This is a genomic window from Paenibacillus sp. FSL H8-0168 (assembly GCF_038592955.1).
Taxonomy (GTDB): domain Bacteria; phylum Bacillota; class Bacilli; order Paenibacillales; family Paenibacillaceae; genus Paenibacillus; species Paenibacillus polymyxa_B.
The window spans coordinates 4,089,536-4,147,206 of record NZ_CP151948.1; the positions used below are offsets into that span (position 1 = coordinate 4,089,536).

56 protein-coding genes (2 of these 56 running past the window's edge) are annotated in these 57,671 nt (G+C 45.3%); 12 read left to right on the plus strand and 44 right to left on the minus strand.

All coding sequences use genetic code 11. The features are described 5' to 3' along the window. The 20 genes from MHI21_RS18020 to MHI21_RS18115 all read right to left on the minus strand — a co-directional run. On the minus strand, positions 1-620 hold the 5' portion of the coding sequence (locus tag MHI21_RS18020) for a PRD domain-containing protein (protein ID WP_342418658.1). 214 nt of this gene lie to the left of the window's left edge; only the first 620 of its 834 coding nucleotides appear in the window; it begins with the start codon at positions 618-620; its stop codon lies off the left edge, out of view. A gap of 585 nt (positions 621-1,205) precedes the next feature. After that, entirely contained in the window at positions 1,206-2,222 is a 1,017-nt protein-coding gene (moaA, locus tag MHI21_RS18025) for a GTP 3',8-cyclase MoaA (RefSeq protein WP_342418659.1), read from the minus strand. Between the two features lie 37 nt (positions 2,223-2,259). Then, a complete protein-coding gene (locus tag MHI21_RS18030) occupies positions 2,260-2,493 on the minus strand; it encodes a MoaD/ThiS family protein (RefSeq protein ID WP_069290094.1) in 234 nt (77 codons plus the stop codon). After that, on the minus strand, positions 2,486-2,929 hold the full coding sequence (locus tag MHI21_RS18035) for a molybdenum cofactor biosynthesis protein MoaE (RefSeq protein ID WP_250260781.1): 444 nt from the start codon (positions 2,927-2,929) through the stop codon (positions 2,486-2,488). The genes MHI21_RS18030 and MHI21_RS18035 overlap by 8 nt, the downstream gene beginning before the upstream one ends. A gap of 85 nt (positions 2,930-3,014) precedes the next feature. After that, positions 3,015-4,034, minus strand: coding sequence for a ThiF family adenylyltransferase (locus MHI21_RS18040; protein ID WP_341163509.1), 1,020 nt, complete (start codon positions 4,032-4,034; stop codon positions 3,015-3,017). Next, entirely contained in the window at positions 4,027-5,181 is a 1,155-nt protein-coding gene (locus MHI21_RS18045) for a nitrate/nitrite transporter (protein WP_342418660.1), read from the minus strand. The genes MHI21_RS18040 and MHI21_RS18045 overlap by 8 nt, the downstream gene beginning before the upstream one ends. 165 nt (positions 5,182-5,346) lie before the next feature. Further along, positions 5,347-5,877: a hemerythrin domain-containing protein gene (locus MHI21_RS18050; RefSeq protein ID WP_342418661.1), complete on the minus strand. Its 531-nt coding sequence runs from the start codon at positions 5,875-5,877 to the stop codon at positions 5,347-5,349. A 22-nt stretch (positions 5,878-5,899) separates the two neighbouring features. Next, positions 5,900-6,547, minus strand: a complete 648-nt coding sequence (locus MHI21_RS18055; RefSeq protein ID WP_165178753.1) for a response regulator transcription factor — start codon at positions 6,545-6,547, stop codon at positions 5,900-5,902. Between the two features lie 7 nt (positions 6,548-6,554). Next, complete coding sequence (locus MHI21_RS18060; RefSeq protein ID WP_341163506.1) at positions 6,555-7,619, minus strand: ATP-binding protein; 1,065 nt, start codon at positions 7,617-7,619, stop codon at positions 6,555-6,557. Position 7,620: 1 nt separating this feature from the next. Next, complete coding sequence (locus tag MHI21_RS18065) at positions 7,621-8,073, minus strand: GAF domain-containing protein (protein ID WP_341163505.1); 453 nt, start codon at positions 8,071-8,073, stop codon at positions 7,621-7,623. A 45-nt stretch (positions 8,074-8,118) separates the two neighbouring features. Next, a complete protein-coding gene (gene narI / locus MHI21_RS18070; RefSeq protein ID WP_342420223.1) occupies positions 8,119-8,802 on the minus strand; it encodes a respiratory nitrate reductase subunit gamma in 684 nt (227 codons plus the stop codon). Then, a complete protein-coding gene (narJ, locus tag MHI21_RS18075; RefSeq protein ID WP_028542276.1) occupies positions 8,802-9,368 on the minus strand; it encodes a nitrate reductase molybdenum cofactor assembly chaperone in 567 nt (188 codons plus the stop codon). The genes narI and narJ overlap by 1 nt, the downstream gene beginning before the upstream one ends. After that, positions 9,361-10,938: a nitrate reductase subunit beta gene (gene narH / locus MHI21_RS18080; protein ID WP_028542275.1), complete on the minus strand. Its 1,578-nt coding sequence runs from the start codon at positions 10,936-10,938 to the stop codon at positions 9,361-9,363. The genes narJ and narH overlap by 8 nt, the downstream gene beginning before the upstream one ends. After that, positions 10,928-14,602: a nitrate reductase subunit alpha gene (locus MHI21_RS18085; RefSeq protein WP_342418662.1), complete on the minus strand. Its 3,675-nt coding sequence runs from the start codon at positions 14,600-14,602 to the stop codon at positions 10,928-10,930. The genes narH and MHI21_RS18085 overlap by 11 nt, the downstream gene beginning before the upstream one ends. A 198-nt stretch (positions 14,603-14,800) precedes the next feature. Further along, the gene (gene modB, locus MHI21_RS18090; protein ID WP_028542273.1) at positions 14,801-15,478 is read right to left on the minus strand and encodes a molybdate ABC transporter permease subunit; all 678 of its coding nucleotides are present in this window, start codon (positions 15,476-15,478) and stop codon (positions 14,801-14,803) included. Continuing rightward, complete coding sequence (gene modA, locus MHI21_RS18095) at positions 15,475-16,326, minus strand: molybdate ABC transporter substrate-binding protein (RefSeq protein ID WP_342418663.1); 852 nt, start codon at positions 16,324-16,326, stop codon at positions 15,475-15,477. Before modA ends, modB begins: the two co-directional genes overlap by 4 nt. A 29-nt stretch (positions 16,327-16,355) precedes the next feature. Continuing rightward, positions 16,356-17,075 carry an iron-sulfur cluster repair di-iron protein gene (gene ric / locus MHI21_RS18100; RefSeq protein ID WP_165178592.1) on the minus strand — a complete coding sequence of 240 codons (720 nt, stop codon included), beginning with the start codon at positions 17,073-17,075 and terminating at the stop codon, positions 16,356-16,358. A gap of 109 nt (positions 17,076-17,184) precedes the next feature. Beyond that, the gene (hemG, locus tag MHI21_RS18105; RefSeq protein ID WP_342418664.1) at positions 17,185-18,606 is read right to left on the minus strand and encodes a protoporphyrinogen oxidase; all 1,422 of its coding nucleotides are present in this window, start codon (positions 18,604-18,606) and stop codon (positions 17,185-17,187) included. Next, positions 18,590-19,705, minus strand: coding sequence for a TIGR04053 family radical SAM/SPASM domain-containing protein (locus MHI21_RS18110; RefSeq protein WP_342418665.1), 1,116 nt, complete (start codon positions 19,703-19,705; stop codon positions 18,590-18,592). The genes hemG and MHI21_RS18110 overlap by 17 nt, the downstream gene beginning before the upstream one ends. Before the next feature lie 14 nt (positions 19,706-19,719). Then, a complete protein-coding gene (locus tag MHI21_RS18115) occupies positions 19,720-20,508 on the minus strand; it encodes a YwiC-like family protein (RefSeq protein ID WP_341163783.1) in 789 nt (262 codons plus the stop codon). Between the two features lie 169 nt (positions 20,509-20,677). On the opposite strand from MHI21_RS18115, the gene MHI21_RS18120 reads away from it, so the two are divergent. Continuing rightward, positions 20,678-21,100 (plus strand): hemerythrin domain-containing protein, encoded by a 423-nt coding sequence (locus MHI21_RS18120; RefSeq protein ID WP_025718091.1) that lies wholly within the window; start codon positions 20,678-20,680, stop codon positions 21,098-21,100. A 29-nt stretch (positions 21,101-21,129) separates the two neighbouring features. Here MHI21_RS18120 and MHI21_RS18125 read toward each other — a convergent pair whose 3' ends face one another. The 4 genes from MHI21_RS18125 to MHI21_RS18140 form a co-directional block, all read right to left on the minus strand. After that, a complete protein-coding gene (locus tag MHI21_RS18125) occupies positions 21,130-21,927 on the minus strand; it encodes a hypothetical protein (RefSeq protein ID WP_341163500.1) in 798 nt (265 codons plus the stop codon). Positions 21,928-22,005: 78 nt separating this feature from the next. Continuing rightward, positions 22,006-22,473: a hypothetical protein gene (locus tag MHI21_RS18130; protein ID WP_342418666.1), complete on the minus strand. Its 468-nt coding sequence runs from the start codon at positions 22,471-22,473 to the stop codon at positions 22,006-22,008. A 177-nt stretch (positions 22,474-22,650) separates the two neighbouring features. Then, positions 22,651-23,352 carry a DUF1963 domain-containing protein gene (locus MHI21_RS18135; RefSeq protein ID WP_342418667.1) on the minus strand — a complete coding sequence of 234 codons (702 nt, stop codon included), beginning with the start codon at positions 23,350-23,352 and terminating at the stop codon, positions 22,651-22,653. Positions 23,353-23,372: 20 nt separating this feature from the next. Further along, positions 23,373-24,299, minus strand: a complete 927-nt coding sequence (locus MHI21_RS18140) for a cell division protein ZipA C-terminal FtsZ-binding domain-containing protein (RefSeq protein ID WP_342418668.1) — start codon at positions 24,297-24,299, stop codon at positions 23,373-23,375. Positions 24,300-24,459: 160 nt separating this feature from the next. Between MHI21_RS18140 and MHI21_RS18145 the strand changes: the two genes are divergently transcribed. The 4 genes from MHI21_RS18145 to MHI21_RS18160 all read left to right on the plus strand — a co-directional run bounded on the left by MHI21_RS18145 (position 24,460) and on the right by MHI21_RS18160 (position 27,911). Continuing rightward, complete coding sequence (locus MHI21_RS18145; RefSeq protein ID WP_342420224.1) at positions 24,460-25,206, plus strand: hypothetical protein; 747 nt, start codon at positions 24,460-24,462, stop codon at positions 25,204-25,206. Between the two features lie 271 nt (positions 25,207-25,477). Beyond that, positions 25,478-26,563 carry a WXG100 family type VII secretion target gene (locus tag MHI21_RS18150; RefSeq protein WP_069290106.1) on the plus strand — a complete coding sequence of 362 codons (1,086 nt, stop codon included), beginning with the start codon at positions 25,478-25,480 and terminating at the stop codon, positions 26,561-26,563. 33 nt (positions 26,564-26,596) lie between these two features. Further along, positions 26,597-27,433, plus strand: a complete 837-nt coding sequence (locus MHI21_RS18155) for a hypothetical protein (RefSeq protein WP_342418669.1) — start codon at positions 26,597-26,599, stop codon at positions 27,431-27,433. Beyond that, positions 27,426-27,911 (plus strand): DUF5381 family protein, encoded by a 486-nt coding sequence (locus MHI21_RS18160; protein ID WP_342418670.1) that lies wholly within the window; start codon positions 27,426-27,428, stop codon positions 27,909-27,911. The genes MHI21_RS18155 and MHI21_RS18160 overlap by 8 nt, the downstream gene beginning before the upstream one ends. Before the next feature lie 18 nt (positions 27,912-27,929). Here MHI21_RS18160 and MHI21_RS18165 read toward each other — a convergent pair whose 3' ends face one another. The 3 genes from MHI21_RS18165 to MHI21_RS18175 form a co-directional block, all read right to left on the minus strand. Next, a complete protein-coding gene (locus MHI21_RS18165; protein ID WP_013311357.1) occupies positions 27,930-28,640 on the minus strand; it encodes a 5'-methylthioadenosine/adenosylhomocysteine nucleosidase in 711 nt (236 codons plus the stop codon). A gap of 42 nt (positions 28,641-28,682) precedes the next feature. Next, positions 28,683-29,858, minus strand: coding sequence for an aminotransferase class I/II-fold pyridoxal phosphate-dependent enzyme (locus tag MHI21_RS18170; protein ID WP_342418671.1), 1,176 nt, complete (start codon positions 29,856-29,858; stop codon positions 28,683-28,685). A gap of 69 nt (positions 29,859-29,927) precedes the next feature. After that, the gene (locus MHI21_RS18175; protein WP_342418672.1) at positions 29,928-30,767 is read right to left on the minus strand and encodes a MetQ/NlpA family ABC transporter substrate-binding protein; all 840 of its coding nucleotides are present in this window, start codon (positions 30,765-30,767) and stop codon (positions 29,928-29,930) included. A gap of 288 nt (positions 30,768-31,055) precedes the next feature. Here MHI21_RS18175 and MHI21_RS18180 point away from each other — a divergent pair, with 288 nt between their 5' ends. Beyond that, complete coding sequence (locus MHI21_RS18180; RefSeq protein ID WP_342418673.1) at positions 31,056-31,613, plus strand: YdhK family protein; 558 nt, start codon at positions 31,056-31,058, stop codon at positions 31,611-31,613. An 86-nt stretch (positions 31,614-31,699) separates the two neighbouring features. On the opposite strand, the gene MHI21_RS18185 is transcribed toward MHI21_RS18180, so the two are convergent. The 5 genes from MHI21_RS18185 to MHI21_RS18205 all read right to left on the minus strand — a co-directional run bounded on the left by MHI21_RS18185 (position 31,700) and on the right by MHI21_RS18205 (position 35,666). Further along, positions 31,700-33,577, minus strand: coding sequence for a stalk domain-containing protein (locus tag MHI21_RS18185; protein WP_342418674.1), 1,878 nt, complete (start codon positions 33,575-33,577; stop codon positions 31,700-31,702). Between the two features lie 167 nt (positions 33,578-33,744). Next, positions 33,745-34,032 (minus strand): hypothetical protein, encoded by a 288-nt coding sequence (locus tag MHI21_RS18190; protein ID WP_341163490.1) that lies wholly within the window; start codon positions 34,030-34,032, stop codon positions 33,745-33,747. Positions 34,033-34,053: 21 nt separating this feature from the next. Beyond that, positions 34,054-34,254 (minus strand): hypothetical protein, encoded by a 201-nt coding sequence (locus MHI21_RS18195; protein WP_341163489.1) that lies wholly within the window; start codon positions 34,252-34,254, stop codon positions 34,054-34,056. Between the two features lie 25 nt (positions 34,255-34,279). Next, positions 34,280-34,840: an Ada metal-binding domain-containing protein gene (locus MHI21_RS18200; protein WP_341163488.1), complete on the minus strand. Its 561-nt coding sequence runs from the start codon at positions 34,838-34,840 to the stop codon at positions 34,280-34,282. A 37-nt stretch (positions 34,841-34,877) separates the two neighbouring features. Then, entirely contained in the window at positions 34,878-35,666 is a 789-nt protein-coding gene (locus MHI21_RS18205; RefSeq protein WP_342418675.1) for an isocitrate lyase/phosphoenolpyruvate mutase family protein, read from the minus strand. 266 nt (positions 35,667-35,932) lie between these two features. On the opposite strand from MHI21_RS18205, the gene MHI21_RS18210 reads away from it, so the two are divergent. Next, positions 35,933-36,937 (plus strand): chitosanase, encoded by a 1,005-nt coding sequence (locus MHI21_RS18210; protein ID WP_061828783.1) that lies wholly within the window; start codon positions 35,933-35,935, stop codon positions 36,935-36,937. Positions 36,938-37,166: 229 nt separating this feature from the next. On the opposite strand, the gene MHI21_RS18215 is transcribed toward MHI21_RS18210, so the two are convergent. Next, positions 37,167-37,538, minus strand: coding sequence for a hypothetical protein (locus MHI21_RS18215; protein ID WP_061828782.1), 372 nt, complete (start codon positions 37,536-37,538; stop codon positions 37,167-37,169). Positions 37,539-37,991: 453 nt separating this feature from the next. Here MHI21_RS18215 and MHI21_RS18220 point away from each other — a divergent pair, with 453 nt between their 5' ends. After that, positions 37,992-38,510, plus strand: a complete 519-nt coding sequence (locus MHI21_RS18220; protein ID WP_342418676.1) for an acetyltransferase — start codon at positions 37,992-37,994, stop codon at positions 38,508-38,510. A 211-nt stretch (positions 38,511-38,721) separates the two neighbouring features. On the opposite strand, the gene MHI21_RS18225 is transcribed toward MHI21_RS18220, so the two are convergent. From MHI21_RS18225 to MHI21_RS18240, 4 genes are all read right to left on the minus strand, one after another. After that, positions 38,722-39,894: an MFS transporter gene (locus MHI21_RS18225; protein WP_342418677.1), complete on the minus strand. Its 1,173-nt coding sequence runs from the start codon at positions 39,892-39,894 to the stop codon at positions 38,722-38,724. A gap of 79 nt (positions 39,895-39,973) precedes the next feature. After that, positions 39,974-40,252 carry a metalloregulator ArsR/SmtB family transcription factor gene (locus tag MHI21_RS18230; protein ID WP_013311367.1) on the minus strand — a complete coding sequence of 93 codons (279 nt, stop codon included), beginning with the start codon at positions 40,250-40,252 and terminating at the stop codon, positions 39,974-39,976. Positions 40,253-40,623: 371 nt separating this feature from the next. After that, entirely contained in the window at positions 40,624-41,274 is a 651-nt protein-coding gene (locus tag MHI21_RS18235; protein ID WP_342418678.1) for a hypothetical protein, read from the minus strand. A 65-nt stretch (positions 41,275-41,339) separates the two neighbouring features. Further along, positions 41,340-42,377, minus strand: a complete 1,038-nt coding sequence (locus tag MHI21_RS18240) for a LacI family DNA-binding transcriptional regulator (protein WP_023989739.1) — start codon at positions 42,375-42,377, stop codon at positions 41,340-41,342. 340 nt (positions 42,378-42,717) lie between these two features. Here MHI21_RS18240 and MHI21_RS18245 point away from each other — a divergent pair, with 340 nt between their 5' ends. Then, complete coding sequence (locus tag MHI21_RS18245; RefSeq protein ID WP_342418679.1) at positions 42,718-43,770, plus strand: 2,3-butanediol dehydrogenase; 1,053 nt, start codon at positions 42,718-42,720, stop codon at positions 43,768-43,770. Positions 43,771-43,885: 115 nt separating this feature from the next. Here MHI21_RS18245 and MHI21_RS18250 read toward each other — a convergent pair whose 3' ends face one another. Continuing rightward, positions 43,886-45,880, minus strand: coding sequence for an AraC family transcriptional regulator (locus MHI21_RS18250; protein WP_342418680.1), 1,995 nt, complete (start codon positions 45,878-45,880; stop codon positions 43,886-43,888). A gap of 180 nt (positions 45,881-46,060) precedes the next feature. Between MHI21_RS18250 and MHI21_RS18255 the strand changes: the two genes are divergently transcribed. The 3 genes from MHI21_RS18255 (at position 46,061) to MHI21_RS18265 (ending at position 50,101) form a co-directional block, all read left to right on the plus strand. Beyond that, complete coding sequence (locus MHI21_RS18255; RefSeq protein WP_342418681.1) at positions 46,061-47,326, plus strand: VWA domain-containing protein; 1,266 nt, start codon at positions 46,061-46,063, stop codon at positions 47,324-47,326. A 269-nt stretch (positions 47,327-47,595) separates the two neighbouring features. Continuing rightward, on the plus strand, positions 47,596-48,939 hold the full coding sequence (locus MHI21_RS18260; RefSeq protein ID WP_028542243.1) for an amino acid permease: 1,344 nt from the start codon (positions 47,596-47,598) through the stop codon (positions 48,937-48,939). 7 nt (positions 48,940-48,946) lie between these two features. After that, a complete protein-coding gene (locus tag MHI21_RS18265; protein ID WP_342418682.1) occupies positions 48,947-50,101 on the plus strand; it encodes a VanZ family protein in 1,155 nt (384 codons plus the stop codon). 140 nt (positions 50,102-50,241) lie between these two features. On the opposite strand, the gene MHI21_RS18270 is transcribed toward MHI21_RS18265, so the two are convergent. The 6 genes from MHI21_RS18270 to MHI21_RS18295 all read right to left on the minus strand — a co-directional run. Next, positions 50,242-50,895, minus strand: coding sequence for a nitroreductase family protein (locus MHI21_RS18270; protein ID WP_023989745.1), 654 nt, complete (start codon positions 50,893-50,895; stop codon positions 50,242-50,244). A 51-nt stretch (positions 50,896-50,946) separates the two neighbouring features. Beyond that, on the minus strand, positions 50,947-51,339 hold the full coding sequence (locus MHI21_RS18275) for a MarR family transcriptional regulator (protein WP_311083590.1): 393 nt from the start codon (positions 51,337-51,339) through the stop codon (positions 50,947-50,949). 287 nt (positions 51,340-51,626) lie between these two features. Next, positions 51,627-53,003, minus strand: coding sequence for an NADP-specific glutamate dehydrogenase (gene gdhA / locus MHI21_RS18280; protein WP_342418683.1), 1,377 nt, complete (start codon positions 53,001-53,003; stop codon positions 51,627-51,629). A 381-nt stretch (positions 53,004-53,384) separates the two neighbouring features. Then, a complete protein-coding gene (gene thrC, locus MHI21_RS18285) occupies positions 53,385-54,776 on the minus strand; it encodes a threonine synthase (protein ID WP_322174465.1) in 1,392 nt (463 codons plus the stop codon). Between the two features lie 216 nt (positions 54,777-54,992). Then, positions 54,993-56,336, minus strand: coding sequence for a TldD/PmbA family protein (locus MHI21_RS18290; RefSeq protein ID WP_342418684.1), 1,344 nt, complete (start codon positions 56,334-56,336; stop codon positions 54,993-54,995). Between the two features lie 3 nt (positions 56,337-56,339). Further along, positions 56,340-57,671: the 3' portion of a TldD/PmbA family protein gene (locus tag MHI21_RS18295; protein ID WP_342418685.1), read on the minus strand. It continues 63 nt past the right edge of the window; the window shows 1,332 of its 1,395 coding nt (coding positions 64-1,395); the start codon falls outside the window, past its right edge — the gene reads right to left on this strand; the stop codon is at positions 56,340-56,342.

The window sequence follows — 57,671 nt, forward strand, 5'->3', positions numbered from 1 at the left end:
AATCGCTCATAACTGATCGAGTGTTCATCTATGGTGGTATTATAAGAGTATTTAATAATATTCAAGATGTCGTGTATTTTTTGAGTTTGCTGAGCAACGTCTGCTACCTTGTTGTAGGAGCTGTTTACTTGAGCGTTGATTAAATGAAGAGCAATATTACCTGCTTCATCTTCTGACAATCGTTTGTCTGTTTCTTCTTCAATAAACTCCAGTGCTTTTAAGCCAACCGCAAATTCTTTGGGATAAAATTTTTTGATCTCCCAAATTAACGGATTTGCATTTTTAAACCCTTCATCAAACATTTTAAATGCATTGTTCATGTGATCCGTAAGCGAAACATATATATAATCGCTCAATTGTGCTTCTAATATGCTTTTTCCATATTCAATGATGTCATAGCATAACGAAACATATTCTGATGGAACATCCTCTAACAATAACTTGAATTTCTCTGAAGCATCTTTATGTTTAAGCACAAAGACCTTTTCAATTAGATGCTCTTCTACTTGTTCGCCTGCACTCTTTTTGAATGCAATACCACGACCCATAACAACAAATTCATCTCTTTTTTGATCTTTGGCTATTATGGCGTTGTTATTAAATATTTTCGTTATGATCATCTAACTGCCCCCCTTATCCCATCAAATTTAAAAAAGGATTTAGATGCTGGGCGAAATTTCAGATAGGTCACAAGACGGTAATAGCCGATCAAACCTTCGTCGTAAATCAAATGCAAATGTATTGATTTACAATTTCGTGTTATGAAAACGCATTCATAATGAGAGACAAAGCCTTACGTTTTCCCTGAATGATCTTGAGTGCTTCCAAACCGATCTGATATTCCGTTTTGAAAATGAATATAGTCGGTTAACCACGTCCTATGACATCATTTTTCGGATGTCGATTCGTTGGTCGACGTCATCATCTTTGTTGTTCAGCACTTGTAAGGCTTTATATCACTCACCTTTCTGCGTTATGGCTGGCCAGATATTCATATCATGCAGGATATCGTAAAGCTTGTATTCTAAAAAGAAAAGGCAAAACCCAACACATGGAAATTGAATTCCATGCCTCGGGTTTTGCCTTTTCAGTAACAATCCCAAGATCATAATAACATCGAATTTAAGTTTTGCCAACAAAAATGTTTGCGCTTTCTTTTTCGAGGCAACCACATTAAATACAGCACATTCTCATGGTATAAAATGTCAGCCGCCAATGTAGGACATGTTAATCTTTTTTTTGTTGTTGGCTGTCTGCTCCGTACGTTCATCGGAATACCGATCTGTGCGTTGTTCCCATACTGAAGTAATCACATCGAGTAGTTCCTGGTCATTCGCTCCATTACGAAGCATCTGACGTAGATCAAATCCGCCTGAAGCAAACAAACATGTATAAAACTTTCCATCGCACGATAAGCGGGCACGTGTACAAGACGGACAAAACGATTCAGAAACCGAAGTAATAAAACCAATCTGTGCGTTGCTGTCTTTATAACGGTAACGCTTTGCCACTTCTCCAAAGTAATCCCGATCCATCGGCTCTAGCTCGTACGCATTCTTAAGTCGTTCAACGATTTCTTTTTTGGTTAGTACCTTGTTGAAGCTCCATCCGTTGTCATTACCTACATCCATAAACTCGATAAAGCGAAGGGTTATTCCCTGCTCTTTAAAATAAGCGGCCATTGGCAAAATCTCCGAGTCATTAACGCCTTTTTGAACTACCATATTGACCTTGATTTCAAAGCCGATTTCTCTTGCATATTCGATCTGCTTCAAAATAACATCAGGCTTAATCCCCCGCCCATTCAACCGCCCAAATAGCTCGGGGTCCAGAGCGTCCAGACTGATATTAAGCCGTCGTAGCCCCGCGTCATAGAGAGGCTTAGCCTGCTGCCCTAGCAGCACACCGTTGGTGGTCAAGCCGACATCTTCCACTCCGTCAATGGACAGGATTTGGGAGACCAGGTCGGGTAGATTCCTGCGCATTAATGGTTCGCCGCCCGTGAGTCGGATCTTTTTTACACCCAGGGATACAAAGAGCTTCGTCAGCCGGTGAATCTCTTCAAACGACAGACATTCATTTTGGGGAAGAAAGGCGTAGTCGTCACCGAAAATTTCTTTAGGCATGCAATAGGAACAGCGGAAATTGCAGCGGTCTGTAACCGATATACGCAAATCACGAATGGGCCGCTGCAACTTGTCTTTCAGTGGATGAAAATTCATACGCCCCCTCCTTTCTAGTTGTTTAACATCGTTATCATTAGCCGCCGCTGACTGGGGGAATGAAGGCTGCAATGTCTCCATCCTGTAATACATCCGTAGACAACGCATACTCTTCGTTTATCGCAATTCGCACAGACTGGATTGGCATATCTGGATATTGATCTGTTATCCAATTGGATAAATCGCCTACCGTTTGGCCCGCCAAATCTGCCAATTCTTCTGTTTTTCCCGTCACCTCACGGAGTCCCGCAAAGTAGTACAGCTTAATCATGACTGATCTCCCCCGGCTTTTTCTTTTGACCTCCGACCCACTGCGTTCCATCTTCCCAAATCTCTCGTTTCCAAATAGGAACTATTTCTTTAATTCGTTCGATCGCGTATTCATTTGCCTCATACGCATCCGAACGGTGAGGTGAAGAAACGGCAATGACAACGGCGATATCACCGATTTGAAGCTCGCCAATGCGGTGCGCGATCGCCACTCGCGTTCCTTCCCATTTCTGTTCGATTTCGCGACCAATCTCTGCGAGTTTTTTTTGAGCCATAGGGACATAGGCCTCATAAGCAAGGTATAAGGTCCGTACGCCTTGAGTCCATTCTCGTACGTGCCCTGTAAAAATAGTCACCGCTCCTGCTTCCGGCCTTAGGACATAATCCGCATAAGCCTGCGGGATAATGGGCTCCGTTACGATTTCAAATACACTCATCTTTTCCACCTTCCAGCCACCGGACAAACCACTCTCTGGTGACAGACTCTTTTAAATGTTTCTGCTTTTTGTATCTACATCTCATTTAACCGAACAGCTGATGATATAGTTTTTGACCGTTGGCAACACTCCGTACACCGTGTATGAGAAGCCTTCCGTTTTTGAATAAAATCATTCGATGCTTAAAAGCATAAAATTCAACGAAATAAGGGGTTCTTTTTACACGATCTGCTATAAGCCTGCCCATTTTCTCTGCATCATCAAGCGTGATTAGACGATGTGGGTCTGGAAGAACCTGTACCACGTTCCGTCCGCACAGAGCCGCATACGCCGAGCGACGTGATGCTGTCAGTGCAGGAAACGTAGGATGCTCTCCACAGGTTGGACATTCTTGGTTACGGATGCGGGAAATCCCTATGTCCATCTGCGTGTTCTCCCATAGATCAAATAGATGAACCTTGTGGCGTATCTTATCACGTCTGTCGCTCAGCCACTTCATGGCTTCTGCACATTGGAGGGCAGCTGTCACCTGGACTGCAGGCGAGATGATTCCAGCCGTATCGCAGGTCTGATTGATCGCAGGCAACGATGGCAGAAGGCAGCGTAAACAAGCAGACTCGCCCGGCACGAATGGAAAAACAACGCCTGTGCTTCCAACACAGGCTCCATAAATCCATGGAATTCCTGCCTTCAGTGCAGCATCGTTGATAAGCAGACGAGTTTCGAAATTGTCCGTAGCATCCATTAGCAATATACTTTTGCTGGCAAGTTCTTGAACAAGCTCGGCATCCAAGTTATCGAGATATGTGTGCAACCTCACGTCTTCTCGTATGGCTTTCAACCTTTTTTCAGCTGCCATGACCTTAGGTTGCATTTCCGCGGCGTCCTGCTCCGTAAACAACTGCTGACGTTGCAGATTCGATATCTCCACATAATCCCTGTCAACAAGATGAAGCTCCCCAACGCCCGCTCTTACCAGTGTTTCGGCAATGGCGGAACCCAGTGCCCCGCAACCGATAATGGTGACGACAGCAGCGGATAAATTACGCTGCCCTTCGCCACCAATAGGTCTAAATAAGATCTGTCTGGAATAACGTTCATTCATTAGATTGTGTCCCTTGATAATACAGCCATATAACGAGGATCAGGCTAGCCAGCGCCACTTGAGAGAGTAGCATGAATCCAATGGAATATTGGCCAGTAGCGGCATGAATCGTCGACAACAAGATCGGAGGGAAAAAGCCACCGAGGCCGCCCATCATGGATACAATTCCGTTAACTATGCCTGCCTGTTTATTAAAATAAAATGGAACTAGCTTGAAAATAACGCCGTTCCCCATTCCAGCACATACAGCGATCGCCAAGCAGCCTACTGTATAAAGGGTAATCCCTGGTGAAAAAGCCAAAAGAATCGCAGCGACCGTATAAACAGAGAACGTGCCTACCAGCAGGAACAGGGGCTGAAACCGATCCGCCAGCCAGCCACCGATGGGGCGGAAGAAAGTGGCAATCGCTATGAAGCCTGCTGTACGCATCCCTGCATCCACTTTGGTCAGTTCAAAATTTGATACCAGGAAATTCGGCAAGTACACCGTGAACGCTACAAATGAGCCAAATGTAATAAAATAAAAGAGCGAGAAAAACCAAAGCTTCTCATTTTTGTAAACGCCTTTAATCTGCTCCATAATGGGCGTCTTCACTTTAGCTTCATGACGGTCCCCTAAGAAGAAATTCAAAACGATAAAAACTAGCAGCAGAATGAGATACAACTTCACTGTAGGGGCCCAGCCAATTTGAGTAGCCACAATAGGGGCCGAGAAGGTAGTGACGGCTGTTCCCAAATTTCCTATGCCATACATCCCATTTACAAACCCATGCTTTTCCTTTGGATAATACTTCGGCAGCGAAGTCACCCCAACCGAGAACACAGCTCCCCCAATCCCAAGGAACAAGCCACCGATAATTAAATCCATCATCGTAGAAGCTTCACTGATATAGTAGACGGGAAACAAAAGCAAAATAAAGCTAACGAGAAAAACGATTCTTGCTCCGAAGATGTTGGCATAATAACCAAGCGGAATGCGCAGAACCGATCCCAGTACAACCGGAATCGCCGTGACCATGGCCAATTTTCCGGGTGGAATAGCAATATCCTCCGTAATGAACGGCATAAGCGAAGAAATGATAACCCATACCATGAATCCAAGAATCAAGTTCAATGTTTGTAGCGGCAACTGCATTTTTCTAATCATTTAACTCACCTTTTCAACGTTTTTTCTGTCGAATTATTATTTGAATTTTCTGTCCCCATTGTAGCCGCTAGCCGATCCATTCGAATATAGGGGACTCCCCTTTACCTGACAGGGGACTCCCTGAAAATATAAAAAGCCGCTTCTATAGGAAGCGGCTTGGTCAATTCAAGAGATAAGCGTATTTAATTTGTCACATAACTTGGTCAGATCATTCCGATTGATCTGTTGCTCTGCCATAGGAAAAAGTACGGTTTCTTCTTTTATAAAATGTACAGTCAGGACTTCGAACGCCTCTCCCGCGTTCTTGGTCGCCTCCTGAATCTCATCAAGCGTAAGCAAACTCAGATCGCCCTCCGTTTGATAAAGAAAATGATCGATATAGCCCTCTATTTCACGGTGCTCCTCCTGTATACCGACGAGCGGTCCCTGCTCAAAACCAATGTAGGTTCCTAGCATAGAAAAGAAGTGTTCTTCTTCCTTTTCGGTATGTTTCTTGAGGGGTACCCTAAAATCGATAATCTGCGTTCTCAGTTTTTCCAGTTGCTTGCGGCCTTCTTCCAAATCTAGTATTCTGTGCTGATCAAACCACAATACAATGGCATGCCATTCATCCATCAGATAGGTTAGATAGCGATGCTCATTTTCAAGAATACGCATGGCAGGTTTGGAAAAGCGCAGTTTCTCATTTTCCAGCACGCGGATTTCCTCCATTCATCGGCTAAAAATCCAGCATTTTTTTCTTTAATGCATATTGGACCAGTTCAGGCCGGCTTCTTAAATTCAATTTCTCCATGATTTTCGCTTTGTTCGCTTCCACCGTCTTGACAGAGATGAACAGCTTTTCCGCAACTTCCTTGTTACCGTAACCTTTTGCGACCAGAGGCAGAATCTCCAGTTCCCGCTTGGACAGGATCTCATAAGGATCTTCTGATTGTGACGTCGTATCTTTTTTGATGAACTCACGAACGAGAGAAGTAGCCATTTTAGGATGGATATAAGTCCCACCCCCATGAATGGTTCGTATAGCAAGCAATAGCTCCTCATCTGGAGCATTTTTCAAAACGTATCCTGAAGCACCATTCTTTAAAATATGAAAAAGATATTCTTCATCGTCATGCATGGTCAGAATCAGAATTTTAGTATCAGGGTGGTCCTCTTTAATCTTACCTGTGGCGATCAATCCACTTTCGCCTGGGGGCATGCTGAGGTCCATGATTAGAATATCCGGACGATATTTAGCTACCATCGCATACGCTTCAATGCCATCCGCAGCCGTTCCGACAACCTCCATATCCGATTGGAAGTTCAAAATCATGGAAAATCCACTTCGTACAATAGCATGGTCGTCCGCTAACACAATTTTGATCAAGTCTCTATTCCTCCTCTTGGCCAATCGGAATTTGTAAAAAGACTTTGGTTCCCTGACCAACATTTGAAAGGACGCCAAAACTTCCGCCTACCAGCTCTGCTCGCTCCTGCATGCCATATAAACCTAATCCCGTTCCAATAGGCTGGCTCCCCTTTTCAAAGCCAACTCCATCGTCCTCTACAGTCAAACGAAGCGTATGATCGTGCTCAGTCAAAGAAACTTTAACCATGTCTACCTGGGCATACTTCAAGGCATTGAGAACAGCCTCCTGGCAGACACGGTAAATGACCGTTTCCTTTTCACTTCCATATCGTTTTTGGGAAAGATCCGACACAAATTCAACGACAAGACCAAAGCTTTGTTCAACCCTCTTAAAGTGGGAACGAAATGCCGCTTCAAGCCCAAAATCATCAAGTGTGGCGGGGCGAAGTTCCACAGACAGGTTGCGGATATCATCCAGCAATCGCGTCATGGATGCTTCGGTCTGCTTCATGTTTTTGATGAGCTGTTCATCATTCGTCATGTATTTTAATACCCGCAGTTCAACAACCGCGCTCATCAATTCCTGGGCGACACTGTCGTGCAGTTCCCTGGAAAGCCGTTTACGCTCATTTTCCTGCGCTTCAATGACATGCTTCATCATTTTGTTTTGATACAATTTTTCCTGCGTCTGAAATTGCGGAGTCAAGTCTCTCAACATCAACACCCGTGTTCCATGTTCAGAATCAATGGTGTGAAAAGAAGCGGCATAGGGAACCATTCGGTTGCTCTTCGTTTCCAGATACACCTGAAAAGAAGCAAAGTCCTTGGATTCTGGCATATTGAAATAACAGTCAAGGCAGGTACGGGGCTCCGTTTCGCTTGTATAGCCCCTGCATGTTCCACATAAGGCTCTTTCCTTCCCTTCATAGAGTTGAATGAGGACGTCATCGCCCACAATCTCCTCAGCTGCCGGGTTCATGGCTAGGGTATTCCCTTGTCTATCAAAAAAGAAAATGGCTTCCGTACTGTTCTCAAACAACTTCACCATTAGCGCACTCAAAGAGCCAGTCCCTACAGACAATGTCAATTCACATCACTTCCTTCCCGTTCAACTCTCCAATTCCCTTATGCGCCAAGGCTTCCAAATCACGCATCATGGCTTCGGTCATCAGCTGTTCTTCCCGAAATCCACCAAGCAGTACACCCGCGACACGAGCATCATTCCATAGGGGAACAGCCCCGAGACTCTTAAGTTTCTCGGATTGAACGATCGGATAGTTAAACAGGTTGTCTGCCCCCACATATTGATAAACAGATGGAATGAAAACGGATTTACCGGTTTTAAACACGATTCCTGCTATGCCCTTACCGGATTGCAGCACAATCCGCTTAAAGCGATCATTTAAATTACCGGCTGCATTTTTCCATTTAATTACGTATTGATATTCGGCCGGTTCAACCAGAGCAAGCGCCATGAAATCATAACCGAAATGTTCGCGTATTCGCTCAAGCTCCCTTTGATAATCCATCCTATTATTCATCGCTCTCTCCTAATAGAATTAGGAAAGAAGGCAGAGCCCGCTTTCCTAATTCGATTTATGTCTTCTGTAAAGGATATAACTTCTGCGCACATAATTCAACGGAACACTCCACACATGTACAAGCCGGGTAAACGGCCAGAATGCAAAAATCGCAAAGCCCATAAGTATATGAAGCCTGAAAGACATCGGTACGTCTCTCATCAGAGTCGGGTCAACACGGAATATGAATAAACCGCGGAACCAGATCGAGATCGTCTCCCGATAATCGAATTCCGACTGTACCGCATTCGTTACGAGAGTCGCGAACATCCCCATGCATACAATGGCCAAAAGCAATACGTTTACAATCAAATCAGACGCTGTACTTAAACGGCGCACATTGCGCATTGTAAAACGACGAGAGGTAAGAATCAACATACCGAGGAATGTCATCGCTCCAAATATTCCACCAACATAAACTGCTCCAATATGATACAGATGATCGTTTACACCCAGTGCATGCATCCAGGTTTTTGGTATGCCCAAACCGGATACATGACCCATAATAACTGGGATAATACCCAGGTGGAATAAGAGACTTCCGATCATCAATTGTTTTTTTTCAATAAACTCACTTGATTTTGCTGTCCAATTGAACTGGTCGTTTCTATAGCGGAAAATATGCCCTACAATAAAGACCACCACGCACATATAAGGGAAAATAACCCATAAAAACTGCTCTAGCATCATCATTGCGCGGCTGCCTCCTGTTCTACGCAAACTTTAAGCGTTTCACGCAGTCCCTTCACCAAATGAAAATACGGGCTTTCCATTTTTTCCAACGCTTTAAGCAAATGATATGTGCCGTCTTCCAAGATCGCGATTGGCATGCGGAAGTTTTCTGTCGTCTTCGGATCTTGCGACCATTCGGCGGCATACAGAAATTCACACATGAGCGGCAGGTAATCTGGCAGCTCTCCATCTGGCATTTCAAGACCATACATCTCGTATAGCACCTTTAACTTGACCAACATTTGTCCCCGTTCTTTTGCATCTTCGAATTTAAAGTAAGTCATATATAGTGCACAATTCTTTTGAAAATCAAAGGTTTCCGTATACATTTCCTGAATCTCTTCCATACTGAACTCTTGCATAAGGGACCAGTAGGTGTTCGCATACGTATATGCCGGATGGTTCGGATCAAACGATGTTTCCAGAAAAGCCGGATGAAAATCCAGCTTTTCCGGGTACATGAGTTGCTGAGCGAAAAACCCGAATGATGGCTTGCATTCATACAACTTCGCTACATTAATCACGCCAAATACCCCCGTAGAAGTTTTCTTCATACATTTCTTTGCCCGTTTTCAAGGGCTCTTCCATCCCCATCGAACTTGCCATACTACAGCCGTCACATCCAGAGCCAGAACCCATGTTTCCCATGGTATCGCCGTAACCAGCAGATCCTTGAGCCCGATACGGATTCGAGTATCCTTCTTTATGCGATGTCGGAATGACGAAACGATCCTCATACTTGGCAATCGCCAGAAGTCGATACATCTGCTCAGTCTGCCGCGGTGTCATGCCGATGCGCTCAAGACGGCTTTCATCGAAAGATTGTCCTGTGGACTGGGCACGCATATAGGAGCGCATCATAGCCATTCGCTGCAAGGATTCCTTCACGGTTTGCGTGTCGCCCGCCGTCAGCATATTGGCAAGATACTGAATGGGGGTGCGCATCTCTTCGATAGCCGGAAAGATCATATCGGGATTCTCAATCGAGTCTTTCCCTTCAAAGTAATTCATGATCGGACTAAGTGGTGGCACATACCAGACCATAGGTAATGTGCGGTATTCCGGATGAAGCGGGAATGCCAGCTTGTGCTCAATGGCAAGCTTGTAGACCGGCGAGTTCTGGGCTGCTTCAATCCAGTCCTCCGAGATACCGTCTTTTCTCGCTTGAGCAATCACTGCCGGATCACTTGGATCCATGAACAGGTCGCACTGCGCTTTATAAAGTTCTTTCTCATCCTGCGTAGAAGCGGCCTCAAGCACTCGATCCGCGTCATACAGCATAACGCCGAGGTATCGAATTCGTCCTGTACATGTCTCGGAGCAGACTGTCGGCAGGCCAGCTTCCACACGTGGGAAACAGAAGGTACATTTTTCTGCTTTGTTCGTCTGCCAGTTAAAGTACACTTTTTTGTATGGGCAGCCCGTCATGCAATACCGCCAGCCACGGCAGGCTTCCTGATCCACGAGCACGATTCCGTCCTCGTCTCGTTTGTACATGGCGCCCGAAGGGCATGACGCGACACAGCTTGGATTTAGGCAATGTTCGCAAAGCCGTGGTAGATATACCATGAACGACTTCTCAAAGTTAAATTTAATCTCTTCTTCGATTTTCTGAATATTTGGATCAAGCGGACCGGTTACATGCGCACCCGCCAGGTCATCTTCCCAGTTTGGGCCCCACTCCAAATCCATTTTTTCACCTGTTACCGCAGAATGCGCGCGTGCCACAGGTGAATGCTTCTGTTCGCCAGCGTTGGTCAGTTGCTCGTAATTGTAAGTCCAGGGCTCATAATAATCTTTCATTTCCGGCATGTCTGGATTGTAAAAAATCTTACCCAGTGCTATCTTGGACAGCTTGTTGCCTGACTTCAGTTCCAGTTTCCCTTTGCGGAGCTGCCAGCCCCCTTTATATAATTCCTGGTCTTCCCAGCGCTTCGGATAACCGATACCGGGTTTGGTTTCCACATTGTTAAACCACATATATTCCGCACCTTTGCGGTTCGTCCAGGTTGTTTTACATGTCACGCTGCACGTATGACAGCCAATACATTTATCCAGGTTCATGACCATGGCAATTTGAGCTTTAATCTTCAAGCCAGTTAACCTCCTTCATTTTACGTACCGCAACGTACACATCACGCTGGTTGCCGATCGGACCATAATAGTTGAATCCATAACTAAGCTGAGCATATCCACCGACCATCTGGGTTGGTTTGAGATGAATTCTTGTCGGTGCGTTATGACTACCGCCGCGTGTATCCGTGATTTCGGAGCCTGGCACTTGAATGTGCTTATCCTGAGCATGGTACATGAACATCGTTCCTCTTGGCATCCGGTGGCTGACAACAGTCCGGGCGGTTACGACGCCGTTACGGTTGTATACCTCTACCCAATCATTGTCGGCCAGATCGTGTGCCTCTGCGTCTTCGTTGTTGATCCACACCGTAGGACCTCCGCGAAACAGTGTCAGCATGTGCTGGTTGTCCTGATAGGTGGAGTGAATATTCCATTTACCGTGCGGTGTCAGATAACGAAGCACAAGTGAATCTTGCCCGCCTTTTATTTCCCGGTCGCGAGGGCCGAACACCATCGGCGGCAGCGTCGGTTTGTAGATCGGCAATGATTCCCCAAATTGTTGGAAAATCTCATGATCAATATAGAAATGCTGTCTTCCCGTCAAAGTACGAAACGGAACGAGACGTTCAATATTCGTTGTAAATGGTGAATAGCGGCGTCCCTTCTTGTTCGATCCAGTGAATACTGGTGTCGGTATAACTTCCCGTGGCTGTGCCGTGATACTTTGGAAAGTGATCCTTTCCGCTGCCCGATCGGCCGAGATGTCTTTGAGTTCCACACCGTGAAGCTCTTCTGCCTGCTCATAAGCCTTTTGCGACACCCGTCCATTAGTCGCGGATGAAAGGTGAAGAATTGCATTGGCCACTTGGCGAGCTGTCTGGATTTTGGGCAGCCCATCTTTAATGGACTCATCGTAATAAACTCCGTTCAACTTTTTCATTTCCTCATATTCGTCCGCTACGGAGAAGCTGACGCCATGCGCACCTGCTTTCCCAGTAGTCAAATTAGGACCGAGTGAGATAAATTTATCGTGAATTTTAGTATAATCGCGTTCGATGATGCTGAAATTCGGCATGGTTTTACCCGGAGTCGCTTCAATCTCGCCCTTCGTCCAATCCTTTACAAGACCCATCGGCTGTGAAATTTCGCCTATACTATCGTGTGCGAGCGGCGCAGTCACAAGGTCTTTATATGTTCCTGGCAGGTACTCTTTTGCCATATCCGAAAAGACTTCGGAAAGCTGGCGGTAAATATCCCAGTCCGCGCGGGATTCCCACAGAGGGTTAACAGCCGGGTTAAATGGGTGTACGAAAGGATGCATGTCTGTTGACGACAAGTCTGTTTTTTCGTACCAGGTTGCCGCCGGAAGCACGATGTCCGCGTACAATGGAGTTGTTGTCATCCGAAAATCAAGTGCAACCATCAAATCAAGCTTTCCTTCTACATCTTCTCTCCAGACGATTTCCTCAGGTTTCTGTTCTTCGTTCGGCCGGGCAAGCAGGGCATCAGATGCTCCGAGTAAATGTTTCATAAAATACTCTTGTCCCTTCGCCGAACTGGAAATCAGATTTGACCGCCAAACAAAGAGTGAGCGCGGGAAGTTCTCGGCTGCCCCAGGATCTTCTACAGCGAAGCGTGTCTTACGTGATTTAATCTCTTCCACAGAATGATTGATGATGTCCTCGTTGGACTTCTTGCCTAATTGTGCAGCCTCTTCGGCGAACAGCAGACTGTTTTTATTAAACTGTGGATAAGAAGGCAGCCAACCCAGACGTGCTGCGAGCACGTTGTAGTCTGCTGGATGTCTGTAACTGACATCCCCGCCAATCGGTGACTTCAAGGTGTCTGTTCCACTTTCTTCGTAACGCCACTGCTCTGTTGCAAAGTAGAAAAACGATGTAGCATTTTGCTGCCGAGCCGCCCCTTGCCAGTCTTTTGCAAAAGCAATCGTTGACCAGCCTTCGATTGGGCGGAGCTTTTCTTGACCCACATAATGCGCCCAGCCTCCACCGTTTACACCTTGGGAAGCAGTCAACACGACAAGATTCAAGATGGACCGATAGATCGTGTCACTATTGAACCAGTGGTTGATACCCGCACCCATAATAATCATGGAGCGACCTTTAGTATCGATAGCATTTTGGGCAAATTCCCGAGCAATCTGTACCACAACAGACGCCTTCACACCTGTGATCTTCTCCTGCCAGGCAGGGGTATAATGCGAAGCTTCGTCGTAATAATTTTTGGCGTTATGAGGGCTGTCATTGCGTGCGACACCATACTGGCTCATCATCAAATCGTACACAGTTGCTACGTAACGTTCCGAGCCATCTGCCAAGCGTACTTTTTTGGCCGGAATTACACGTTTGAACGTTCCATTACCAGCGTTATCAAAGTAAGGGAATACGATTTCTTCCCATTGCTCGCCATGACCTTCCACAGTGAGCGCGGGCTCAACCTTTGTTCCATCTTCCCGTTCCAGAATCAGGTTCCATTTCTTATCCTGCTCCCAGCGCTGTCCCATCGTACCGTTCGGGACCAGCATTTCCCCCGCCGCTTCGTCATATATGACCGGCTTCCAGTCCGCATGCGGCGAAGCATCCCCCAGGTCACTCGCCCGTAGAAAACGTCCACCTTTCCAGGCTCCCTCGTGTGGATCAAGCAGAATCATAAACGGCATATCCGTATATTGTTTGGCATAGTTAATGAACATCGGTTCTTGGCGCTCTTTGTAAAACTCATCCAAAATAACATGCGTCATAGCCTGGGCTACGGCAGCATCTGTACCCGGATGTGGTGCAAGCCAGTTGTCAGCGAACTTCACATTCTCCGCCAAGTCGGGAGCCACTGATACGACTTTTGTTCCCTTATATCGTACTTCCGTCATAAAATGAGCGTCTGGCGTCCGGGTAAGCGGTACGTTCGATCCCCACATAATCAGGTAACCCGCATTGTACCAATCAGAAGATTCCGGTACATCCGTCTGCTCACCCCAAATTTGAGGAGATGAAGGAGGAAGATCGGCATACCAGTCATAAAAACTCAACATCTGCCCACCCAGTAGCGAAATGAATCGAGCTCCTGAAGCGTAGCTTATCATTGACATCGCCGGGATTGGCGTAAAGCCCGCGATCCGGTCAGGACCGTATTTACGAATGGTATAGATGAGTTGTGCCGAGATCAGACGCAGGACATCGTCCCAAGTGACACGGACATGACCGCCTTTTCCGCGAGCTGATTTGTAGAGCTTGGCTTTCTCCGGATCTTCCACAATGCTTGCCCATGCTTCCACCGGATTGGCATGCTCCTGGATGGCCGCCTGCCAAAGCCGCAACAGCTTACCGCGCATATAGGGATATTTCACGCGTAATGGACTGTATTCATACCAGGAAAATGTAGCCCCACGCGGGCATCCCCGCGGTTCAAATTCTGGCATATCTACACCGCAGGAAGGATAATCGATCTGTTGATTTTCCCAGGTAATGATGCCGTTTTTGACAAAAACCTTCCAACTACAGGAACCGGTGCAGTTCACTCCGTGAGTCGTCCGAACCACTTTGTCGTGAGACCAACGCTGACGATACACGTTTTCCCATTCTCTATTTTTTTCCTCAAGGATTGACCAATTTCCCGAATAGCTTTCGATCGGTTTAAAAAAGTTGAGGTTGTATTTCTTTTTCATCGATGACCAACACTCCTTTTTAGAAAGAATCATCCCAACGCAAGTTCCAAGGGAAGACTCATTCGCTTACTCTCATTATGTAATTCATTCATCTCTGTTCCCATTAGGGAATGTCCTATAGCGCTACAGGAAATCCCTCGTTCTATGGAAAGATACAAAAAAGCCTCCCCCTGCTAAAGGGAAGCTTGTATGAAGTAATTAATTGTTCTTTTGACCCGTTAACAGGAGCATAATAAAAGAAATGAGTATGATAGAGCATGTCCACGCCCACGCCATAGGAAGATGACCAGCATCCACTGCAATATAAATGGCCGTCGGAATCGTTTGTGTTTTACCCGGAATATTTCCGGCAATCATCAGCGTAGCACCAAATTCGCCCAGGCCGCGGGCAAAACCGAGTATGAAGGCAGCTTTAAAAGAAGGGAAAATTAAAGGGAAGGTGATGTATCGAAAAACCTGCCATTCACTTGCACCCATCGAACGTCCCGCGTTTTCCAAGTCCCGGTCAACAGAAGACAATCCCATTCTCAGCGTCCGATAGACTAGAGGAAAAGCTACTACCACCGCTGCTATAACCCCTGCCCACCACGAGAATATAATAGGCTCGCCAAACCATTGCTCCACAAACCGTCCGAACCCGCTTTTTCGTCCAAGTAATATGAGCAGTAAAAAACCAACAACCGTCGGTGGGAGTACCAAGGGCAGCATAAGCACGGTTTCAACAACCGTTTTCCCTTTAAATAATCCCAACCGCGACATGGACCATGCCACAAGCAAGCCTAATATGATTACTAGAACGCTGGATAACAGTGCAACCTGTAACGATAAGCGGATAGGAGGCCAATATTCATTCCAATCTATATCTTGCATGCTCACTTCGGTATGGTAAATCCATACTTATCCATAATATTCAGAGATTCTTGCGATTGTAGGTATGCATAAAAGTCTTCGGCTTCTTGAATGTGCTTTGTAGCTTTGACAATCCCGATTGGATACTCAACAGGTGAATAGGTTTTGGGATTCACCTCAAAGGCGATTTTTGCCTTTTGTGAAGTTAACGCATCTGTTTTATATACAAATCCGACATCAGCATTCCCAGTTTCCACATATTGCAGCACTTGTCTAACGTCTTTTGCTTGAACCAGCTTGCTCTGTAACGTGTCCCAAAACTTCGCTTTCGTCAGCGCTTCCTGTGCGTAGTTGCCTGCAGGAACACTTTCAGGAATTCCGATTGCAACTTTCTTCACTTCTCTTTTTGTTAAATCGGTTACGCTCGCAATGTCCATCGTCCCATCTGCTGGGATAACCGCGACCAATTCATTCGTCAGCCACGTTTTTTGTTTTTTCGTATCTATTAACTGCTGATCAACAAGGGACCTCATGTTTTTGGTCGAAGCGGACAGAAACAAATCCGACGGCGCTCCTTGCTCAATTTGTTTTTCCAACGCACCAGAGCCACCGAAGTTAAAATTCAATTGAATACCTGTATGGGTTGATTCGTATGAATGCTGAATTTCTTTGAGCGCATCCGTTAAACTTGCTGCTGCGGATATGGTAAGCTCAATAGTTTCAGCCGTTTTCGAAGATGTCTGGCTGGAAGATCCGTTCTGACCCGCGCTGCCAACATTTGAATCTAGTTGTTGTTTCGTACCGCATCCTGATAATAATAAAATGATGGAAATAACCAAAACGAAAACAGTGCTACTTTTAATTAATTTATGCATTTGGTTCGGCTCCTCATGTTAGTTCATTATCAATTAACGGGTTTCGCTATTAGCTGTGCCTGTCTCGTACGTTCGATCAGTGTACAATTTTCAAGAAGAATATGATTAAAAATATCTGCTTCCAGGTCTTCTAACCGCTTCAATACGAGTCGGTGCGTACCACAAGCTTCCTGCATTGGCTCAAAGCCGTTTGTGATCAAGCGCATTTCCTTCAGGAATTCCACCACCGTTTGATGTTCGTCTTGAAACTTGGATAAAATTGGATTTAATTCATCTGCTCGTTCCACTGTTGATTCTTGTAAAAATGCTTCAATCATCGGAAACACAAGGTCCTCCTCATTTTGAATATGTTCCGATAATTCCTGTTTAAGCAAGGTGAACAGTTCATTAACTCGCTTGAGATGCGAATAACGTTCACCGTGAACCCGCGTTAGTTTGGTTACATACGGCGTTAAGGCCGATAGTTCTTCCCGAAGCTTCGTATGATACTCATTTTGAATATAGGCGATTAGTTCTTTTGGTTCGAGTGAAGGAGGTTGCATTTGCTTATGCTGTGCCTGCTTTTCTTCCACTTCATGTATCTGCGTCAGCAGTTCACCAGCGTGGAGGCCTCGATTGGCTGCTGCTTCACGGAGCGATATTTTCCCTCCACAGCAGAAATCAATTCTCAGTTTGCGGAACAGGTCTCCCGTTTTGGGTACTGCTTTCACGATGTCCGCCACCCATGTTTCTTCCGTTAACTGGCTCATCTTCCATTCCTCCATTTTACTTCGATTTTATGCTCAACTTTCATTCTACGTCTCCCTTAAAGCTGAACCAATCAGGGGGTTCCCTCTTTCACTAGTGGAAAGAGCCTGATTATAAAAAATCAGAAAGCAACTGTTCAGCCGCTTCTTTCCCTTGAGCGATGCAATCTGGAATTCCAACGCCCCCATAGCCGGCACCGCATAGAAAAACACCCGGTAAATACTGTGCGAAGTCCTGTCTCATCTTCGCCATATGCTCTTTGTGTCCAATCGGATATTGCGGCATCGATCGATCACACCTACTGACTTCAACGAATTCCGGTTCCGCTTCCAGGCCCATTAAATCTTTCAAATCTTTGCGCGCGGCATCCACAAGTTGATCGTCTGTCATCTGAATCCACTCCTGTGCGCCTGCATGTCCGATGTAGGTCCGTAAAAGCGTATATCCTTTAGGAGCAGTATGGCTCCACTTCGTCGAAGACCAAGTACATGCCGTAATCTTTTTGCCTTCTTTGCGGGGGACTAGAAATCCCGTTCCCTCAAAAGCAAAATTAAGATCTGTGTTTTTATAAGCAAGAGCAATATTGGCTACGGAAACATAGTGAATCTTGTGTAACCAGCTAGCGCTTGCAACGCCGGAAAATAATGTAGCCGCTTCAAAAGCTGGAACAGCGCAGATCACCGCATCCGCATCTATTTTTTGTCCGTGTTCTAAAATGACCTGATAACCACTTTCCTTCCTTACTTCAACTACACCTTGCCCCATAACAAAACGTACGGTATCCAGCCTTTCCTTTAGCCGCTCCACGATCGTAGATAATCCTAGCCGATAAGAAAGAAACATACTTTTCTTGGCGATATCCGGCAGTTTGTCTTGTACTGCTGGCTTTCTTCCCGCCCCTTTAGACATACCCTTAATCAGACTTCCATGCTTTTGTTCCATTAGTTTAAATTGAGGAAAAGTTGACATAAGGCTCAGAGAATGAGTATCCCCAGCGTAAATTCCAGACAGCAGAGGTTCTGTAATCTGGTCCAGAACTTCTTTGCCAAGACGCCGTTTGATAAAATCACCTAGAGATTCGTCCGCATCACCTTTCTTCGCCGGAATGATTAAATCCAGAGCTGCCCGTGCTTTTCCCAGTGGAGAAATAAGTCCAGTCCGAATGAAAGGAGTCAGCTTTGTTGGGATGCCCAGAATGAAGCCCATCGGCATCGTATGAAGTTTGCCCTTATGCAAAATGCAAGCAGATTTGGCTTTCGGGTTTGTCGATACCAGCTCTGCTTCCAGCCCCAACTCCATGGTCAGATCCAATATTGCCGTCTTTCTGGCCAAGAAAGCATCCGGTCCTTTTTCGATCATAAAATCGTTTTGGCGAACGGTTTGCAGCTTTCCTCCCAGACGTTCACTTTTCTCCACCAGTGTGATCTCCACTTCAAGCTGCCGATCCTCAGCCAGCTTTTTCACATAAAAGGCAGCACTTAAACCACTTATTCCTCCACCGAGAATAACGACTTTTTTAGAATTTTTTTTCATGAAAACACTTTTCCTCTCCAACCCCGGGTATATAAGCGCAATAAGGGTCACTCTCCAAATAGTCTCCTGTTATTGCAAAAGCCCTTGCTCTGGAGCCCCCACAGATGGCCTTGAATTCACAGACTCCACATTTACCTTTAAGTAGGGACTTATCTCTAAGATTCATCATGATCGGAGAGTTGCGATAAATATCTGCCAGGCTATCGTTTCGTATATTCCCGCACATAAGAGGCAGAAAACCGCTCGGGTATACTTCTCCGATATGACTAATAAAAACAAATCCATCTCCATCATTTACGCCTTTAGGAGCACGTCCTAAAACATCTGCCCTCTTTTGTCCGTCTGCTACACTGCTCTCACCTGCTTTGTGCTTTTGCTGCAGTACGACCCTCCGGTAGTGGGGAGCTTCTGTAGCCTTCACACCGTACGGCATCTGTTGCTGTATTTGATACAACCATTTCATTACGGCTTCATGCTCATCAGGAGTAATCATATCTTTCTCCATGCCACGTCCGGTTGGAACAAGGAAAAATAAACTCCATAACACGGCCTGCATTTCCTTTACCCTTTCTGCAATTTGCTCCAGATCATGGAGGTTGTACCGGGACACCGTAGTGTTCACTTGAATAGGGATATTCAGCTCCTTTAAATAACCAATTCCTCGCATGGTTGTATCGTAGGAACCCACCGTACCCCGAAAATGATCGTGAATGTCTGCACATGAACCGTCCAGACTAAACGCCCACCGCGATAACCCAACTTGCTTTGCTTTTTCTACCGCTGCTCGTGTCACTTTAGGGGTGGCACTGGGGGTCATCGAAACCGACAGGTTTTTCTCTTCAATTGCATATCGAGCCAGTTCAAACAGATCAGGACGCATCAAAGGATCTCCGCCTGTGAATACAACCAACGGATGATTCATTTCAGCGATTTGATCTATAAGCTTCTTACCTTCTTCTAGTGTCAGCTGGCGAGGATCAGGTTTGTACTGAGCTTCCGCTCTACAGTGAAGGCACTTTAAAGCACAAGCTCGTGTAACCTCCCAGATGACTATAAACGGATCTGTATGATAATCACGCGGCGTTTTCAAAGATATCATTGATGTCTCTCCTTTTAGAAGTATAAAAACAACACAAAAACATAGAGCATCGTTGAAAATCCAATTTCCGCCATGCCAACTTGTTTTGCCTTTAATCCGAGTTTAGGAAGCCATATGGCCCGTATCAAAAAAATCAAAAAAGGAACAAACAGAGGTAACTTTAACCAAGTAGCAAACAACAAAATCACCAAATGATAGATGACGGAAGCATAATGGTAACGTATATTTTTTCTTTCACGAATGATCGTTTTGACATACAAAGCAGTTCCGATAAAGTAAAGCACCAAAAGCAAGAATAGCTCTGTTGCTACTCTCCAATCCTCTCCTCCCCCCATATAAATAACGGGGTATATAAAAGAACAAAAGAGTAGAATTGCAACAATGTCATTGAGTAAAGCACGTTCATTTTTCGTTTTTGCAAAATAAATATTAGCCATAAAAAAGAGCAATAGAAGAGCTCCATACCAGATCAAGGCAGGCTCAAACCATATCAGTGAAATTAACAAAGGAAGTAATATCACTCCGTATACAACGGCGGGTTTGCGGTATCTTTCACTGCTGCCTGTTTTGATCCATTGGAGGACAGGAAAACTGAATAAGTAGATAAAAAACCAGCACACAAATAGGGGGATATGAATGAGTTCCCCTCGAGAAGCAGCTAAACCGAATAAAAATGGAAGAATGAGCATGGCCCAGGCTCCATGTTGATTGGGTATGTATCTGCTCATCCCCTTCAAACCCTTGATCCTTTTTTCACAATCTTTTTTATGTCTGTTATTTCGGTTAATCGATTCATCATCCATTCCCCCAAGATTGAGTTTTATCATCTAACTTCATTCTAAGTATTATATGAAATTGAACCAATTAGGGAGTTCCCTTTTCCTTAGGGGGGAAAATCCTAACCGGAAAAATAACGCTATTTTCTTATGCTATACTGTACTAAAAAAGGGTACAAAGAAAGGATGAACTGTTATGGGAGGACCTTCTTTACGTCAACTGCATGCTCATCATGCCATTCATCAAGGCGGGCTATCTGGCGCTCTAGATAAGACGAGAGAAGTAGAGGAATTACTCGAAGCAAAAGAATTCAAGGTGGCGCGCCAGGCTGCCGACCACTTGATCGAATATTGGGAAACCCGCATTCTTAGCCATGCTGATGCAGAAGAGGAAGGATTCTATCAGGAAATGGTCGAGAAAAAACCGGAACTGCAGGAGGCTGTCGTCAAACTTACACGGGATCATGATCTGCTCCGAATCATTGTAAAAGAGCTCAAAGCCATGATCCGTGAAGAAGGGCTTACGCCTGAAGTTCTTCAGCAGTTCCACGCGCTTCTGGTTGTCAATGCCATCCATAGTCGGGAAGAAGAACGTTTGTTGTTTGAGGAACCGTCATGATCAAGATGTGACATAACGATTCACTTTCTCTATAAAAACGTACCGAAGAAATAGTCCAACGCCTCCTGTGAGTATCCGTCATCTCCTTGCCAAGCTGCTACGGAATAAAAATCATGATTGCCGTGCTGTCGTTTACGAGGCGTGTCCTGTGGAACCAGCAGTCCGGCATATCCCCACACCTCCATGACTACATCACGCTCGTTTTTGCTGGATGGAAACACATCCTTCCAGCGCTTTTCCAATTGACGCGCACTACTTTGAGCATCACAGTTCTGAACAGCTTCGAGCATGTTATGAAGTATAGCTAGATCCTCATCAGAAACCTGAACATCCTCTTCTTGACTGAACAATTCAAGGTCCATCCAGCAATATAAAAGGTGGTTCAGACGAATACCGCCCCATTTGATTCGTTCAAAATTCAGTACATTCAAATCTTCATTGACATATTCCTTATCAGACATCAATTTATTAAAATTACAATCCCCACAGCTACTGTAATTGGGCAAGACGACAGGCCGCTCCCCATAGGTGTGCAAAGGAAGCCTCGCGGTTAATGCCCAGCTCGATAAGGCACTTCGTAAATGAACCTTTTTCGTGGAAAGACTGTGCAAAAACGCTGCTGCCACTCGCTCTTTTGTAGCCTTTTGCTGGTGCAGCTCATGCATCCTGTTTATAATCTCGTTATGTGTAATGGTGATCGGATCGAACATCAAGCCCTTACTTTTGGCATATTCAAAATCCTCACCCGAAAAAGATCCCCGCTCCTGCTTCCAGCCGCTAGAGGACCAGAATGTGTTCATCAGTATTTTTTTCGCCTTTTTATCCACAACACATCTCCCTTACTCATCCAACACCCTCACCTCCAGCACAAAGCGCAGGGGTGTCGTGTATTTTATGTAAGATCACTATTCATCTTTATACTTAAAAGCAATGGCCGTATTTCCCGACCGGGGGTCAAAATAAGAAGAGATTTTCCCCCAGTTCAGTTCATATTCCATATAGGGGTAAGGCTTTGTTTGACGATAGCTTGGCTTTACGGACAAATGTTGCTGTAACAAACGATCATGCTCCCTTTGTCGCTTTCTCTCTCCTTCCTCAGACCAATTATCCCAAGAAGTTGGAAATTCATCTCCCTGGAGCGAAATCTCCACGACAATTAGGTTTGTATTCTTAAAGCATACGGACACAAAAAAATGCCGACACAGCAAAGAAACCTGATCGAAATGATACCAGATGTAGTCATTCCCTAGCTTTCTTACAGAATGAAAATATTTCGAATACCAAGTGGTCTCTAACAACTGATCTTCCGTTAAAGATGAGTAGATAGCACGCTCACCATCGATCTGAATGATTCCCGATTCCCAGTCATTCATTGCTGTCACTCCTTCAGCTATTATGCCAATCTCCTACAGTTACTCTCTGTCCTCATTTGTCCACATGATTGAAAATGGCCTGCCAGGCCCGCTCCAGCACGATGATTTGCTTGTGAAAATCATTTTCCACCTGCTCTACAAAACGATCGGTTCCAGACTGCTCTCTAAATGAGCTTATTAGTAAAAATCAAAGTAACCCCGCCAGACTCCTTCATTCTGATGCTTGGCAAAATAAAAGCTGCCTCCATCCACAATATTCAATTCGGCTTTAGCATCTGAGGCAATCTGAAACACAAATTCATAGCCCTCGCCAAAGTCGATGCCTGGTTGAATAAAGCTGGGATAGCCACCGATTTTGTGAACCGCATATATTTCCTCTACGATGTCCTCAAAATAGTCGGGTTCCTCCTCGTCCATCTGGTTGAGAACATCGCCGTATTCCTCAGGGATATTTTCACCGTCCCAGACCGGATAATCATTCTCTTTAAGTTCGGGGAACAGCGGAAATGCTTTGATTTGCATAAATGCCGGACCAAAATCTTTTTCAACCAAATCCTCTACCGACGTATACTCACGAATACACATATATCCTTCCATGTCCTCATGATCTAGTACATCGGGAGACAGGAAGACCGTCAACAGCTTGACACTGTGCATAGCTTCAGGGACAAAAGGCAAGGCAGGCAAATACAATTGCATGATCGGAGCCATAACCTTCCCCTGTACATCAATGGGTTGTTCCTCCGTTGGCAAAGCCACTGTAACTCTACCAATCCAGCTTTGTTCAAGGGAATCCGACGGCCTACGACCCCCTGTATGAAAAATCGTAGCTTTACGTTTTAGAATCGTTCTTAGCTTCTCAATAGAGTTGCTGGACAACGAAATCACTCCTTTCTAATCTAAAATAGAAACAGAACAACATCCTCGCCTGCTTTAAATCCAAACTCTCTTAATCGATCCTCCATCTCTTGAATCTGATGTAGATAATCTTCCGGCATAGCTGACAGACCCTGTTCATTCACTAATGTCCCGCCAAGTCTGGCGCGCGCATATTCGGCACTTTTCCACATTGCCTCAAACACAGTTTGCGGCTGCACGGTCCGTACCCCATCCATACTGAAAATCAAATCTGCAAAGCGATCCTCCGCGAGTGTACTCAACCCAAAAAAGCCAGGCTCGGTTCCCGTATGTACGCTAAATAGTTCATCATAGCCTCCCTGACCGTGATGGTGTGCATGGAAAATATCCATATCTCCCCACTCCATTCCGAGGCTCAGCATGACATCCCAGATATCCGCTCCACGGTAAGATTGGCCTTGATCCGCTACTAGCCTAAGCATGACAGCGTGTTCCCTTTCACCTTCCTGATCTGTAAATGCTTTAAGTTTCTCCGCTTTTGCACGTACATGGGCAGCATCCTCCCGAGGAAGCACATGAACGGTGCCCTTCTCCTGAAAACGCGCTGGCAGTGTGTTCATAAAGTCTGCAACCTTGGCTTCATCTAAACGAACCTGCATCTCTACATTATCGAATATATCCATGCAAATACAGATTTTATCAAAATGGCATTCGCCTGCCGGTCTGCGCCCCACACTAGTCCACATCTGCAAATCATGGACATGCCCATACACGATATATCCTTTGAGCAATTGCAAAATATCCTCATCTGACAACGTAAAACCACTGAATTCTACATCAATCAGCCAATAAATATTAGCATCAGGCTCCACTTGATGGATTCCTTTTATGGTCTTTACAGGCTCATATTCCAACTCCAAGGCAAGGATGCTAGATACATCCTCACTCCCATGTTCAGGTAAATTCATGAATCTCTCTCCTAACTAGCTGTTTTCACTTTACAGTTTCCTATAATTCTCAATCTATATTAAACTATAAATCACCAAGCACAAAATAGTATAAAAACGGTGCTGGGTTGTTGAACATAACTTTTTAGAATTTCAAAGCTTCGAAAGGGGAGAACTCATGATGCAAAAACTTTGGCAAAAAGGGATAGCTCTGTCTCTGTCTATTATGGTGTCCGCATCGCTGATATCTGGAGCGCTGTCTGTAAGTACACCTGCGGCGAATGCGGCTGCAACCAAGGAATTGCTTCAGCTATCTGGTCAGACGACTTACTATGGAGAGGTTGAGAATGGGCAGCCCAACGGACGTGGTACGATCAAATGGAGCGAATATAAGCAGTATTCGGGTGATTTTGTGAATGGCAAGCGTTCAGGTACTGGAAAATATATAAATCAATACACGGATGCAGATGGACAAAATCATAAAATCGTATACAACGGCACATGGAACAATGACACGATGAGCGGCAAGGGTACGCAGACTGAAAAAGTGACACAAATGGACGGAACCGTACGTTCGAACGAGATTCAAGTAGGTACTTTTCAGAACAATGGATTACAGAACGGCTACCAAGTGATCCACGCTGTGGCCGATCCAGACTTCAACTTCACTTATAAAAATGGAAAAGAAGTGTTAAATATCTTGCACAGTAATCAAGATCTGGTCCAAAGGTGGCAAAAAGGAGAGCTCTTCTCCGTAAATTATAAAAATGGCTCTGTCCAAAAGGAATACTCCATGTTCCCTGAAGAGACTGCTACCAAAGAACGTCAAAGACAAGCGTCCATCAAGTATTTCAAAGGAATTACCGCCAAGGTCACTCCTCACTTGCAGCAGTTTGAAAAGCTGTCCAAGCAGATTCCGCTAAAATAATTAATACGACGCGAAACATGCATTAGCCTCTACGCAAGAAGGCCTCTCTTTCTAATGGAAAGCTCCATTTGAAAAGAGGGGCTTTTTTCGTTTCGTTATGAATGACATATAAGAACTTCGGATCATAACACCTCCTACTATTCTCCCTTATGCCCCCTCATGAACTCATACAAATGACTTATTTTTCACTTAAATCCCCTCCTTTTTTTGCTAACCCCCACTAGATTCACTAAAATATAAGTAATTATTTTAATCATCCGAGGTGGACATCATGGCTAAAATTATGGTTCCTCCTGAGAAACTAGAGGCGGTTTCCAGGCAGTTCGCACAGGCACGTGAGCTGGGGGCACAAATTTGCGGACAACTGTCACAGCATATTCAGATGTTGGAAAATAGCTGGGCAGGAACAACACAGCAGCGCTTTTATCAGGATTTTCATAAAGCTCGTGGACAAATGGATGCTTTCACTCAAACTGTCGGTTCTGTCAGCACAGAGCTGCGTTCCATTGCAGTAAAATTCAAGGAAACAGATACCCAAGCAGACACGGGTATTAATAAAGGAGATCACAGCGGACAGATCGGCAGCAGTGAAGGGACAACTTCCGGGAAAAAAGGACCCGATCCAGCAGATATAGCCATTAACAGCATTTCAGAAGCCAATAAATGGCGCGGGCAACTGGGATTTGCCGGAACAGCTATCTATAGCGGTCTGGCTTCCACACTTGTGCTCACCAAAACAGTAGAATTCAAGAAAAGTCTGAAGAATCCCACTCGGGCGGTTATACATAATGCGGCATGGGTGAAAGGCAAGGGTAACAATGCTTTTATGCGTAATTTAGGCAAAAGCCTAAACCGCCAATTCGCCAAACCCGGTATTGTGATGAAGGGGTTAAAGGGCTTTGATCGATTAGCTGGAAAGCTTCAAATGGGTAAGCTCGGCCTCGGATTCAATAAAGCCAATAGCTTTCCTCAGTGGACGCGGAACGTCATCGCCGGGGTGGAAAAAGGCCGATATGGCATAGCCACCCGCCAAATTCCCGGCATGATTGCCAAAAAGCTGTACCCTATTAATGCCACCATGAATATTGTGGGCGAGGGTATCAGTCTGGCTGGAAAATGGAAAAGCGGGAAGCTTACCGGAACGGATGTGGCTGTATCTGCTTCTAACGTAGCGATTAAAACCGCCGCAACTTATGGCGGTGCTGTCGCTTTGGGAGCCGTAGGCGGCGCTATCGGTGGTCCGGTCGGTGCAGCCGTCGGTGCTTATGTCGGCGGTACGGTGGGAAGCTGGGCAGGTGGAAAAGTCGCCAAATTCGCCGAAAAAGGGATACGTTGGGCCAGCAAACTATTTAAATGACATATACCTAACAGATGGAGAAGGAGCCTGACTATGGATAAACAAACGGTAATTTTAACGCTTGAGGAACTAGGCTTTGCCTTGACCGCACTGGGCGCAGAAGATATGGCTTCTGGTCTGCTCCAATCTTATTACGGGGAACTAACCGAAGATCGCTGGGAACTGCTTTTTCATGCTGCAACGCATAGCCTGATATCCAAGGGTCTGATGGAACAACGGGATAACGAGCAACAACAGCTCGAATTTGATGAGTTCATTGTTGAAATGCTAGCTCATCTGGTACAAAGTCGTCAGATGCTACGTGGCTACAAGGAGCAACAGGATAAGCAAAATACATTAACGATACACCATGGAAATGAACGTTTTCTGTATCATTTCTCCAGTCACAATGAACTCCATTTCTTTCGCTGGTCTTCTCCAGAAGACTGGCATCATGACATTGATCAATTGTTCGGCCTGCTTGCTTCGAACTTCAATGCGCACAGCCGATACGTCGATCTGACCGAAGAACAGTGGAATGAGTTAACCTCATCCAACTTCAGCATGCAGCAAATGACAACGTGGAAGCTTCATGAGTCGGCTCAACAAATGATACAAGACTGGCGAGAGGATTTTGATCGTAATCAGTGTAGCCTAGATAATTTGAGCCAGATGATATACGCGGATACGGATGAAGATGGACCTTCCGTTACAAATCTACTATTTGTTCTTAAAGGAATGAATGATGTGTGGATCGTAAGAAATACAGAACTGGATATGCAGGCCACCCCATGTCTGCGTATTGAAAGTGTAACCGAATCTGACTGGAGAGAACGAATAACTTATTTCATTCAGGAGTTTGTACGCGACGAGGCGGTATTCCGTGGATAAAATTGTATATCGAAGATCTTTGGCATTTTGGAAAGCCATGGGCAGCTTGATGTTTGTGCTGATCTGTCTGTTTTTGCTGCTGCTCATTTTTATCGACGAAGATATCTCAGCTCTACAAATCTTCTTCTTTATTACCTCCGCCATTGTCGGACTTCCTTTTTTCGGTAGCTATCTCGTGGTTTGTTTGAGCAGAACGCTTCGTAAGGATACCTACCTGTTCATCTTTGATGAGCATAGCATTTCCGATGGTACTCGAACTGTCCCATGGTCTGCAATCACTAAAGTCGAATTCGAAGGGGCCTCCATCCGCAAATGGCTGCGCCCTCGCTTTCCCGCCTTTATTTTTCATCTGAATGACCGCAGCACCTGGGAAGTCAGCACCGATTATGTGTTGAACGATATGGAGCTGAACCAAGCCGGGAAACAACTTCGAACTCTCATTAACCAGCATGGCAAGCCAAAGAAAAAACGTTCCTGAATAGTGCCATTGAATATATCAAAGCTTGTCTCTATCATATGCAGCTACAAGAGCCACAACCACTGCTGCCGAGTTGGCCGCAGCCAAATCAAGATTGGAGTCAAAAGAATCCGCCGCTTCTACACCGGCAAGATCAGACAAAGAACGGACAGCCAAAAATGGAACACCAAACTGGTACGCAGTCTGAACGACTGCGGCCCCTTCCATATCGGTCACTTTCGCTTCAGGAAACTGGCTACGGATAAAATGGGCGCGCTCAGCCTGGGAGATAAAAGAGTCTGCCGTCGTAATCAAACCGTTGACGATCTGCCCCTCAATCCTGGTCTCCGCCAGCGCTTCTGTCGCAAAAGCAAGCAGCGCTGGATCGACAGGATAACTTGCCGGCATCTGTGGCACCTGTCCGTAGGTATAGCCGAACGCCGTTCCGTCCACATCGCTGTAAGTCAGCTCGGTCGCCACTACAACATCGCCAACATGCAGCGCTGGATCGAGCCCACCCGCAGATCCGGTATTAATGACAAGCTCCGGGCTAAATCGCTCAATCAGCAGCGCCGTAGTCGAGGCTGCGTTCGCTTTGCCAATTCCTGATTGCAGCAGAATAACTTCCTTGCCCTCAAGCTGGCCCGTATAAAAAATCCCGTTCGCAATCTGAGTCATCTTTATCCCTTCGATCTGCGCTTTCAAATCTGCTATTTCTTCCTCCATAGCTCCGATAATCGCTATACTCAAAGTTCTTTTCCCGCTCCCTCCATGAATTCCTTGTATTCCAGCTTATACTTGAAAAACACCCGTTGCTGCGATGCGCTGCACCGCCTCCAGCAGCCTTTCCTCACTGTTTACCAGACTGACCCGCACATGAGAAGCTCCTGCACGACCAAAGCCTTCTCCAGGAGCGACCGCAACATGCGCCTCGTCCAATAAAAAGTCTGCAAAGGAAGCAGATGTATACCCTTCTGGCACCTTGAACCAGGCAAAAAAAGACCCTTGGGGAGCAGCTACATCCCAGCCAATACCCCGTAACGCTGCAATGAGAACATCACGGCGCCGCTCATATAACGCCGCGAGCTCCCGTACCGGTTCCTGCGTGCCCAGCAATGCCACAGCTCCCGCATCCTGTACCGCTCCAAAAACAGTGCTGTAGGCATGCGTATGATAATGCTTGAGCGCACCAATGATGGACGAATTTCCCACTGCAAATCCGAAGCGCCATCCAGCCATGTTATACGTTTTGGAAGCCGTATACGTCTCGACGCCATACTCCTTGCCGCCGGGGATTTGCAATAAACTAATCGGCTTATGCCCGTCAAATCCAAGAGCACCGTAAGCAAAATCATTCATAACCGGAAACTGGTACCGAGCGGCATAATTCAGCGTCTTTGTCAGGAAATCTGCAGTAGCTACTGCTCCAGTCGGATTGTTCGGATAATTAATCATGAGCAATTTAACCTGCTCTGCAATTTCTTCCGGCACGGTTGTATAATCAGGCAAGAAGCCATGCTTCTCATCAAGCGGAATCGTATGAATATGGGCTCTTGCCAGCATAGCAGCGGAATAATATTGGGGATAGGCCGGATCGGTGGTCAATAACCAATCACCTGGATTCAATAGCGCCTGTGGAATCCCCATTACGGCTATGGCTGAGCCGTTGAATATGGCAATCTCACGGTCAGGATCCAGCTCCACCTGATACTCCCGTTTATAGAACGCGGCGACAGCCTCCAGTGTGCTTTTTTTCCCATGAAAAGGCGGATAGCCCTGATTGATCGGTTGATCGACCGCTTCCTTCAAAGTGCTGATGATATGCGCCGGTGTCGGCTGATCCGGGTTGCCGGCTGCCAAATTGATTACATCTATTCCCTTACTTTTATACAGATTCACCTTGTCATCCATTGCGCTAAAATAGTTGTCAGGCAGAGCCTTGACGAGATCAGAGGATGAAAAAATCACGTTCATCTCCACCTTCTATCCATAAGATACAGGCTGACAACGGCAGCCCGCAGAAGATAATACCCCATATTATTTGAAATAGCTTGGCAGCTTGTAGCCTTCATAATCAGGATTCGATTGGATGTACTTTTGGAATTCATCTGAATGATATCCTTCAATAATGTCTTTGACGAAGGGCTTATCCTTGTTCTTGCTGTCCACAGCGACCACGTTCGTGAACGGATCTGTCATATTTTCAAGCTTTAATGCCGAGGTCAGCTTTATTCCATTCGATACAGCAAAGTTCCCTTGTATAGCCGCAAAATCAACATCCTCTAGTGCACGTGGCCCCTGTGCCGGGTCGGTAGCAACAAATTGCAGATGATGCGGATTAGAGGTGATGTCATTCACCGAGGTTTGCAATGGATCAATATTGTCCTTTAACGTAATCCAGCCTACTTCCTTCAAAATATTCAGCGCACGCAGCATATTGACTGGCTCGTTGGGCAGGTTGATTTGGGCTCCATCACTGATTTCGTCAAGGCTAGTATGCTTGCTGGAGTACAATCCCATCGGAGGAGTCGGAACCTGCACAGCACCAATCAGATCAATATTCTCCCGCTTATTCATAGAATCCAGGTAGAGCGAGTGCTGGAACACATTAGCATCAATATCCCCCTTAGCCACGGCTACATTGGGCTGAACACCGTCTGTAAACTCTTTATATGTAATCGTATAGCCTTTCTTCTCCAAATATGGAGCCACACCATTCTTAAACTGATCGCTATATGGACCGGGATTAAAGCTGATATGCAGTGTTTTCTTTTCTTCACCCGCAGCGTTGCCCGACGTATTCTTGCTGCCGCAGCCTGAAATAAAAAGCACGACTGCTCCCAGCAGCAATATAAATGAAATCCATGGTTTCTTCATTTTGATGTCTCCCCCTGCTCCTTGATATCATCTACTTTTGGTGAGTTAGAATGTTTACAGTCGCCCAAAATACCAAGTAACTTGATGCGTTTTATAGATATTACAATGATTTTTTATTCACTGTCAACAACATTTAATTACGCATCTTCTGCATAGCAAAAAAGGGGCACAACAGGAGATCCCCTTGAAAGCAAAACACTTCACACGTTTTTCATATATTTCCGTTTAAATATACCCCATAGGGGTACATTTAAAATATGTAATTAAAACCCTAAAGGAGCTGTAAATATGAGAATGCAATGGGCTTTGCTCGCTGGTACAATCATGATTATTTTGAGTGGGTGCGGAAACAGTAACACGCCGAACCAGGAGCACACGACAAACAGCAGTCAACAGCACGACACATCGGATATGAACCATTCCACTTCCAGTGAGCTTCCTACCGGACTAAAAGAAGCTGAAAATCCAGCCTTCAAAGTTGGTAGCCAAGCGACTATTCGAGCTGACCATATGGCAGGCATGAATGGGGCCACTGCCACGATTGTTGGTGCTTATACGACTACTGCTTATACGGTCTCATATACTCCAACCACTGGAGAAGAAAAAGTGAATAATCATAAGTGGGTTATTCATGAAGAGATTAAGGATACAGGCAGCGAGCCCTATGCACCGGGAACGGAGGTTATTCTTACAGCAGATCATATGAAGGGGATGGATGGGGCTAAGGCTACCATTGATTCCGCCGAGCCAACGACTGTATATATGGTCGATTATACGCCGACTACAGGAGGAGAGCCTGTCAAAAATCATAAATGGGTGACGGAGAGTGAGCTTTCAGCCCATTAGAACTCTTACAACACAGGCGCTTATGATAGCAAAAGGGAGCCTTGCATGGGCTCCCTTTATACGGCTTTATTTGAGTTTGGACAAACCTACTTTGCTAAATTCAGCTTGGCATCCTTGATATCATACAAAGTCCCTTTGTTGGTATCTACAAGCTTTTCCATTTGTTTGTTGGCTAGTCCATTTGCAGGCACGATTGCATTAAAAATAACGCCATTTTTCTGTAATTGCTCGTTGATTTCATCTACTGAAAAACGGGCTTTACCCAGATCTGTATTCTTATCATGAACTGGGGCATCTGTAATGAATATGATCGTTTTGGAATTAGAATTTTTGGGGAATTTACTTATAGCTAACTGAATAGCCTCTAATCCCGATTCCTTCAAATCCCCACCAGCGGAAGGGCGCAGCATATTCAAATTACCTTTTAACTTGTTTTTATCGGTCGTAAACTCCAAAAATTCTAAATCTTTATCTGCCTTCAGATTGATATCCCGAAATGCAACGACAGCAAATTGGGAACCTGCTGGAACGGAATCAACAAAGCCTTTCACCTTCTGTCTCACATAATCCAGCGTCCCTGTCATACTACTTGTAACATCTATGACGAACACAATATCCGTAGATTTGGAGAAGGTGGTGGATATCTTTTTCAGAATCGTTGTATTGGATTGTGATTCGGAAGCATCTTCATTTTCCTCCATTAATTGTTCACTTTCGCTGGTTGTCAAAACCTGCGGTGGAGCAAGAAAAATCACAACGCTCTGAGCTGCAATATTCCACTTTACCTTCGCACCTAGCGCCTCACTTACAAAGCGAATAGGAACCATTACTTTGCCGTTAATGAGCCTCGGCGCCGCATTGAGACGCACTAATTTACCGTTGATATAGGCATCTCTGGAGCCTACAGTTAACTTGATCGTTGTATTTCCTTTGGTTGCAGTAACAGTCTTGGTAGCTCCATCCCATTTCACTTTCGCCCCAAGCGCCTCAAAAACGGCACGAAATGGCACCAGCATACTTCCGCTAATAGAGGTCGCAGGCTGCTCATATTGTTGCAGTTTCCCGTCTATAAACACCTCAACCTTCTGAGCCTTGTTATTATTTATGGGAACAAATTGGGGTACAGACGCTGCCGAATTTCCCGACTGGTCGATCATTTTGATATAAAAGTAGTATCCACCCGTAGATAAATTCAGGTTACTCAAAGGGTAGGTAAACGTTGTTTCCGGATCGAACTGAATCCGTTTAATTAATTGAGCATCTGCATTTTTGACCATAACGTATGAAGTGTACGTGGGTTGAATATTTTTTATTTTCAAACGAACCGAAAATGACGTACCTGAAGAGTTGATCGTAAATGTACCCGGAAAATTTTCTCCAGACGGGATAGTCAAAGGGATTTCCGGTGACTCATCAACAGCTTGGTCCACTTTAGGCTCCACGACAGGCTGGGTTACTTGAGATTCAATTACTTTCGGTTCGTCCACAGGTTGAGCAACCTCGGGTTTACTGGGAGTGGAAATCTCTTTTATATTGGTCTCCACCTCAGGCTGCGTTACTTTCGGCTCCTCCGCAAGTGGAGTTACTTTAGATTCATCGACTGACTGCACAGCCCCTTTCACAGTTATAGGAAGTTCTATATGATTTTCTGATCCTGGATAAGGTGCTGGTCGTGAATCCGCAATCGTAATTGTAGAGTTGGCATAATCAATCGTAAAGTCACCAGAAGGAATTTCAATATAGTTGCTATACAGACGAATTGGCGTATCAGGCTTAATCGTAAACGGGAGATCGAATTTAAACACTCTGTTTACTCCATTCCCATCATCAAGGGTAAGCTTAAGCTTATCTCCATCTCTGAATACTGTCGAATTGGCAGCATGAACACTTTCTGTACACAAAGTGAACAACCCTACGAGTATCGTTAAAAACGAAAGTAGGAACATCATTCTTTTGAGCTTCATTCTTATTTCCCCTTTTGAATCTATAGTCTTGTCGGTAAATCATAGCATAGGGTTAGATGAAGTTCATGCCATCTGATTACAGTTATGGATATGCGAACTCACTTTTTCCATCATTCGCGCTCTGTTCATCTGTTCAATGTTCATATGTATCTCCTTAGCCCGCTTCTTCAACGTGGCATACATAATATGGCCGCCTTCAGTGCTTTAGTCCCTTCTTCGCTTTTCAAATAATCCGACGGTGTTTCGTTGCCGAGTGCGGGGACTTTTCGATCCATCCAAGTCAGCAAATATTCCCCCATATCGGGCAGCAGCACGATCTGAATCTCCTTTGGAATTTTACTTTCAGCCACTTTTACTCTTATAGCCGGATCTACCTGATCATACCGCTCCTGATAGAGCTGAACCATGTTGGCCCAGCTCTCCAGCTTAAACTCTTTCAAATAAATGTCTCTCATCTACGAACCCTCCTTAGGGCCTCAGACAACGCTTCTCATGCTGGAGCAACCATTCTTTTCTCCATTGGCCCCCTGCATTACTTGGATTGGAACCTCTTCTATAGCCCTCGTTAAGAGCTCATTCCGATTAGAGAACATAATAGAATAGACAGCCTCATTTGTGCCCTGTATCTCTATCTCTCCAATCGGCGATACATACTTCAATACGTAAAGTTCACTCATAAAAGGATACAACCTCCTTCCTTATCTATTCCTTATTCAACTTTCTATACTCACTAGGAGAACAATGGTTCAAGCTGCGAAACGCCTTATAGAAATGGGAGGGACTTTGGAATCCCGTCTCATAACAAATCTCAAGATTCGTGAGATTTGTACTTTTAAGAAGATAGGCTGCCTTATCTACTCTTATTTTTTCCAAATACGTACGCGGGGTTTCGGCGGTTTCCTGTTTAAAAATCCGATCCAAGTAAAAGGAGCTTATTCCGATATGATCCGCAATATCCTGCAATACAATTTTTTCCTTGTAATGATTGACCAAGAAGGTTACTACATTCTGCACAAGTCTGATATACGGCGAATGGTCTGTATGGGGCTGGCATCTTTTGCAAGCACGAAAACCCGCCTTTTCCACTTTGTCCAAATCAAAGTAAAACTCCACATTTATTTTTTTCGGCTTTTTGGATCGACAGGAAGGTCGGCAGTATATGCGAGTTGTTTTCACAGCGGTAAAAAACAACCCGTCATACTTACGATCACATGCTATAATTTTCTCCCACATTTCTTCAAAAGAAAGACTAAGGTTAGCCATGATCGAATGCTCTGTCCTTTCTATAGTTCATATTCATCTAGCTCAAGGATTTTGCAAAATCCTCATATAAATGTGATGTATCTTGTAGCTCTATCAACTGTTCGGCATTCTTTTGCAAAGCAACTATTATCTTATCAGAAAATGCATTTCCAAAGCTAAACCGTTTAACACCTAACTGCTGAAGCTGGTGGACATTCGTCAGACCCGGCAGGGATAAAACATTAAGCGGAGCATGTACATGAAACACAACTTCCCTGATCTCTTCATCACTCTTTAATCCTGGAACAAAAATTCCGCTCGCACCACTATCCACATACGCTTTGGCCCGCTCTATGGTCTCTGAAAGTGGGGCATCCATCTGCAAATATGTATCCGTTCTTGCGTTTATAAAAAACTTTTGAAACCCACGCGCATCCAATGCTGTTCTTATTTTGGACAACAGGTTGCTGTGCAGGCCCACTTCTCGAAGCCCCTTTTGCGTTTTCAAAGAATCCTCAATATTAATCCCTGCAACTCCCACATCGGCTACCCTTAAAACATGCTCAACAATCGTTGCCGTATCCTCCCCATATCCTGCTTCAATATCTGCCGACACTGGAATCTGAACATGCTCTGCAATCGTCCGAATAATGCTTACATGCTGGTCAAAATCAATAAGCTCTCCATCTGAGAATCCAAGCGTATTGGCAATTCCCCAGCTCGTCGTACCTATCGCCTTAAATCCTGCCTTCTCCAGAGCCACCGCAGATAGCATATCCCAGGCGTTCCCTAAAAATAAAAGTTCCTCTGATGTGTGAAGTGCATGAAACTGATGAATTTTGTTCATAAATTTAGCCTCCTGATATGTGATGTATCTCATTTTATCAAGAGACTATCTTTGTTTCGTCCTCATTCTTGCACTTATGGTCTGTAGGAATCTAGGAACAACTAGGTCCATTTATTCACATATAAATCATAATTTTTGAAAAAAACGGTTATTTAAGCTCTATTCAATCCTATGCTTCTTATCTATACTCTTGCTAAATCAATTCGAGTTAGATGCAAATCTACGCTTTTAGTCTTTCACAATTACATTATTATAGGAGGAGTTATATGTATAAAACAAAGTTCCTTATGATCTTGCTAAGCTTTACTGTAATCGCTTCTTTCTCTAGCTTGTCCGGCCCTTCACCTAGCAAGGCTTTTGCTGAAGAGAATGGAACTCCGGTGCAGAAAACGATCGATTTAAATGAGGGCTTCGACCATTCAAATGAAGCTAGTATAGAGCCATTATCCCTCACCAGCGAAGAAGCTACTAGCCAAGCAACGGTTACAGCTATTGATCATGATGCTAATTTCTCACCTTCAACACTTCAGTTTCTGAAGGCTAATACAGGACTCGACGGTGAGCAATGGGATAATATTATGAAGCTAGTGAACAAACCAGAGCAAGATTCTTTGAAATGGACTGAATTCTATGGCTATGCTGAAGATATCGGCGATAATCGCGGATACACAATCGGTATCTTTGGAGCAACAACAGGCGGTTCAAATGATACAGGACCCGATGGTCCGGACTTATTCAAAGCTTTTGATGCTGCTAGTGGAGCTAGTAACCCTTCCATTGCAGGTGGATTAACACGTGCTGGTCTGAAGGGGAAAATGAGTGGTTCGATTCTAAAACTCAGCGATAGCGATAGTGTAATCAAGAAGAAGATCAACGCTCTCCAAAACAATGAAGCTTGGAGAGAAGCCATGTGGCGTACGTTCTATGACACCTATATCGAATACAGTGTACAGCAAGCACAGAAACGCGGATTTAATACTGCTCTGACGATTGGATCATTTGTCGACACAGCACTTAATCAAGGCGCTACTGGTGATTCAGGTAGTCTTGAAGGAATCCTCTCACGCTCAGGCAGTAGTACGAATGAGAAGAAGTTCATGACTAGCTTCTATGCTAAGCGTACATTGGTTGTCGATACCAATGATTATAACCAACCTCCCAATGGTAAGAATCGTGTGAAACAATGGAGCTCTCTCTTAGCTTCTGGCGAAACAGATCTTAAGAACGCAGATGCAGCTGTGATCAAAGCAACGAATTGGGAACTGAAGTAAATATAATATACGTCATTAGGAGGGCATATCGTATGTCCTCCTTTATCTATTTTTCATGAACATTGAGTTGGCGATGACTGCTAACAACATCCCATTCTCCCATACAGTTCCTTTCATCATTCGAGTATGTAGGTCGCGTGTACAAATAGAGAGACTGTCCCAGAAGCCCGAAAGTTGCAAGCTCCTGAAACAGTCTTGTAAAATGGTTTATGAAGTCGAAATAAGGCCGTTAGATGATTCGATAGCCAGATGGCAGTCTACCGCTACTGCGGATATTACGGATTTGCTGCAACGTCAAACGTTGATTGGTAGAGATAATAGATTCCACATCATTCCCGCGAATCAGATCATCCAGGTCGGCGATGTTGCGATTGCCTCTAAACACACGGAAGTTACCTCTAAACCGCGTGCCAGTAAAGAGTACAAGTGTAGCATTGCTGCTGGTAGAAAAGAAACGCAGACTTTCGATGCCGTCGAGAATGTTATCGGTATTACGAATGCCTAGGTTTCCTCTGAATACTCTCCTGGAACCCCGAAAATTTTCTTCGTTGTAGACTGTAAGACGTGGATACGTTTGAGATACATATGCTTTGTTGTCCATGTTGTAATTCCTCCTTTCAACTTTATCTTATGCTTCACCATCCGATTGGCGCGGGCCTCGCAGCATCCATCTAAAAATAGTTATGTGATTTAATGGAGCAGATGTAGACTTGAAAAAGGAACATATGTTCTGTATAATCTTGCTTAGCAATTTGGAAAATCCTGAACTAACGGAGATGCGGACATGGACGATAAATTTATTGAGGAACTACGTGAAATTAGCAGAAACGACAAGCGAAGATCCGAATTTCTTATTAAGGGTATGAAGGAAACACTTCAGGAAAGAAAAGAAAAAAACTTTATCGAAAGATGGATTTGGCGACAAAAAAATAAGAAGCTTATAGCGCGGAAGTTTAAATCCTAGTAGATATAACAACTGGATCTTCATAGCATCTTACTTTTCATAGCACTTTAAAAGTGCTTAGGGCATAGCTCATTTTTAGGAGGCCGAGTCATGATTGAGCTACTAGTCCCAAACGACGATATATTAAATCAAAATCAATTTTTGGCTGATGAAGTTCGATACAATTTGATCCATCGAATTTGTGAGTCAGAAGGGTCAACATGCCTCAAAACGTCTGATAAAAATATGATCTTTGCTCAATCCCCCGGACATAAGGCTTGGCTATGGATCTCACAACAAATCACAGATAATCATAAGTTGACCTATATAGAAGAACTCTTACGTTATTTAAAAGGAACCACACTATCAGGTGTATGTGGTGATGCCAAAACAGTCGAGAAGTTCGCAAAAGCTTACGCACAGCGTCATGCTGCTCAGGTACATACCCACATGGTTATGGAATCTTATTTCTGTCCTAAATATAAAAAGCCCTCGGGCGTTGAGGGAATGATCCGACAATCCATCCCAGAGGATGTACAATTAGTTGCCCAGTTTCTAGCTGGTTTTTCAGAAGAGGCTTTTGGTAGTTCTATTGATCCGGTTAGTCCAATATCGGTTGCTGGAAAATGAGCATTTAGTACCCATGCTATATGCAGATTTAAAAAATTCGGCTTGCAATCAAGTTTATAAAAATATCGGCTTTAAGGAAGGCGGCAAAATCACTGATATTGCGTTTGAATAAGCCCTCCTACTGCAAGAGAGCATATTATTGCTCATTCAAATCAAACAAGGCCCGCAATGTTATCCATCGCTGGGCCTCCTCTTCACTTATCTATGCACTTTACTCCGTAACACCCAATCCCGTGTGAACTGAGGATCTTCGTGAAAGTAGATATACAGCTACAATGGCGATGACGACACCGGCTGCTCCAAACCAAGTGATGGAAGCCAGCGAAACCTGACCAACAACTACACCGCCGATTCCGGCTCCGGCTGCCATAGCAAGCTGCATCGTAGACTGATTGAGACTCAGCATCACACCGGAAGATTCAGGCACAAGTGTGACCAGATTATATTGTTGAGTAGGTCCAGTTGTCCAGGCTGCGAACGACCAAAGGATCAATAAAGCAAATACTGCGATCAGGGAATGAGCGGCAAAAGGAAGTAAGAGTAAGGAAATACCGTGCAACACCATGCCTCCTAATAATGTAAAGGGTATACCCTTTTTATCCGCACTGTACCCACCAATTTTTGATCCGATTAGACTGGCAATTCCGAAGGCTAGCAATACTGAGCTTAGCATATCCTCTCCTAAACCTGATACATTCAGCAAATACGGTGAGATGTAAGTATACGCGAGTGAATAACCACCTAGCCAAAAAAAGGTAATGCCTAATCCCAAAGCAACTTCAGGCTTTTTCAGAAGAGCAAACTGTTGTAGTAAGGGGACTGGTCGATCTCCTTTTAAGCGGGGAATTGTCATAGATATAACAATGAGGGCAATAATCCCTGTCAACGCGATGCCGAGAAATACGGTTTTCCAGCCATATGCAGAAGATATCATTCTCCCAAGCGGCACCCCGATAATCAGCGAAGCTGTAAAACCCATAGTGACTGTAGCAATAGAACTGGCCTGCTTGCCGGCTGGGGCAATTTTTGCTGCAATGCTCAGTGCTGTAACCACGACCATCCCCGCCCCGAGGGCCATAAGAATACGCGCGGCGATAAACATTCCAAAACCCGGCAGAATAAAGGAGAGGACATTAGCTACTGCAAATAATCCGAGCGAACTCAAGAGCAGCTTGCGTCTGTCCCATTTAGCGGTTACTGCCATCAGAATCGGCGTGCCAATCGCGTAAGCAAGAGAAAAGACTGTAATCAGCTGGCCCGCTGCGGACACCGTAATCCCCATAGTTGTCGCAATTTGATCCAAAATGCCTGAGATAATGTACTCGGATGTGCCTACCAAAAAACTAACAATTGCCAAAATATACACTTTCCACGTGCTCTGCATTTTTAAATAACGCCTCTTTTCTTTTGATATTTTTATATTTTTATATTTTTACAAATATCGAAATTAAGACTAAAAAAATTTATGTTATTAGGAACGGGGCATATTTCTGCGCTGCTTCCACATCCAAGCTGTAATAAATAAACGTCCCCTCTTTACGGTATGTGAGCAGCCCCGACTCTGCCATTTGCTTCAGATGGTGCGATAGTGTTGAAATAGCTACACTGTTCAGCTTCTCGCCCAGCACAGAGCAGCATTGGTCACTTTCCTCTTTTAGCAGAAGTGCTATTTTGAGACGAGTCGGTTCTCCAAGTGCTTTATATATTTTTACAGCCTGCTGCATCTCTGTTGTATCTTTCACCCTGTTCGGCTCCCTTCTGTTCCAGTCTTAATTTCGATGTTTGTCGAAATAAAATTATCACAAACATTTGTAAAAGTAAACCTGTTTATTATAAAGGTACAGCTATTTTACACTCTGTGGTGTGAATGATGTTCTTTCTCATCCGATGAATACCCCCCCCCCATCCATAAAGGATGGAGGGAAAAATGACGGAGTAGAGAGGGGAAATCTTGGACGCCATGGCGTTAATTCGGGCTTGCCGTGGGTCTGACAATAATTTCATTAACAGTACATGGCAGAATGTAAAAAAACAGCACAAAACAGCCGCTCCTCCGGTAGAGACGCGGCCGTTCAATATATTCCTCTATCATGTGGTCATCACTATTTGAGCATCAATACGGATTATCCAGCTTGACCAACAAGGCTCGAATGACATCCTTCTCTGCCGAAGTAAGCTTTTGTCCTGCCTGCCATTGTTGAATCTCTTTCTTGACTTCCTTGGGTTCTCTATAGCTGAGAGCATACCCGATGCTTCCTATACCTTGTGTGCGGTTGGTTTTGTCCATATTTGCCAATGCTCGGGTCATCGCAGTTCTGTCTCTTGTAAACAAATCTCCCATAAGACCAGCATAGCTTTCGCTTAAAGCTCCATCCAATCCGTCAGAAGCCTGGATCACATTTGGAAAACTTTCCGATGGAATAAAAGCGCGCTGCCTATACAGATATTCGATAATTTCCAGGCTTTGATGTTCATTGATTTTGTTCATCTTTCCCCATTGGATTCCTGCTAAATGGTCCGTCATATGACGGACTTTTGCTTCATCACTGAGGGATGAATCCTTATAAAAGGACAGCACTAGCTCCTCTTTACTTTGCTGGGTATGCTGCGTATTGACTGCAGTTTGCTTGGCCCCCCCATTGTTTGCCCCGGACGGCGCCGCAGTTTCAGCATCCTGTCCCACTGGATGGGGAGTGCACCCTATGGTTACAGCCAGCAATAGTGTAGTACAAGCTACAGATACAAACGCATTACCTTTTAACATGAATCCACTCTCCTGTCTGAACAAACAATGGTCATTATAATTGCCCAAAATCCAATCATACCCTACTACTCATCACGCCCTACCGTGGGCTTACGGATCACAGAGACGCTCGATTCCCTCACGATCAGACGAGGTTCGAATTGCACACGCTCATAATCCCCAGGTGTCTGTTCCTGAATCCGCTTGAGCAGCAGCTCCGCAGCCAACCGTGCCACCTCTTCCCCCATGATGGAAACTGAGCTGATCTGAGGGGTCGTTACCATAGCCCACAAATTGTTATCAATACCGACTACAGCAACCTCATCTGGCACCTTTACACCCAAATCCTTAAATCGATTGACGATCCCTATCGCCACCATATCATTAACCGCATAAATTGCATCCGGCATATGTTTCAGGCTGTAAAAATAATCGGCTGCACGCAGCCCTGTCTCAAAGGAAAAATCATCGCCAAAATAAACGAGTGAAGGGTCCACATGCTGGAGAGACTGCTCATAAGCGAAATATCTCTCCTCGATTTTGTCCTTCGCAGCGCCTGCATAGGCGATTCTTGTTCTGCCGATTTTAAGTAAATGCTCCATCACGAGTCTTCCCTCTTGTCGGGCCAGACTGACGATATCCGCTTTGACATCTTCGCCCAGCTTCTTGCCATAGTTAATAATGGACACAGGAACGCTGGCTTTGTTAATCAGATCTACCAACATTTTGGGATACGCCAGCGGCATAATGATGAGCCCGTCGACATGCAGCTTCTTGACTTCACGAACTGTTTCAAGCTCCATTCTGGCATTCCCGGCGGTATTGATTTGCACGACCCGGTAACCATGCTGCTTGGCGGCTTGCTCTACGGACCAAGCAATCTCCGGAATAATCGCGTTACGAATGTCTGGCACGGCCAGTGCGATTTGTCGTGTCTGACGAACTTTCAAGCTCTGAGCCGAGGTGTTGGGCGTAAACCCCATCTCTTCAATCACTTGCAAAATCAAGGCTTTCGTTCTCGGGCTGATGCCCTCACTATCGTTAATAGCTCTGGAGACAGTCGCAATACCGACTCCTGCCCGCTTGGCTACATCCTCTATGGTTACTTTCTTTTGATCTGTCACGCCCAAAATCCTTTCAAGAACGGAATCGTTTTCTGACTTTCTAAAATAAAGTCTTAATGTTGATATTATACCACAGAATGAGTGTCTAAAAATTGAAGTCGTTTTCTTCTTGTCTTTGCTTCACCTAAAAAATTCGCAAAATCTCTTTGTCTAAAAGTAACGAGCCAAATATAGCACTGTAGTCACAAGTGATTATATTCACAAAAAAATCAAGTGCTTTTTGCATTAAATTGGTTTGACAATGTGTAAAAATTGTGACATATTATCTTTCGGAAACGTTTCCTAATTCATTCACTTTTATAGAGGCAATGATCATATATTCTTCAAGGAGATGACAAACATGCAAGCATTGAGATGGCATGGAGTAAAAGACTTACGTTTGGAAAACATTGAGCAGCCCGCTGCTCTGGCAGGAAAAGTAAAAATCAAGGTAGAATGGTGCGGCATTTGCGGAAGTGATCTTCACGAATATGTAGCAGGACCGATCTTCATTCCCCAAGATGCTCAGCATCCATTAACTGGCGAAAAAGCGCCGATCGTAATGGGACATGAATTCTCTGGACAAGTTGTCGAAATCGGCGAAGGTGTAACCAAGATTCAAGTTGGCGACCGTGTAGTTGTAGAACCGGTGTTTGCATGTGGAGAATGTGATGCATGTAAACAAGGCAAATATAATCTTTGCGATAAAATGGGCTTCCTCGGTCTGGCAGGCGGCGGTGGTGGATTTTCTGAATATGTCGCAGCTGACGAGCACATGGTTCACAAAATTCCAGAAAGCGTATCTTTCGAGCAAGGCGCATTGGTAGAGCCTTCGGCCGTTGCTTTATATGCTGTTCGTCAAAGCCAACTGAAAGTCGGCGACAAAGCTGTAGTATTTGGCGCTGGTCCTATCGGATTGCTGGTTATTGAAGCGTTGAAAGCTTCGGGCGCATCTGAGATTTATGCAGTAGAGCTTTCCGAGGAGCGTAAAGCTAAAGCTGAAGAGCTGGGTGCTATCGTGATTGATCCTAAAGCTTATGATGTGGTGGAAGAACTGCACAAACGGACCAACGGCGGTGTAGATGTAGCCTATGAAGTCACTGGAGTACCTCCTGTGCTGACTCAAGCTATTGAATCTACTAAAATTAGCGGACAAATCATGATCGTCAGCATTTTTGAAAAAGAAGCTCCGATCAAGCCTAACAATATCGTTATGAAGGAACGCAATCTGACTGGTATTATCGGCTACCGTGATGTATTCCCAGCTGTTATCAGCCTGATGGAAAAAGGTTATTTCCCTGCCGACAAGCTGGTTACCAAACGTATTAAACTCGAAGAAGTGATTGAGCAAGGTTTTGAAGGTCTCCTGAAAGAGAAAAATCAGGTTAAAATCCTGGTATCTCCGCAAGCCTAATATCGAAAACAAACCAGATGTCTGCTCTACGCAGACATCTTTTTATAAAAAAACGCTCTCCTTCCTGCGACATACTGTCGTCAAGATGAGTAGCGTTTTTTGATTACCATTTGGATTACTGAGTTACATTTTTCAAAACATCGTCGATCATTTGACTGTTTGCGATTGTACCTGTATACAACCAGCTAGAATCCTTACCAAAATCGTATACATGGCCTTCTTTAACGGCTGGAATTCCCGCCCATACAGGATCTTTTACAATATCTTCTTTACTTACGTTTTTGCTGTTCACGATAAAGATATAATCCGCATCCAGCTCGGCCAGCTTCTCCAGCGATAAATTACTCCAGTTCGCCTTAGCCGTTTTGGAAATCTCCTGTACGACTTGTGGAATCTTGAATCCCAAATCCTTATACAATACATCACCGCTGGATAGATTCTGGTTTACGACATACACGTTTTTATCCGTTACCCATAATGCCGCCGCAGTTTTTTGTCCCACCGTCTGACTCAGCTGGGCTTTAGCCTCTGCTGCTTTTTTGTCGTAGTTGCTCAATGCCTGCTTCGCTTCACTGCTCTTATTCAGCACCTCACCCACGGTCAGCAGCTCTTGACGCCAATCATTGTTCATATTAGTGCCTACCACGTAGGTTGGAGCAATTTTAGAGTATTGATTATATTTGTCGCCTTCCACCATGCTCGCACTGTCCATAATGATTAAATCAGGCTTGAAGTTCAGAACCGCCTCAAACGGAAGATCTGAAGCAATGGTAGGAACGTCCTTTAGTTCTTTTTGCAGGTAACCTTGAACTGAATTTTTCCCTACCGACCATTGGGCTACAGGTTTGACCCCCAGCGCAACCAGATGATCCTCCAGATAAGAAGCGATCACACGCTGAGGCTGAGCCGGAATTTTTACCTCATGCCCAAGTGCATCCTTCAGCACCCTTTCCTGTGATGTTGGTTTCGCTGATGTATTATTGGTCCCTTGCGAAGCGCCATCGGTTGCCGTAGGACTTGATGTGCCTGAGCACGCGCTGAGCAGCAGGGTAAAACTAAGCAATAAAATAAATGCCATGGAATGCCTTGCGTTTCTATTCATTCGTAAAATCCCTTCATCATAATTTTGATAATGATTATTATCCTCAATAACAGTATGCAGGGCGCCACTTATCGAATCAATGGAACATCCGGACATGCTTAATGGATTATCCAGACTGGTATCTCTCACAAAAGCAGATGAATATAGGCTGTCCCGGTAATGAACCGGGGATATACCCGTATATTTTTTGAATGCGCGGCTAAAGAAGTAGACATCCGGGTACCCCACACTGACAGCGATATCCTGCAAAGTCGCATCCGTCTTCCGCAAAAGCTCCTTCGCCTTGTCCATTCGCAGTTGAATCAAGTACATAATCGGGCTACAATCCGTTTGTTTTTTAAATAACCGGGTCAAATGTCTCGGACTGCATTCCAACAATCCGGCCAAACGTTCCAGCGTTACGGACTCCGCATAATGGACCTGCATAAATCGAATCGCCTGTGTCACGATATCCCGTGCAGAAGTTCGAGCCTTCGGTTCCTGCAATTGCCGTATACATTCATATGCAAAATCATAGAACCGACCCTGAGCCTGAATCTTGGATAGCGTCTCTTGATCCTGCCATGCGTCATCCAGTAGTTGAAGCTTTTGATACAGTATAACCGGATAGGGCGGTATAAAACCATGAGCTATCGAAGGATGATTATACACCGTATGTCCAGATAGAGAAGTCGCTTTATATAGTACAAGGATATATTCAATCCCGCATTGCGAGGGTTTCATATTCAGTTCAAAGCCTTTGCTGCCATGCAGTACGTACCCTGAATGTGGCGTATCCTTCCAATCACCATCCAAACGCACGCTACCCTGCAATACAAATACAAAAGCCTGCGCTGGAAGACGATACGGTTGAAGCAACTCTTCCGGCTCCAGTCGAATATGCCGGACATCCATGACACGGATCGACGAATGGAGCCATAGGGACAGCAGTTTGTTTAACTCATCAGCTTCATGTCCCTTGCTCATCCCGGTATGAGAACCTGCCTGCTTTTGTCGATCCTGCTTCACGTATCAAAGCCTCCGCTTCATAAATATCATACTTTTTTTCCAAACCAACCTTATTATATATCATCTTTTACTGCGTCTACCATGAGACAAATATTCCTGCGCGAAACAAGGTGAATATACCATTTCCATGGTACAATTTGTATAAAAACAAGATTTAAAATACATAGGGGGTTTGACAGCATGAGCGGTCCCAATATTGCATTGAGTACAGGAGCTAATGCACCATTCGGTAAGGAAGATACAGTGCGGGTCACCATTACATGGAAGCATGCACCTGCCGAACTGGATGTTAGCTGTTTTATGGTAGGAGCAGACGGAAAGGTTTCCTCAGATGACTATTTCGTTTTTTACAATCAACCCGCTGACCCGCACGGCCATGTACGGTTACAGCGTCCAAATGACAGAACCACTGAGTTTACTGTAGCGCTCCAGGAACTGGAACGAACCGGGGTGGAAAAATGTGTGTTTGCGGCCACACTGGACGGCCCAGGTACTTTTGCCGATGTGGTCGGCTGCTCAGTTACTGCTCAAGGCAAGCAATCCCATATCACCTACAGCATCACCGAAGCCACCAGTGAGACATCGCTTGTACTGGCAGAAGTGTATCGTCATACGTCTGGCTTTAAGCTTCGCGCAGTTGGACGCGGTTTCAACGGAGGACTAAAGCCGCTTGCCGAGGCTCACGGTGTCACCGTAGAGGAGACGGAATCGCCAGCAGCACCGTCAGCGGATACAGCCAGCGTGAAGAAGCCTTCTCCTGTGAATGGAAGAATTAATCTGCTTAAACAGAAGGTACAAATTTCACTCCAAAAGAAGCAGATAGACCGTGAAAAAGCACGAGTAGCGGTTGTATTCGATGCTTCTGTTTCTATGTTCAAATTGTACACGGGTGGGACGGTGCAAAAAGCCTGCGAACGTGTGTTGGCTGTAGCCGCCTGTATGGATGACAATGGTGAAATGGATGTATGGTTTTTTGCAGACAAAGCCAAGCGTGCTCCAAGCGTCACAGAGAGGAATTTCGAGAATTACATTCATAGGAATTATGCTGAGCCTAGTGAAGATAGTGAGCTGGGGTGGGGCAATAACGAGCCGGAAGTCATGAAGGATATCATACTTAAATACACAAAGGAAGATCCCAACGATATAATCCCGACCTACATTATCTTTTTCAGTGATGGAGGTATTTATGAACAGAAAAAAATAGAACAGCTGCTGATTAAAAGCTCAAGCACTCCGATTTTCTGGCAATTTGTAGGTCTTGGTAAAGCCGATTACGGAATCCTTCGAAAGTTGGATAAGATGCGCGGCCGCGTAGTGGATAATGCAGATTTCTTTGCCTTGGATGACATTGACTCCGTGACAGACGCAGAATTGTACGACCGTCTGCTGAATGAGTTTCCTGGTTGGCTCAAGCAAGTGCGGGCTAAAGGAATATTGCGGAGCTAATCCTTCACCGCAATGCGATACTCCTACATGATCACTTAAATATCCACCGAGCAGAGCAATAGAGGCAGAATGACCGCAGATAGAGCAATCATCAGCGCCAGCATTCTGCCTCTGTTTTCTTCAGTTTGTCCTCTATCGATTACAATCTCCCTACCAGATCCTATTTCTTTCATTTCCTAATTGGATATTTTCATGTAGTATAAGTCTAATTGAAGTAACCCTGTTTGGGCTATGCTGAAGCTATACACTATATGAAGGAGGATTTCATATTGAAATCAAATGAAGCAACTTTGCACAAAAAGCTGCTCCCACGGCATATTACCTTTATGGCTATGGGTGGAGTCATCGGAACGGGAATTTTTAAAGGAAGTACCGAAACGATTAGCTTGGCGGGACCTGGAGTTATTTTATCCTATGTCTTCGCGGGACTCCTGCTCTTGGTCGTTATGGGCGCAATTGCCGAGATGGCTACCGTCTATCCCAACATGAATATGAAGGATTTTATTCGCAAAGCTTTTGGAGAACGACTGTCCTTTATTATCGGCTGGTTGTATTGCTTCATGTGGCTGGCCGTCTGTATCATTGAGGTCATTGCTGCGGGAAGCTTCCTGCAATATTGGTTGCCAGATGTTCCTCTATGGGTACTCAGTTTAGTGAGTGCAGCTTTCATTATTGTCGTCAACATGCTGAGTGTCGGCGGTTTTGGGGAGCTAGAATTTTGGCTTGCGGGTATTAAGATTGCCATGATTATTATCTTCATCGCCTTGGGTGGCTGTATACTGTTCGGGATTATTCCCACTGAAACTCCACCTTATCTAAGCAACTACGCGCAGCACGGCGGATTTCTACCCAATGGCTGGTTGGCTATCTTTTCAGCGCTGCTGGTCGTTACCTTTTCATACGGCGGGTCCGAGCTGATTGGACTGACGTTGACGGAGACAGAAAATCCGGAAAAGGTACTGCCTAGAGTGGTTAAAAGCTTTATTCTTCGCGTTGTTTTGTTCTATACGTTGCCCATTCTCATCATTTGTGGCTTGATTCCCTGGAACCAACTGGATGCGAATACCAGCCCGTTTGTACAGGTATTGTCTTCTGTAGGGCTTCAAGGCTCGGCTCATGTCATGAACTTTATTCTGATCACTGCTGTACTGTCTGCCGCCAATTCGGGGATTTACGGGGCTACACGTATGCTACATTCGCTGGCTATCAATGGAGAAGGTCCCAAATCACTCGCCCGCCTATCTTCAAACGGGGTTCCGGTAAATAGTCTCAAATTGTGCGCTGTAGTCCTGATTGTCGGTTCCATGGTTGCTTATGTCGCTCAGGACGGGCTGTTCCGTATTTTGATGGCTGTACCTGGCTTCGTCGTGTTGCTCGTCTGGAGCTGCATTTGTCTGTCCCAATTGAAATTGCGCAAATCTTATCCAGTGGAGCCTACTTTCAAGATATGGGGATTCCCTTATGTAACGGCGGTTACAGTGGGATGCCTATGGGTCATTGCGTTCCTATTCTTGCTTGACCCGCAAAATCGCATTAGCATTAGTGTATGTGTGGCTTTCATGGCATTTCTGGTCATTTGGTCTTTGGTGAAATTCCGGAGAAAGCAGGCGTAAGCAGCACATGATTCAATCGTATCTATTTCCTGTTTCGTATGCCTTTCTTGCGTTTCCTTTTGCTGCGTTATTGTTTACACTGCCTTTTCTAATCGTGCAATATCGCAGGCATGGCTATATTCACAAGGCTAGAGCATGGCTGCTTTACTTGATGCTTTTATACTTAATGAACGCCTTCTTTCTGGTCATACTACCGCTTCCGGCATCGCGTCATAATGCTGCATTAGCCGGGGGAGCGTTGCAGTTGATGCCCTTGCAGTTCGTTCATGACATTATAAGAGAAACATCCATCTCACCCGCCCATCCCTCCAGCTATGTTCATTTGCTGAAGGAGCGCGCTTTTCTGCAAGTCGTTTTTAACGTTGTGATGACCGTGCCTTTCGGTATGTTCTTACGTTATTATTTCCGTGCACGATGGGGATGGTGTCTGATTCTGTCCTTTATCCTCTCCCTCTTCTTTGAGGTGACGCAGCTGACAGGACTGTATGGATTTTTTGACCATGCGTATCGCGTGTTCGATGTGGACGATCTATTGGCTAATACCTTGGGCGGTATGCTAGGCTTTCTATTAGGCGAATGGTTTTCACGCTTCCTGCCCCGCTTGGAACATCTGGACAAGCATGTGGACATGGCAACGAAGCGAGTGTCCTATACCCGACGGGGCGTAGCCTTTTTCGTGGATTCTATCATATGGATCGGGCTGCTCGGCATCATGGAGTCTCTGCATGTTCCTGCTGCTTTCTGGGTTTCCAGTGGGGTCTACTTTATGGTGGTCCCTTACTTAACGAATGGACGAACTCCAGGGAAATGGCTGGTGCGTATTCATCTTATAGGGACAGGACAACGGATTTCCCTGTGGGGGCTCATCAAGCGTTACAGTCTCTTGTATTGGTTGTATTTTGGACTTAATTACGTACTGGGTGGACCCGTGCTGTGGTCTCAAGTCTCTCCATGGGTAAGTGTTCTGATCAGCCTTTTGTTGTTGGTGATGAATGGATGGTTTTTTTTCCATCTGGTCATACGTCTAATCAAGAAAGCCCCGTTATTTTATGAGGAGCTTAGCCATACTTCGCACCAAATTATATGGCCCAAGCATTATCATCATCCTCAGAATGACACCGCTGATTCGGCAGAGACGTCGGGAGAAAATACCGTGACATGATAACCGAAAGACTGACAACGTGATAAGCACCCGCGATCTACGTTGCATCCAAGCAAATAAAAAACAGGCGAAGCAAAGGAATCTCCTTTGTCCGCCTGTTTTTTTATATTGCGTTGCGTATAGATGTTAGTTCGTTTCCCTTATTTCCACTGTGCAATTTGATCAATAGGCAAACGTGTGGAAGGATGACCATCGTTGATACCTTTACCCATGGAAATGAGCATAACAGGGACATAACGATCTTTTTCCAGACCAAAGGCTTCAGCAATTTGATCCTTTTCAAAACCGCCAATAGCGTTAGTATCATAACCATGAGCGCGCGCTACCAGCATAAGCTGCATGGATACCAAACCACCGTCAATCAGGACTGTTTCTTTGTTCACAACTGGATCAAGCGCTGCAAAATGAGCTGCCACTTTTTCCTGTTGCATTTCTTTAATGTCTTTTGGCATATAGCCCAGTTCTACAGCTTCTCCGAAAATTTGTTCGAAATTATCAAAGTTATTCAAATCCCCAAATACAGCGATCACTGCCGAAGATGTTTCTACTTGACGTTGGTTGAAACGGGCCAATGGTGCCAGTGTAGCTTTACCTTCAGGGCTGTCAATGACGAGGAAACGCCAAGGTTGCAGGTTAATGGAAGATGGTGCGCGTGTAGCTTCTGTCAAAATCTCAGTCATTTCCTCACGGCTGATCTTCACGGACGGATCGTATACTTTTACAGAACGGCGTCCCAGGGCGATTTCTTTAAAATCATTCGTTTTTACAGTACTGGATGTATTCGTATTATTCATTCCAATCTCTCCTTGTCCCTCTGTGGGTATAGTAATGTTAAAAAAACGTTGTCAGTCCATATCAGATATGTGACTATTCATCACTTGCAGCATATCAGCTAGTTGGTGCCGTTGGGTCTCGTCGAAGCTCTGTAGCAGCTGAGCTACAAACTGCGAGCGCTCCTGCTTAAAGATGACAATGCGTGCACGCCCATAATCGGTCAAGCTTACCAAGGTAACCCTGTTGTCCTCTGGCTTCGTGCGTCGAGTGACCATTTCTGTCGCTTCCAGTTGTTTCAAGTGGCGTGTTACGGCTGCAGCGTCAATGCCAACCTCTTTTTGCAGCAGAGTTTGACTAATCTCCTCCACTTGATACAATTTGCACAATAACTGCAATCTGGATGCGCTGACTCCTGCACAACGCTCAAACTTGGAGCTAATCTGCTTGTTCAGCAACAACAGCATGTCAAAAATATACTCAGGCTCGGATGGTGTCTGGGTGATATCAATCTCTCCTCCCTTAAGCATATCGCTGGGTTTCATGATCCGACCTTTGATCTATCAATTATTGATCTATCAATTAATATACATCCTCTTTAAAAATAAATCAAGTCCCTGAGAAAAATAAAGTGCTCTTTGTAAATAAAAGCTGAGCGGCTCACACAGAGCCACTCAGCTTTTATTTTCATTAGCTTACTTATTCAATCATCAATCATCATGTAATAGGAGATAAGGGTTGGTATACCGTTAAGTTAAATAATCCCGTGGGACAGCATTGCGTCGGCCACACGCACAAATCCTGCGATATTGGCTCCGACAACCAGATTGCCCGGCACGCCGTATTCCTCAGCCGCCTTCACACTGTTAGCATAGATATTTTTCATAATATCATGCAGCTTGGCATCCACTTCCTCAAAGGTCCATGACAGGCGCATGCTGTTCTGCGACATTTCAAGCGCCGAGACCGCTACTCCGCCTGCATTGGCAGCCTTGGCTGGCCCGAACAGAACTCCATTGCCCAAAAACACTTCAATGGCCTGTAGCGAGGATGGCATATTGGCACCTTCGCCTACAGCTTTTACGCCATTGCTTACCAGCAGCTGGGCTGCTTGCTCGTCAATTTCATTCTGTGTGGCGCATGGCAGTGCGATGTCGCATGGGATCGACCAGATCCCCGAACAGCCTTCTGTATAGATTGCGCCTGGACGCTCTTGAGTATACTCGCTAATCCGCAGACGATTCACTTCTTTCAGCTGCTTTACCAGCTGCAGATCGATACCGTCTGGATCATAGATGTAGCCATTCGAGTCACTACATGCCACGACTGTAGCACCGAGCTGCTGTGCTTTTTCAATCGCATAAATAGATACGTTCCCCGAGCCGGACACGACGACGCGTTTTCCTTCAAAAGACGATCCCTGAGCCTGCAACATCTCGTTTACAAAATATACACAACCGTAGCCAGTCGCTTCTGTACGTGTGAGACTGCCTCCGTAATGAATCCCTTTACCCGTCAGGACGCCACCTTCATGTCCTCCGCGAATCCGCTTGTACTGCCCGAACATGTATCCGATCTCACGTCCGCCTACACCAATATCCCCTGCCGGAACGTCGGCATCTGGACCAATATATTTATACAACTCAGTCATGAAGCTTTGTGTAAAACGCATGACTTCGTTATCTGATTTCCCTTTGGGATCAAAATCCGAGCCGCCTTTACCTCCACCGATGGGAAGACCCGTCAATGCATTTTTGAAAACTTGCTCAAAACCCAAAAATTTGACGATTCCCAGATATACAGACGGATGGAAGCGAAGTCCACCTTTATAAGGCCCTATCGCACTGTTAAACTGTACGCGGAAGCCGCGGTTTACCTGTACAACCCCTGCATCATCCACCCAAGGTACACGGAAGGTAATGACTCGCTCCGGCTCCACTAGCCGTTCCAGAAGCCCCTGCTGCATATACTTAGGATGCTTAGCCAATACCGGAATTAGCGAATCCAATATTTCCTTGACGGCCTGATGGAATTCATTCTCATGAGGATTGCGCGCGATAACCTTCTCAAAAACGGACTGCACATATTCGGCTGCTGCTTGTTGACTCTGCTCTGGACGGATCATGGTCATTATTTAATACACCCCTTTTATAATTAGCCCCTCTGTTAAATGACGGAACGACGTTATTCTGCACCTTCGAGAGTGGAACTTTATGTATTCATAAAATTTAGTTAACTATACATGATTTTTTATAATAATACATCTAATTCGCCTATAAAAAATTTTTGTATCCTTCATCAAATAACTCTATGAACCTCTCATTGCCTGTTAGTTTATTAAAGCTAAATCCCTTGATTCACGGGCTTTTTTCACGGTTTCTAAGGCCCTAACACCTTACTCCACATGGCATTATAATGTGAACAAATTGAAACTAAAACATACAGCACATCTGGAAAATATGGAAATAAAAAAAAGGCTAGCGCACAGGGCGTAGCCTCTTTTCCCATTCTTTTACACATAAAAGGCTTCAAGCTGACGCACAATTTCTGCTTCGTCATGCTCTACCACCTGCTGATGCTGCGATTTCGAGAACAATTGTTCAATTTGCGTCGGGAACTCCTGCTTGATGTCCACCAGACGAATAGCTTCATCAAATTTGGCCGGATGTGCTGTCGCAAAGGTCACACATACTTCGTCCGCGCCATTATACGCCTCATACGCGGCAATACCGCAAGCCGTATGCGGGTCGAGCAAATAATCGTACTCGGCTTTGTATTTTTTGATCAGCTCCAGACACTGCTCATTCGAAGCACCGAGCGCTTCAAAATCCTGCTGTACCCGTTTCAAATCCTCTGCACTGATCACAATCCGTCCCTCGGTTTTGAGGTTATTCATGTATTCAGATACCTTGGCTGTATCTTCTCCAAGGAAGTAATACAGGTATCTTTCGAAATTGCTCGCCACCTGAATGTCCATCGAAGGACTGTATGTGCTTTTGAAGTCACCTGGCTTGTATTCGCCTGTCTTCACGAAGCGCTCCAAAATATTATTTTCATTGGTGGCAATGATCAGCTTATGGATCGGCAAGCCCATTTTTTTCGCAAGAAAGCCAGAAAAGATATTGCCAAAGTTGCCGGATGGCACGCTGATATTAATCTTTTTCGTACCGGCAGACTCCTGCGCCCGGAAATAAGCATAAAAGTAATATACGGTTTGCGCCAAAATGCGCACAAAGTTAATCGAGTTAATTGCCCGCAAATGATGTTTAGCTTTGAAATCCAGATCGGCAAACAGGTCCTTAATCACTTTTTGACAATCGTCAAAGTTCCCTTTTACAGATAGATTCAGCACGTTCTCATCGTCTACCGTCGTCATTTGCAGTTCTTGTACCTTGCTCACTTTTTGATGCGGATGCAAAATACAGATTTTAATGCCTTCCTTGCCACGCACGCCCTGAATCGCTGCCGCCCCGGTATCACCTGAGGTTGCACCCAAAATGTGAATGATCTCATTCTGCTTCTTGGACACGTAGGAATAAAACTCACCCATAAATTGCAGCGCCACATCCTTGAACGCGAACGTAGGTCCGTGGAACAGCTCCAAAATAGACAGAGAATCGTTGATCTTCTTCACTGGCGTAACTTCTGGATGACGGAAGCTCGCATAACTGCGCTCTACCAGCTGCTCCAAATCTTCACGAGGAATCTCATCATTGATATACAGCGCAAAAACTTCCAGCAGCAGCTCTCTGTAGCTCAATGTTGCCCATTGCTCCAGCGTAGCTGCCGACACGGTCGGAATCTGCTCAGGTACCATCAGACCTCCATCGTCAGCTAACCCCATGAGCACGGTATCAATAAATCCCTTGGCTTCTACTCGACCTCTAGTGCTTATATATCTCATATACATCCCCCAATAAAAATTCAATTCGAACCTTTTTTCGAATATATTATTGTCTATAATACCCTGTCGCGGTGCTGTAACCAAGCCTTTTTTTCATATTTTACAGACTTTCTCCTACTTTACCATACCCTGATGCATCAGGCATCTGTAATCGCTAGGCAATCGGAACGTTAGGAACAGGCCGTGAGTCTGAAAAAAAGCAGGCCGCTCCAGTCATTAGGAACCTGAAATCGAGAGTGCAGCCAGCTTGAGCGAAGGCGATGTGCAGCTTCCCGTAAAACGTAAATCGTTGCCAACTTCCTCCACCTGCTGTAGGACGTCAAAGAAGTTGCCCGATACAGTAATCTGATTGACTGCTCTGACCACTTGCCCTTGCTCAATCCAGTAGCCCAGACAAGCTAGCGAAAAATTACCAGACGCCGTATTCGTACCCGCATGCAGCCCCTGCAGCTCTACGATCATCAACCCGCGATCCGTCTTGCGAATCATGTCCTCCAACGTAGACGTGCCTGGTTCCACATACAGATTATGATACGACACACCAATTTTACCGTTATAGCTGCCCTTGGAAGCATTAGAGGTACTTTCCACCCCAGCCTTGCGGGCTGTCTTGCGGTTATGGAAATACGTCCGTAGTTCCCCGTCCTTGATGATCTCGTTACGATGGGTTGCGCAGCCTTCGGCATCAAACGTACTGCCTGCCGGAACGTTCTCCATCAGCGGATCATCAATTAGCGTAATACGCTCGCTTGCTACCTTTTGCCCCAGTTTCCCAGCCAATCGCGAAAAGCCTTTATCCACCGATTCCGCTGAAAATACCGACGTATACGCAGCCAGCAATTGCGCTGCTGCATCATGACGGAAAATGACTGGATAATTATCCGATTGGATCGTGTGCGCACCCAGCTTGGAAACAGCCTCTTTTACGGCTTTATGCGCCACATTCGCGATATCAATTTCCTCCACACTCCGCAGCGAATAATCATGCCAGCCCCCAGTTACCGTCTCGTCGTTGTCTGCTGCAATCACATACACATAAGCGCTTGCCAGACTTTTGCGACGATGGCAGTGCAGTCCTTTTGTATTTACTATCAGGACCTCATTTTCACGAATGCTGACCGAGCAATGCCGAGCCATCACAATCCGTGGATCTGCGGCAAGCGCTGTGCGCTCCATTTCTAGCGCCGCTTCGATCAGAATCTCAGGAGCCGTGTCAGCCAACGCTGCGGCATAGGCAGGCTGCTCAGGGTAGCTCTCAGAGCCTGCGAACAGCTCATCCTGTTCCTTGCTCTCCAATATATCCGCATTGCTGCGTGCTTCATCCAATAAAAAGTCGATCACGTCCGGTTCCAGCTTCTCTGTAGAGGCATAGCCCATTTTCCCGTTAATGACGCCCCGGAAGGAAAGTCCGCCATTTTCAACGATGGTATATTGATCAATTTCTCCCTTCAGTACCTTTACCGAGGTAGAACGTCCATTTACATAGTAGATTTCCATATCCGCGTAGCCGATTTCCCGGCCTTTTGTGAACAACGCTTCCTGAAATTGCTGAATATTCATCGCCTATTCCCCCTTCCGTCCGCCGACGGTCATCTCGGATACGCGAATTGTCGGCTGTCCGCAGTTGACCGGAAGACTTCCGCTGACTGATCCGCACATCCCCTGACCATGATCCAGATTGTTGCCGACCATATCAATATTTTGTAGGGTTTCAATCCCTTTGCCGATCAATGTTGCGCCTTTGACCGGCTCGGCAATTTTGCCGTTGCGAATCATGTACGCCTCTTCGACTGCAAAATTAAACTCGCTCGTCGAGGTGTTTACCGAACCACCGCCCAGCGATTTGGCATAGATCCCGTACTCCGTATTGGCAATGATCTCTTCACGGGTAGACTCACCATTCGCAATAAATGTATTGTTCATACGGGACGCAGGCGCGAATTTATAGGACTGTCTTCGTCCTGACCCTGTCGCAGATACACCCATCTGGCGCGAGCCCATGCGGTCGATCAGATATCCTTTTAAAATGCCGTTCTCAATTAATACGTTGCGCTGTGTCGGCGCTCCTTCATCATCGATATTGAGCGAGCCCCACGCGTTCTGAATCGTTCCATCATCTATAGCCGTGACAAGCGGTGAAGCCACCTGTTGCCCGATCTTATTCGCAAACACTGAGGTTCCATGAGCCACCGCCGTAGATTCCAACCCGTGTCCACATGCTTCGTGAAAAAGAACGCCGCCGAAGCCGTTCTCAATTACGACCGGCAGTCTGCCACTAGGTGCATATCCCGCTTTAACCATCGTGGACGCAATACGAGCGGCGTGTCTGGCATTTTCTTCGATATTCAGATTCTCCAGAAATTCAGTCCCCGCATACGCTCCCGGCCCACGGAAACCGGACTGTCTATGCTCCCCATCAGTCGCAATCGCGCTTATTCTCATGCGTGTATACGTACGGGTATCCTCCACCAGTAGCCCGTTGCTATTGGCGATCAGCACGTTTTGGATTGAGTTACTGATCCCAATGGAAGTCTGCGTGATGGAAGGATCATATTGGCTTGCTGCCTCATGCGCCCGTCTCATCATGTCAATCTTGGCGCGTTTCTGTGAACCGTCAGGAATGATCGCAATTGGATGTTGGTTAGGGATCACATGGGGATGGAGTGTAATCGTGTGTGTACCTGGCGCTCCACCGCCGCGAATGGCCTTGGCGGCCGATTTGGCCAGTCGAATCAGGCTCTGTTCGCTCAAATCACTGGTATAGGCGTACACCGAAAAGTGCTCCTTCATGATCCGAATGCCAATCCCAAAATCCCGGCCTGATAATGCCGTATCCACGACTCCCCCGGTCATGCCCAGTTGTCCATTGGTGCGGTCCTCGACGAACACCTCTGC

Coding starts and splice junctions, on each gene's coding strand:
- moaA (WP_342418659.1), bottom strand. CDS start 2,222: ATGAATTTTCATCCACTGAAAGACAAGTTGCAGCGGCCCATTCGTGAT.
- MHI21_RS18030 (WP_069290094.1), bottom strand. CDS start 2,493: ATGATTAAGCTGTACTACTTTGCGGGACTCCGTGAGGTGACGGGAAAA.
- MHI21_RS18035 (WP_250260781.1), bottom strand. CDS start 2,929: ATGAGTGTATTTGAAATCGTAACGGAGCCCATTATCCCGCAGGCTTAT.
- MHI21_RS18040 (WP_341163509.1), bottom strand. CDS start 4,034: ATGAATGAACGTTATTCCAGACAGATCTTATTTAGACCTATTGGTGGC.
- MHI21_RS18045 (WP_342418660.1), bottom strand. CDS start 5,181: ATGATTAGAAAAATGCAGTTGCCGCTACAAACATTGAACTTGATTCTT.
- MHI21_RS18065 (WP_341163505.1), bottom strand. CDS start 8,073: ATGAATAATAGGATGGATTATCAAAGGGAGCTTGAGCGAATACGCGAA.
- narI (WP_342420223.1), bottom strand. CDS start 8,802: ATGATGCTAGAGCAGTTTTTATGGGTTATTTTCCCTTATATGTGCGTG.
- MHI21_RS18085 (WP_342418662.1), bottom strand. CDS start 14,602: ATGAAAAAGAAATACAACCTCAACTTTTTTAAACCGATCGAAAGCTAT.
- modA (WP_342418663.1), bottom strand. CDS start 16,326: ATGCATAAATTAATTAAAAGTAGCACTGTTTTCGTTTTGGTTATTTCC.
- ric (WP_165178592.1), bottom strand. CDS start 17,075: ATGAGCCAGTTAACGGAAGAAACATGGGTGGCGGACATCGTGAAAGCA.
- hemG (WP_342418664.1), bottom strand. CDS start 18,606: ATGAAAAAAAATTCTAAAAAAGTCGTTATTCTCGGTGGAGGAATAAGT.
- MHI21_RS18110 (WP_342418665.1), bottom strand. CDS start 19,705: ATGATATCTTTGAAAACGCCGCGTGATTATCATACAGATCCGTTTATA.
- MHI21_RS18115 (WP_341163783.1), bottom strand. CDS start 20,508: ATGGATGATGAATCGATTAACCGAAATAACAGACATAAAAAAGATTGT.
- MHI21_RS18120 (WP_025718091.1), top strand. CDS start 20,678: ATGGGAGGACCTTCTTTACGTCAACTGCATGCTCATCATGCCATTCAT.
- MHI21_RS18130 (WP_342418666.1), bottom strand. CDS start 22,473: ATGAATGACTGGGAATCGGGAATCATTCAGATCGATGGTGAGCGTGCT.
- MHI21_RS18140 (WP_342418668.1), bottom strand. CDS start 24,299: ATGAATTTACCTGAACATGGGAGTGAGGATGTATCTAGCATCCTTGCC.
- MHI21_RS18145 (WP_342420224.1), top strand. CDS start 24,460: ATGCAAAAACTTTGGCAAAAAGGGATAGCTCTGTCTCTGTCTATTATG.
- MHI21_RS18150 (WP_069290106.1), top strand. CDS start 25,478: ATGGCTAAAATTATGGTTCCTCCTGAGAAACTAGAGGCGGTTTCCAGG.
- MHI21_RS18155 (WP_342418669.1), top strand. CDS start 26,597: ATGGATAAACAAACGGTAATTTTAACGCTTGAGGAACTAGGCTTTGCC.
- MHI21_RS18175 (WP_342418672.1), bottom strand. CDS start 30,767: ATGAAGAAACCATGGATTTCATTTATATTGCTGCTGGGAGCAGTCGTG.
- MHI21_RS18180 (WP_342418673.1), top strand. CDS start 31,056: ATGAGAATGCAATGGGCTTTGCTCGCTGGTACAATCATGATTATTTTG.
- MHI21_RS18185 (WP_342418674.1), bottom strand. CDS start 33,577: ATGAAGCTCAAAAGAATGATGTTCCTACTTTCGTTTTTAACGATACTC.
- MHI21_RS18190 (WP_341163490.1), bottom strand. CDS start 34,032: ATGAGAGACATTTATTTGAAAGAGTTTAAGCTGGAGAGCTGGGCCAAC.
- MHI21_RS18195 (WP_341163489.1), bottom strand. CDS start 34,254: ATGAGTGAACTTTACGTATTGAAGTATGTATCGCCGATTGGAGAGATA.
- MHI21_RS18200 (WP_341163488.1), bottom strand. CDS start 34,840: ATGGCTAACCTTAGTCTTTCTTTTGAAGAAATGTGGGAGAAAATTATA.
- MHI21_RS18205 (WP_342418675.1), bottom strand. CDS start 35,666: ATGAACAAAATTCATCAGTTTCATGCACTTCACACATCAGAGGAACTT.
- MHI21_RS18210 (WP_061828783.1), top strand. CDS start 35,933: ATGTATAAAACAAAGTTCCTTATGATCTTGCTAAGCTTTACTGTAATC.
- MHI21_RS18215 (WP_061828782.1), bottom strand. CDS start 37,538: ATGGACAACAAAGCATATGTATCTCAAACGTATCCACGTCTTACAGTC.
- MHI21_RS18220 (WP_342418676.1), top strand. CDS start 37,992: ATGATTGAGCTACTAGTCCCAAACGACGATATATTAAATCAAAATCAA.
- MHI21_RS18225 (WP_342418677.1), bottom strand. CDS start 39,894: ATGCAGAGCACGTGGAAAGTGTATATTTTGGCAATTGTTAGTTTTTTG.
- MHI21_RS18235 (WP_342418678.1), bottom strand. CDS start 41,274: ATGTTAAAAGGTAATGCGTTTGTATCTGTAGCTTGTACTACACTATTG.
- MHI21_RS18245 (WP_342418679.1), top strand. CDS start 42,718: ATGCAAGCATTGAGATGGCATGGAGTAAAAGACTTACGTTTGGAAAAC.
- MHI21_RS18255 (WP_342418681.1), top strand. CDS start 46,061: ATGAGCGGTCCCAATATTGCATTGAGTACAGGAGCTAATGCACCATTC.
- MHI21_RS18265 (WP_342418682.1), top strand. CDS start 48,947: ATGATTCAATCGTATCTATTTCCTGTTTCGTATGCCTTTCTTGCGTTT.
- MHI21_RS18270 (WP_023989745.1), bottom strand. CDS start 50,895: ATGAATAATACGAATACATCCAGTACTGTAAAAACGAATGATTTTAAA.
- MHI21_RS18275 (WP_311083590.1), bottom strand. CDS start 51,339: ATGCTGTTGTTGCTGAACAAGCAGATTAGCTCCAAGTTTGAGCGTTGT.
- gdhA (WP_342418683.1), bottom strand. CDS start 53,003: ATGACCATGATCCGTCCAGAGCAGAGTCAACAAGCAGCAGCCGAATAT.
- thrC (WP_322174465.1), bottom strand. CDS start 54,776: ATGAGATATATAAGCACTAGAGGTCGAGTAGAAGCCAAGGGATTTATT.
- MHI21_RS18290 (WP_342418684.1), bottom strand. CDS start 56,336: ATGAATATTCAGCAATTTCAGGAAGCGTTGTTCACAAAAGGCCGGGAA.